This is a genomic window from Marivivens donghaensis, from assembly GCF_011806565.1.
GTDB lineage: Bacteria > Pseudomonadota > Alphaproteobacteria > Rhodobacterales > Rhodobacteraceae > Marivivens > Marivivens donghaensis_A.
On record NZ_JAATOP010000010.1, the window covers coordinates 1 to 56880 of the forward strand.

Sequence of the window (56880 nt, forward strand, 5' to 3'; positions counted from 1 at the left end):
GCGGGGTGGAGCAGCCCGGTAGCTCGTCAGGCTCATAACCTGAAGGTCGTAGGTTCAAATCCTACCCCCGCAACCAATATTCAATGACTATCCGTACATCGTCCTGCAACCCGCGGGGTTCTTTGCGTTTGATGCCGCTATCCCCTTGGGCCACCGTTCCGATGGCCCAAAAGGCGCGTCAATCAGGCCGTCGCAGCACTCAAACCCTGATCAAGATCCGCGATGATGTCCTGCAAATCCTCAATCCCGATCGAAATCCGCACAACGTTCGGACCAGCTCCAGCCTTAACCTGCTGCTCTTCGTCCAGCTGACGGTGCGGCGCTATCGACGAAGTCCGCTATTTTGAAAGCGTGATTGCGTCGTACACCTTCAGCACATTTTGCACGGCTTCTACTAAAGCTTCATCGAAGTACTTCGCGGTCAAATTTGGCAGATACTGCGAAAGAAGCGGCTCGGGAATAGTTCGACCAGCGAAACGGGCTTTGAGGGCCTTAACAGCTTCAGATGCGTCCTTGGTCGGCCAATAATAGCGAATGCGGTCAGAATAGCTGAAGTGGCGCTGGAAGAAGAGTTCCTCGGCAGAGCCTTCGTAGTATTTCGCCCAGTTTTCGGGGCTTTCGAGCATCGTGTTTTCCAATGCCGACATGAGCCGGTTCTTCGGTGCGTGTCCATCCATGACGTCAGCAATCGCATCCAGGCCATAGAGCGCTTCGCGCAGAGCGAAGGTCAGCCAAGGGCCGACTTTCAGGATGCAGAAGCCGCCCTGTACCAGAGCTGCTAGAGCTTCTTTGCTTTGGTAGTCGGTCGAGTGCGCTTCGAAAACGATCGTCGGGATGAACTTTAAGTAGGATGTCAGACCGGACGCTTTGGCTGGGACGAATTCGATGACGTCCGAGTGGCCAAACTCTACACCAGGCTGCACGACCATGCCGATGACGCGGTCGAAGGCACTTTGCTGATTTCGCTCTGCGAACGCAGCCTCATGGACCGCATAGGTTTCTGATACCGCGTCGGCGGTCGTCACAGCCAGATCGTGTAGCTCTTCAAGTGCACCGCCGGGTACGGGGACTTCGGTGCCGATCACGTACACTGGGTCCATGTCCGTTTTGTTGGCTTCGGCCACGGTGGCAAGTCTAGCTGCGCGCGACGCCGTTGTCTCGTCATCCAAAGCGACGGGTTCACCTGCGCAGCCCATCGAGCAATCGAGGTGAAGTTTTGTAAAGCCCGCCGCAGAGAATGCCGCAATCATGGCTTCGGCTTTCGCCATGGCTTCTTCGGCAGGTAGCGATTTCCACGGGTTCGGCCCCAAGTGGTCGCCACCGAGGATTACGTTATCCATGGCGATGCCGACCTTTTGCGCGATCTCCATGACAAAGGTCCGGAAGTCGGATGGCGTCATGCCCGTGTAGCCGCCCTCGTGATTGACTTGGTTGCATGTCGCCTCGACGAGGGCAGGGCGGCCCGTTTCTTTTGCCAGCGACAGTGCTGCCTCAATGACAACAGGATGTGCCGAGCAAACGGACGTGATGCCAAGCGGCTTTCCAGAATGGAAGGCAGCGGGGATCGAACGGAGAGGATGGGTCATACGGCTCTCTCTTTGGATTTCATAAATTCGATAAGGGTTTCATAGCTCGCGGCACCTTCCATCGGGCCCCGTTTGGTCACAGCATGGGCGCCTGCTGCTGCGGCAACGTTCAGGGCATCGGTAACGTCCGTTCCAGCGTACCACAGGGCGACGAAGGTACCGCCAAAGCAGTCGCCCGCGCCAGTCGGGTCCACCTCGTCGACGATATAGGGCGCGATGAATTTGCTTGTGTTGGCATCATAGTACTGCACCCCCTTTGCGCCCATCTTGTGGACGATGACTTTGATGCCGAGCGCCAGGAGCTCCGCGACCGCGTCCAAGTCGTTTTGCGCCTTTGTCAGCAAGGTCAGTTCGGCGCCCGAGGGAAGAAAGACGTCTGTCAGCGCGACGAACTCTTTCATCGCTTCAGCCATGCCGGGGGATAAAAGGATCTCCTTGCGAAGGTTTGGATCGAACGAGATTGTGCCACCGCGCTGCTTCACCGCTCGCGCCGCTTTCAAGTTCATCATCACGAAGGCCGGGCTTGAAAGCGACGAGCCCATGACGTGGAGGTGCGTTGCGTCAACTAGAACGCGTTGAGCGGCTTCACTCTCGGGCAACAGCCCGCTGGCTGAATGACGGATGTTGAACAGGAAGTCCCTTGACCCATCACTGCGATATCTGACGAAGGCCGAACCGGTCGGGCGGTCCTGATCGACCGCTATTCCTGAGATATCCACACCGTCTGAAGCCAACCGCTCGATATTGAGACGGCCGAAATCATCGTCGCCGACCGTGGAAACAATGGCGCACTCTGCGCCCATGCGTGCCACTTGGTCGATAAAAATGGCTGGCGCGCCGGACGGATAGGGGCCCGTCATCGCGATGGCTTCGTTAAACCCATTGCCGATGGAGTCAGCCATGATCTCAACGAGAATTTCGCCAATAACCACGATTTTACTCATACCCGACCCTTCCTCGCGCTCAACGGTGGCGCGAATGCGCTGGCGGATCTTAACCGTGTTGGTGCCATCCAGCGGTATCACAGTTAATCAAAAATTTTACGCGCGTAAATAAAATGTTCCGACTTGCGGCCCGTCATGGCAATCTTTGTCTACTTGCGGCAAGTAAATGGTCCCGCTCAAGGAAAGGGATTGAAGATGGAAGAGAAGAAAATCCGCAATATGGACGAGCTCGCTACAGTGATTGGTATCTCCCGTCCGACCCTCTCGAAATATTTCAACGACCCGACGAAGGTCCGGAGCGCGACCCGCGAGCGCATCGAGGCTGCTCTCGACCAATATGACTACCGCCCGAATATGTTTGCGATGAACCAGAACCGCCGGTCCACGCGAAATATCGGGATCGTCGTGCCGACCATCGCCGACCCATTTTTTTCGGAAGTCGTGCGCCATGTGGAAATGCGCTGCACTGCTGCGGGATACTGGCCGATCGTTATTCCGTCGCACGGCGCGACAGAGCAGGAACTGGCTGCGCTGGACACCTTGCGCACGTTGAAGCTGGCTGGTGCGGTGATTGCGCCATTGGGAGAGACGAGCGACGTCGAGCGCTTGCGCCAGTTCGCGGATGAGACCCCAACTGTGCTGTTTGATAGCTACCTCGATGTTGGGCAAACCTTTGTCGGAAATGACAATTTCAACTCGATAGGACTGATGGTCGATTACCTTTGCCGCACTGGCCAGCCGCCTTGTTTCCTCGATATGCCTGCTGTCAATCTGAACGCTTCGGAGCGGCGGGACGCCTATACCGCCTCGATGGAGCGTCTCGGCCATGAGCCGTATGTTGTGCCGATCTCGCGGTCCAACTGGAACTTTGAAGAGCTCGGCTACGAGGAAGGTGTGCGGCTGATTTCGAACCGGGAATTCCCTTCCGGCACTGTCTTGTGCGCAAATGACCGTATGGCGATCGGGCTGCTGGCTGCGGCGTACTCTAAAGGATTGCGGGTCGGGCGCGGGTCTGGCTGTGCCATGCGTATTGCTGGTCATGACGACCACCCGCTGGCGCGCTTTACCTGCCCGCCGCTGACCACGGTCGCGCAGGACTACACGGCGATTGCAGAGCGGAGCGTTGAGTCTCTATTTGCGCTCATCGATGGAAATAGTGGTGCTGCCGTGCCAGCAATCCAGAAGCTGGAGGCACGACTAATCATACGGGACTCGGCCTGATAGGTCGCGTAAGGAAAAAATTACCGCGCGTAAAATACTATCGAAGCGACATGGGGGATGCTCCTCAATTCCCACCGGTGTCTTCCAGCATCTAAGGATGAAATGGATAATATCCGCATTGGTATCCGTGGCGACATTGGCGCGCCGCTGGAGGCACTCGATGCCATCGGCGCAATCGGGCCGTATATCGGCGCGCTGGTGACTCATCGCTACTGGCGGCGGTGAGAAAGGGTGCAAAGACTGCGGGGAGCCTGAAAATTCAGGTGCAGGACCACTATGCCCGGCGCAAATCCTACCCGTGCATCACGTTGGCATAGCCGTCGTGGATGACTTGGCTCATCGCTTCTCGTGCCTCCGTCGGAGCGCCCGAAGCGATGGCCGAGACAATGGCGCGGTGACGCTTGGCGACGGTCTCGCGGCGATCAGAGAAGTCGCCGATATGCTCCGCCATGAACAGCGAGTAGAGCGCCGTCTGCACGAGGTCGCCAAGCGACTGTAGGAAGCGGTTTCCGGACAGGCGCAGGACCTGTTTGTGGAACTCGTAGTCGGCCAGTGCGAAATCGGTGCGACTTCCCGCGGTCGCCAAGCGGTCGCAGAGAGCGTGCAATTCATCCAGATCGACCTGATTAACCCGGCCCGCCGCTTGCGCGGCAGCTGCGGGCTCGAAGATCATCCGGATTTCGTACAGCTCTTCATAGAACCGCGTCGGATTGCGGGCCGTGGCGTGCCAGCGCAGGACGTCCTCATCGAACATGTTCCAGTCATCGGCGCGGCGCACGTGGGTGCCGACCTTGGCCTTCGACTGGATCATCCCTTTGGCGATTAGCGTCTTCTTCGCCTCGCGCACCACCGTGCGTGACACGCCGAACATCTCGCACAGGTCCGGATCGAGCGGGATCATCGTTTCCGCCGGATATTCGCCTGCGACGATGGCGCGACCGATCTGGTCCACCACGAAGGCCGTGTGGTTCGACGCACGCTCCGCCACGCCTCCGGATTGGATGAGTGTCATGAATGAGCGGCGAAGCCAGTAGCTTTCTTTCGTTTTGCCTGCCCCGCTTTTGCCTGCGTCGCCCACATCAATCCTTTCTGTAGGAGGATGAATGCAAACAGCAGCCCTCCGATGACGATTTTCGTCCACCAACTCGACAGGGTGCCGTCGAAGACGATGTACGTCTGAATAAGTCCCATGATGAGGATGCCGAAAAACGTCCCCGCGACAAAACCATATCCACCAGTCAAAAGCGTGCCGCCGATGACGACCGCTGCAATTGCGTCGAGTTCAACGCCCACAGTCGCTAACGAATAGCCGGCCGATGTATAGAGCGAGAAGACGATCCCTGAAAGCCCCGCGAGCCCTCCGGACAAGGCATAAATGCCGATCGTGGTCTGCGCGACAGGAACGCCCATCAGCTTTGCAGCCTGTTCACCGCCGCCGAGCGCATAGACGTTCTGACCGAAGCGGGTGCGGTGCGCGATGAGGATGCCCGCGATGAACGTGAGGACCATCACGCCACCAATCAGGCGGAAGCGGGCGCCGTCGACTTTCCAATACAGACCTTGCAGCGTGTCGTAGAATTCATGCGTAATTGGGACGCTTTCGGTCGACAGAACGTAAGCCGCGCCGCGCGCGAGGAACATGCCAGCCAAGGTCACGATGAAGGGCGGCATTTCGAGGTAGTGGATCGTGGCGCCCATCGCAGCACCGAAGCAGGTGGTCAGTGCCAGAACGATGGCAAAGGCGACCAGCGGGTGCAGCGAGGTATCCCGTAGGATGACGGCGAGGAAAACGCCTGTGAAGGCGATAATCGAACCGATCGACAGGTCGATGCCGCCTGACAGGATGACAAACGTCATACCGACGGCTGCGATGCCGATAAATGCATTGTCCGTCAGCAGGTTCGCGATCACCCGCGTCGAGAGCATCGCAGGGTAGGCGTAGCCGCACAGGGCATAGGCCAGAACGAATGTCCCGAGTGTGACCAAGAGCGGAAGATGGGTCGCGCGGATCATTGGGTAGCCTCTTTCTTGGGACGTGCTCGGGTGGCTTCGGGCTGGGGTTGCGGACCGGTGGCGCGGATCAGATAGATCAAGTTCCCCATACGCGGCGACTGGATCACGAGGATGGTCAGGATCAGTGCGGCCTTGATGACAAGATTGAATTCCGGCGGCATTCCCGAAAGCAAGATTACCGAATTGATAGACTGGATGATCAGCGCACCAAGCAGCGACGCGACGATAGAGAACCGCCCGCCAAGGAGCGAGTTGCCTCCGATGACCACCGCGAGGATCGCATCCAGTTCCAGCCAAAGCCCCGCGTTATTGGCGTCCGCGCCCTTGATGTCGGCGGCAACGATGACACCGGCGAGAGCAGCGCACAGGCCGGTCAAAAGGTAGACGCAGACCAGCAACACGCGGCTGTTGATACCGGCCAAGCGGGACGAGCGTTCGTTGATGCCGATGGCCTCGATCAGCATTCCAAGCGCAGAGCGGCGGACGACGAATGTCACTAATGCTCCCAATACGACCCAGATCAGGATCGGTGTGGGCAAGCCGAATACCGTGCCGGAACCGAGTTGGATCAGACCCTCGTTTGAGAAGGTCAGGATCTTGCCTTCGGTTACCAACTGCGCAATCCCGCGTCCGGCCACCATCAGCACAAGCGTCGCGACGATCGGCTGGATGCGCAGCACCGCCACGAGGAACCCGTTCCACAGCCCGCAGAGGCCGCCCGCAAGCAGTGCGGCCAGTAGCGCTGTGCCCCAGCCGTGGCCCTCAACCACAGTCGATGCAGCCACTGCGCCCGAGATCGCCATGACCGCGCCGACCGACAGGTCGATGCCCTTGGTCGCGATGACGAGCGTCATACCGATACACAGCAATGCGACAGGTGCGCCGCGGTTCAGAACGTCGATGAGGTTGCCGAAAAGTCGGCCATTGCGGAAGTCGATCTGGAAGAAGTCCGGAAAGACGATCACATTCAGCAAAAGAGCCGCCGCGAGGATGATAAGCTGCGGCAGGATCCGTTTCAAAAGCGAAGGTTTCGGTCCCATCAGGCGTCCTCTTTTTCGTCTGCGATGGCGCGCACGATGTTGTCCGGCGTGATTTCGTCGCCGTTTAACTCGCCAACCTGTTTACGGTCGCGCAGAACGATGACGCGGGTGGAGTAGGCGACCAGTTCCTCGAGTTCGGACGACGCCACGAGCAGCGCCATCCCATCCGCGCGAAGCTGGTCGATGAGCGCGATGATCTCTGCGTGCGCCCCGACATCAATGCCGCGCGTGGGTTCATCAAGGATCAGGAAATCTGGGTTCGTCGCCAGCCAGCGGGCGAGGAGCGCCTTCTGCTGGTTGCCGCCAGACAGAAGGCGGATCGGCATGTCCAATGAGGCCAAACGGATGTCCAACGCCCGCACGTAGCGTTCGGCGATCTCCTGAACCTTGGCGCGGGGGATCGGCTTCATCCAGCCTTGGCGGGCCTGAAGGGCGATGATGATATTATCGCGCACCGACAGATCGCCAACGATACCGTCGACCTTGCGATCCTCGGGGCAGAGGGCAAAGCGCTGCGCCACAGCATCTCGAGGACGGTTGATCGACACGGGCTGGCCCCGCAGGTGCGTTTCACCTTCGTCTGCAGCGACAACGCCGAAAATCAGATTGCAGGTCTCTGACCGACCGGAGCCGAGGAGACCAGCGAGCCCGACGACTTCGCCTTCGTGGACGGTCAGATCGAACGGCTCGATCATCCCGCGCTTGGTCAGCCCCTTGAACTCGACCAGCGCCTTACCAGCCGGAGCGACCGTTTTGCGCTCGACCCGCGATTCAAGCTGGCGGCCCAGCATCATCGTGACCACATCCCGCTGCGTGACATCGCGGATGATGCAGCTATCCACGATCCGACCATTGCGCAGGATCGTCGCGCGGTCCGAAATCTCGAACACCTGGTCGAGGAAGTGAGTGACGAACACGACGGCCAGACCACGCGCGGTCAATTGACGGATCACGCCGAACAACAAGGCGACTTCATCGCGATCCAAACTCGCGGTTGGCTCGTCGAGGATCAGAACTTTGCCAGACATCTCGACCGCACGGGCGATGGCCACGACCTGCTGGATCGCGACCGAGTAGGCCGAAAGCGGCTCTGCGGGGTCTATGTCCAACCCGTAGCTCGCCAGCACGTCGCGCGCTTCCGCATTCATTTTACGGCGCGCCAGAAAAGGCCCGCGCATCGGCTGCCGACCGAGGAACAGGTTCTCGGCCACGGTCAGGTTCGGCAGCAGGTTGACCTCTTGATAGACGGTGCCGATGCCAAGTTTCTGGCTGGCCGCAGTGGACTCCGGCGCGACCTCTGCACCGTCGAGGATAATGACGCCGCCGTCGCGCCTGTAAGCGCCGGTCAGGCATTTGATCAGCGTGGATTTTCCCGCGCCGTTCTCACCCAGCAGGGCATGAACTTCGCCAGCGTGCAGAACCAGTTCCACATCGTCCAGAGCAATGGTGCCGGGGAAAAATTTAGAGATACCTCGTGCGTGCAGCATCGGTGCCGCGAGCGATGGCGTCATGTCGTTCATACGGAAATCCTAGAGGCTGACCGGTCTTCTTCTGACGAAAATACTGACCGGCCCGATGGGAAAGGCCGGTCAGCAGTTGGGTGCTAACGCACCTCCGGGAGAGCCTTAGTAACCAAGGTCTTTCTTCATTTCGTAGATCGCTTGGTTGTCGTCAGCTGCAGTGAACAGCTTGGATTCCGTCTGGATCCACTTCGCAGGCTCGGTGCCGTCAGCGAAATAGGCCTCGAGTGCGTCCAGAGCCGGACCCGCCATGTTCGGCGTCAGTTCGATGGTTGCGTTCATCTCGCCGTTGGCAATGGCAAGGTGCGCATCCGGAACGGCGTCGATGGCGACGATCTTGATGTCTTCACCCGGGGTCAGACCGGCCTCTTTGATCGCTTGGATCGCGCCGACGGCCATGTCATCGTTGTGGGCGTAAAGCGCGCAAATGTTCTCTCCGCCCTCTGCCTTTAGGAAGCTTTCCATGACGACCTTGCCCTGCGCGCGGGTGAAGTCACCGGTCTGCGAGCGGACAATTTCGAGGTTGTCGTGTCCGGCGATTCCTTGCTCGAAACCGTTTTTACGGTCGATGGCGGGCGAGGAGCCAGTCGTGCCCTGAAGTTCGACGATACGGCAATCCGCGCCGTCCATTTCGGTTGCAAGCCATTCACCGGCAACCTGTCCTTCGTGAACGAGGTCGGACGTCACGGCGGTCAGATAGAGAGACTCGTCCGCGTCCACTGTGCGGTCGAGCAGAACGACCGGAATTTCGGCATCCTGCGCTTCTTCGAGTACCTCGTCCCAGCCAGTCGCGACGACAGGGGCAATCAAGATCGCATCGACGCCCTGAGCAATGAAGCTACGGATCGCCTTGATCTGGTTCTCCTGCTTCTGCTGCGCATCGGCGAATTTGAGTTCGATGCCGCGCTCTTCAGCCTCAAGACGGGTCACGGTGGTTTCGGCAGCACGCCAACCGGATTCCGAGCCGATCTGGCTGAAACCGATCGTCATATCCGCGGCAGTCGCGGCGATGGGCGCAGAGGCAATAGCGGTCGCTAAAAGTACAGTTTTAAGTTTCATAAATTCCTCCCTTGGAGCCTTCTCCTAACTCCGTGAAAGCTATTAAGTATTATTTTATTAGTTTTGGCAATCTTAGCGTGTGTTGCGAGGAGGAGTGTGATTGTAGTAGTAATATCAATGACTTGCAGATTGTATTTGCCATGTGATCCAATGACCTCCCGATGGGGCGGCCTTCAAAAACGCACCTCATGCGGGCAAAATTCAAGCCACGATTCGCCTCTGTCGGACGCTGCGCTGCGCACCAGATCTCACGCGACATCCGCCTGATTGAAGATCGTTACTTGGTGAGCAAACACCCAATTGCCGACCGCCCCGCACTTCATTGACAATCCCTCTGGACTTGTCAGTCTGGCACCCTTTTCAGAAGGTGCCCCAGATGTCGAAAAGCGTTAACCGAGTTCAAGAAGCAGCCAAATCACTGGGGCTCGATGTCGAGGTTGTCCGGATGCCGGATAGCACGCGAACGGCGGCCGACGCCGCGAAGGCCTGCGGATGCGAAGTTGGCCAAATCGTCAAATCGATGATCTTCGAAGGCGTGGAAAGCGGTGATTTGAAACTGCTGCTTGTCAGCGGCGCGCACGACGTCGACCTCACGACGATCAGCGATCATGTGGGCGAGGGGCTGACACGTGCCGATCCGAAGCGCGTTCGCGAAGAAACCGGCTTTGCCATTGGTGGCGTGTCCCCGATCGGGCATCTCGCGCCAATCGCGACATGGATGGATGACACGCTGCTCTCATATCAAGAGGTCTGGGCGGCCGCTGGGGCGCCGAATGCGGTCTTCCGCGTTGCGCCGGACGATTTGAAGGCCAAGATCGGAGCGAAGGCTCTGCCGCTGAACAGCGCGTAAGTGCCGCTGACAAGTCAGAAATATCCGGTCTTGTGATGCTCTCGAGCGCGGGGTCGATGCATGATGCGTTCAAGCTCTGAGGAAAAATCGCTGTCCCTCGAAGATCCGCTCAATGGTTGAAAACGTTACCAGTCTGGCACGCGAAACATATTGATTGGACAATGGTTAACAGCCAATCTCATCGTCACAGTTTTCCTATTTTGCCTAAGTTTTGTTCACCATTTACATAGGATGTTTCCCAATGACTGTTGAAGTTACGCTCACCGACCTGAACGGTTTGGTCGAATACACTTTTGACGATGTCGATTTGCTTTTCTTTGCTGGCGGCGGCGCCGAGTTCGATTTTAGCTATCTCGATGCCAATCAGCTCACCGGATTGGCGGAAATGACCCCCGCTACGATTATGCCCGAGAATACGTTCCGGCTGACCTATTACAGCGATATTACGGGATCGGTTACGGCCGATCTGGTTGGTGACTGGCCTGAGCCGCTACAGCTTTTCCAGATCGGAAATAGCGATGCGTGGGTGGAGAGCACCGCGAATATCCAGATCGACGAAATCACCGTTATCGCGCCGCACTCCTACAAGATCGTTATCGATTTCAACGGCGAAGGCCCGACGGTCAAAGAGTTCGTCGAAACTTGGACTGAAGCGGACCTTGCTGCGCTGAACCCGCTTGTGAATGGTGAATTCGCCACCCAGGACGGATGGTCGGGAACCAGCGGCAAGGACAAATACAACGGCACCGCGCAGGACGACGTGATCGAGGGCCTTGGGGGGAAAGACACCCTCAAAGGTGGCCGCGGCGACGATGAAATCTTTGGCGGCAGCGGTAACGACAAACTGGTGGGCCAAGCCGGAAACGACACGCTTGATGGTGGCGCGGGCAATGACAAACTGTCTGGCGGCGGCGGGCGTGACCACCTGAGCGGCGGTGAGGGCAAGGATAAACTGATCGGCGGTGGCGGCCGTGACAGCCTTGCCGGTGATGGCGGAAACGACGTTCTCTCGGGTGGCGGCGGAAATGACCTGCTTCAGGGCGGCACCGGCAATGATCGTCTGACTGGCGGGGGCGGGAATGACACGCTCTCCGGTGGTGACGGCAAGGACACCTTCATCGACGGTGGTGGCGACGACTACATGTACGGCGGCGGTCATGCGGACGTTTTCATCTTTGAAAAGAAGAGCGCTGGCGGAGACGATTTCGTTTCAATGGAGCGGTTCGGCGGCGACGTGATCCGTCTGGAGGGGTATGGCGTGAATGTCGACACCTCCACAGCCAGCGCCTCCGAAATCGAAGCAGCAATGTCCAATCGCGGAATTACCATCACTCAGGAAACAGCAGGTGGCGAATTCGTTGTCCACTTCGCGAAGTCCGGCGATACCATCACGATGAGCTTCGACCAAGCGGTCCTCATGCCTCAAGTCTGGGACTACTTCGAGTTCGGCTGACGTCAGTGATTTAACGCAGAAGCGTCCCGACCGGTGAGGGCGGGGCGCTTGTCTGGTGCTAGTGCCGGCGCCGATCCGACCCCCTGATCCGATTGCGATAGGCGCTCGGGGTTTCAGACCGCGTCCGCAGGAAGTGGCGGTTGAAGTTCGCCTGAGAGGAATAGCCGACGTCCTGCGAGATGATCCTGACAGGCAGGTTTGTCGCCGCAAGCCGGGCACACGCTTCACCGATCCTGAGGTTGATGAGGTAACTCGACAGGCTGACGCCCACATGCCGGATGAACATCCGGTGCAGCCCCGAAGGACTGAGCGCCGCGATTGCCGCCAGAGCCTCGACGGTAATCGGCTGATCGTAGTGCTGGTGGACATGATCGAGGACGCGGTTCATCCGGTCGGAGTAGCCTTCGGATTTCTGGAGGAAGCCGATCGATGACAGCGTGGTCGCTCCATCGTCTCTCGACAGAAGCAGCAGCAGTTCCAGCAGCGTCGTGATCCCCTCGCGGACTGGCAGATCGAACAGGCGCTCGACAAGGGGGCGGGCTTGCGATTGCGTTGCCTGTGAAAACTGTAGCCCGCGCTGGGCGCGATCACAGAACGACGTGAGAGCCGAAAACTCTGGCGCGGACCGCCCTATGGCTTTCAGCCACTCCGCGTCGAACCATATGACCTTGGCGAGGAACGGCTGTGACAGGTCGATCCGATCCTGTGACGCCCACGTGTGGGGCAGGTTCGAGCCGACCAGAGCGAGGTCGCCGTCCACGAAACCGGACACATGATCGCCGACAAAACGTTGCCCGACGCAGTTCAGCGTCAACGTCAGTTCCATCTCAGAATGGTGGTGCCAGTTGAACGGAATGCCCTGTTCCAGACGACGGTCGAGCCGCTGCCACGACACATCGCCGCGTTGGGGCAATACCTCGCGGCTTGCGCTCTTGAGCATGTAATCCGGCGACATAACGCCAGAATAGGATTGGAAATTGCCAGAAGTCGACAACAATCGGCAACCGTGCGGCGCATGATCGGAGGGACTTACCAAGAGGGAGAACCACCATGTCAGAAGCCACCGAGCGCGATCATCACCCGACCACGTCCCAAACGACGCCGCTGCACCTTATCGAAAAACAGCTTCCGCTGCGTGTCCTGTCGCAGAGCGAGTGGGAGCATTGGATCACGAAAGGCTACGTCATCGTGCGTCAGGTCGTGCCGCAAGCGAACGTCGAGCGACTGGCAAATCTGCTGTGGGAGTTCGACGAAAAGGACCCGAACGACCCATCGACGTGGTACGCCCCGCAAAGGCGAGAGCACAAAATGAAGGAACTCAACAACACCGGAATGCTGGAGATCTACAATCACCAGTACCTCTGGGATAACCGTATGGAGCAGCGGGTCTATGACGTGTTCGTCGATATCTGGGATCGCACCGACCTTTGGGTGACCATCGACCGCGCTAACCTCAATCCGCCGAAAAAGGTCAAAGGCAACCCTGACGGGTTCATCCACTGGGATGTGGACACCTCGCTCGATCCACTGCCGATTGGCGTGCAAGGCGTCCTGAGCCTCATGCCGCAAGATCACGAGACGGGCGGGTTCCAGTGTGTGCCGTACCTCTTTGAAAAGTTTTACGAATGGAAGGCCACGCAGCCCGCCGACCGTGACCCGATGCACCCCGATATGACGGGACTGGAGCGCGAGAATATCGAAATGGCGCCAGGTGATCTGTTGATCTTCAACTCGCTGTTGGCCCACGGGGTGCGCCCCAACCACTCGGAGAACCGTCACCGCATGGCGCAGTACATCGCTATGCATCCCGCCGAGCCGCAAAATGTCGCGGAACGTGACGAACGCATCCGGCTCTGGCGCGAACAGGACCACCCGCAGCGTGATGCATTTCCGGGCGACCCGCGTGAGTGGGAAAAGGGCCATGGAAAGGTGGCTGAGTTGAGCGAACTGGGCGAGAAACTTCTCGGGCTACAGCCGTGGTGAGTTGGCTTTAGGTGGGGAGCTTGGGTTTTCGGCCTCACTGAAGCCCAAAAGATCACAACGGCAAAAGTCGACGTGTCGGTCACGTCGAAGACAGCATGATCACGCCACCGATCAGGACTGCGCAGCCGATCAATCGCCATTTGCCGACCGCTTCGCGCAGGATCAACATGCCCATCAGCGCGCCGACCATCATCGACATCTCCCGCATGGGGGCGACGAGGCTCAGCGGTGCGCCCATGCTGAGTGCGGTCAGGACGAGGATGTAGGAGAGGGGGGACAGCAATCCCACCCCCGCAGCCGTCCACCAGTGCCCGCGCATCGCGGTCAGCGCACGGCGAGGATTGGCGAGCACCAGCGGCAGCAACAGCAGCAGGCGAAGGACGCTCGAAAACCAGTCGAGGACCACGGGCGCGATGCCGAGCGCTTTAACCTCGTAGGCGTCGACAACCGTGTAGCTGGCGATAAGCCCGCCTGTCGCCGTGCCCCATCTGATGCCCGCTTGGCCGCCGGGCTGGGTGAAGGCGGACAGTCGCCCTTGGGTCGCGATCAGCAGGATGCCGGCGACGATCAGCACCAGGCCGACCACGCCCAAAGCAGTTGGTGTTTCGCCAAGGATCAGGAACGCTCCGATTGTCGACAGCAGCGGGCCGGTGCCGCGCGCCACCGGATAGACGACCGAAAGATCGGCCACCTGATAGCCGCGCTGCAAACACAGGCTGTAGGCCAGATGGATTAGGCCGCTTAACACGACAAATCCGACCTTTAACCACGTCCAGTCGATGGTGCCTTGCAAAAGCAGATAGACCACCCAAGGTGCGTAAACGATGACGCCTATCACGTTGTAAAAAAATACGAATACAGCGCCGACCGATGCGGCCCGCTTGGCCAGTAGGTTCCATGTGGCGTGGCAGATGGATGCGAGAACGACGAGCAGTAACGAGGAAAGCGTCATTGAGACCTCCTGATGCGCAGTTGGCGTGGTTGATCTCGACGTCTCCTCCCCTGGGCTTTTGTCCCTTGGGTGCAGCCAGAGAACTCCCCCGGTCTCTGCAACGCTCGGTCCTGCGGCGTGTCGCCCGGAACCCTAGTTGCCACTCAGTCGATGGGCCGATGCTAATCATGGACGATCTCGGGCCGCAAGGGCGTGGCCTAGTAACTCATGAGGAACTTGGCTTCCGCGTCCTTGGTGAACTCGGCCAGCAAATCAATAAAGACGCGAACGGCAGGCACGCTGGCGCGGCGCGGCGGGAGGCAGGCAAAACCTTCGATCAAAGGGCCGGAGTGGCGCGGCAGGGCGCGCACGCAGATGCCCGACCGGACGAGCAGATCACCCAAGATGGCGGGGAGGAGGCCGACGCCGTTGCCGCTCCGCAAGATGCCCAGAACAACCGCGGGATCGCCGACGCTCGCGAGGGGGGGGAGCTCATGGAAACCGCGCTGCCGTCGTCCGCGCGCAGCACCCAGTCTTCCGGAACACCGGGGGCCTGAATGACGACGCGGCCGAGCGCTTCGATGGACATGGGGTCTTCCACGTCGATCTGATCGGCCTTCGCGGCGGGGATGTACAGGTGGAGCGGCGAGCGCATGATGCGCCGCACGACGAGGTAATCTTCGGTCGGTTGGCCGATGCGCAGCATGACGTCGATGTCCTCAACCAACGGATTGGGCGCGCTGCCCGTCACGATCACCTCGGCGCGGACCGAAGGGTGACGGCGGTGCAATTCGCCCAGCACGGGCCCCAGCACCAACTGCGCCACGATGGCCTCCGCCGCGATCCTGAGCGGCCCTTGGGGCGTCTCGTGCGCGGCGCGCAGAACGGCCTCTGCCTCTTTCGCGATAGAAGCGGTGCCTGCGGCGACCGATGCCAGCGCAGCGCCCGTACGGGTCAGGCGGAAACCTTGTCCCATACGGTCAAACAGAGGCGTGCCCGCAGACTGCTCCAGCCGCGCAAGGGCACGTGACAGGGTTGCCTTGGACGCGCGGGATCTGCGGGCGGCGGCGCTGATGCCGCCTTCTGTTGCAATCAGGTGAAAGACCCTGAGGTCATCGAGGCTCACATCATCCATGGGATCGCCGTTTCAAAATTGGAACGCCTGTCATCAGATGCGGTCATTTTCGAGACGGCGCAATTCGTTAGATTGCCAAGCAACATTGCAGGACTCGACGATATGAATAACGCCAAAGCTTCGAACCCGACCGAAAGCACGAACGCCATAGACCCGCTGGGGGTTGTCGGACACCCCGAACCGAGCGAAACGCCGGATCAGCCCGCCCCCGAGGCTCCCACCTAAACCGCACCGCCCAAACGCGGGGGCGCAAAAAGTTCATCCTCCTCGCTGTGGCCTGTGTCGCGCTGGCGCTTGCAGTGCGGCAGGGCGAGCACTGGTGGACCGTGGGCCGCTTTATCGAGGAAACCGAGGACGCCTACCTTCAGGCGGACATCGTTTCGGTTTCCGCGCTGGTTGAAGGCACGGTGCAGGAACTGCCGGTATCCGACAACGCGCAAGTCAGTGCAGGCGACGTGCGACCACCTACGAGGCGCGGCTCCAATCTGCGCAGGCAGCCGAGCGTCTTGCCCGCATTGATCTGGACAACACCACAATCGTTGCGCCGCGTGACGGTATCGCGGGCAATATCGGTGTCGCGGTCGGTGAATACCTCCGTCCCAGCAGGCGCTTCATGAGCCTCGTTCCCACGGGCGATGACATCTACATCACCGCCAATTTCAAGGAAACGCAAGTCGCCGCCTTCCATCCCGGAATGCCGGTCGAGATCGCGGTCGACATGCTCCACGGTGAGAAGCTGCACGGCACCATCGAAAGCCTCGCCCCCGCCACGGGTAGCGAATTTTCGGTGCTGCCGACGGATAACGCCACCGGCACCTTCACCAAGATCGTCCAACGTATCCCCGTCCGGATCAAACTGACCGAGATGGGCGAGCAGCCGCTGCGGGCAGGGGCCTCGGTCGTCGTTAGCGTCGACACACGCGGAGGCCACCAGTGACCGACGACGACGACTTCAAACCGAAAGGAGGAACCTTCGGGTTCTTCCTGATGGTCTGCGGCATGTTCATGGCGATCCTCGACATCCAGATCGTCGCCGCGTCCCTGCCTGACATCCAGTCGGGCGTTGCCGCGTCGATGGACGAGGTGACATGGGTCCAGAACGCCTACCTCGTGGCAGAGGTCGTGATGATCCCGCTGTCGGGCTGGCTGGCGCGGGTGATGTCGACACGGTGGCTGTTCGCGGCGTCTTCCTTCGGTTTCACCCTGATGTCGCTGGCCTGCGGCTTTGCGTGGGACATCAATTCGCTGATCGTTTTCCGTGCGCTACAGGGCTTCCTTGGGTCGCTGGAATTCGTGCTGGACGAAGGTCCGCGCGAGGACTCGTTCGACAGCCACGAGATCATGCTCTTCGCCGTCATCTCGGCCATTTCCGGCATCCTGCTGTTCTGGCGGGCTTTCACGATCAGAGAGCCGATTTTCACCTTCGGCGCGTTCAAGAACCGCAACTTCACCGTCGGCTGCATTCTGACCTTCGTGCTGGGCATCTGCCTTTTCGGGCAGAGCTTCATCCTCCCGCAGGTCCTCAGCCGAGTGCGCGGGTTCAATTCGTTCCAGATCGGGCAGGTCATGTGGGTGACGGGAGCGGCGATGTTCTTCACAGCCCCGCTGGTAGGCCGCCTGAACGGGCCGCTGGACCCGCGCGCGATGCTCGCCATCGGCTTTCCGAGGACCGCTGTTGGGATGTGGCTCAATTCGCAGATGACGGGGCAGGTCGGGTTCGAGCAGCTCTTCTGGGCGCAGTCCATCCGCGGCGCGGGATTGGTGATCTGCATCGTGCCGTTTACGCAGGCCGCGTTGGGGACGCTGCCGCTGTCCGAGGTTGGCACGGGCTCGGGGCTGTTCAACCTGTTCCGCAACATGGGCGGCGCGCTTGGTCTTGCGATGATGAACACGCAGTGGGACGGGCGATACGACCGCCATTACTGGTGGCTGGCCGAACGGCTGAGCAACACCGACGCCGATGTCGAGGCCCGTCTGGCAGGCATTTCGGGGGCGATGAACGGGCAGGGTGTTCTGCTGGGTGATCCCGACCAGATGGCGCTGCAACAACTGGCGTTCAGCGTGTCGGGACAGTCGAACATCATGGCGTGGAACGATGTGTTCTGGATGCTGGCCGTGGTTTCGATCTGCTCGACCTCGCTTGTGCCTCTGCTGGCAAAACCGAGAAAAGAGCAGATCGCCGCGCACTGAGCACTTGTTTGCCCGCACGCCAGATCAAGCGTGCGGGCAAATTTTTAGCTGGGCAGATACTCGCGGCTCCAGCTTTCGCTGATGGCGCCGCTGGCGATCATTTCGTCGATCTGCTCGCCCGAATAGCCAAGCTCTTGCAGGATCACGCGGGTGGAGGCACCGAACTTCTCGGTCGGCTCCAGCGCATAGATCGAGCCGTGCTGCGGGCGGATCGCGAAGGGATCGAGCTGCGTGATGACATGGCCGCTCGGGTGGTCCTCGTAGACCGAGAACGAATAGCTCCCGTTGTCAGTGCCCGGAGTGCCGTCGGCAGGGCGGCTGTTATAGGTGCGCAGCGCTTCGATATTCTCGCAGACGGTGGCCCCGATGTCGGCGGCAACCAGACGCTCCGCCCAATCCTCTGCACGGGCCTGCATGAAGGCACTAGCAAGGAACGCGGCACGCTCGTCCTCGGGCACGTCGATGATGCCTTCCAGCCCTTCGACAGTGTTCAGCTTGGGCAGATCAGCCTCGTACGCCGACAGCAGGATGAAACGATCCGAGGCAGTGTAGTAGAACCGCTCCAGCGGACCAGTGCCGTTCGCTTCGCGGCCAGAGGGTTCATCGAACAGACCCCGCCGTTCGTAGTCGTAGCAGAACGGAATTTGCGCGAGGCCCGCCAGCGCGGACAGCGAGGTTTGCGGGCGACCAATCCTGCCGAACTTGAGCTTCTGATAGAGCGCGGCCGCAATCCCCAGCGACGCCCCGAAGCCGCACATGACGTCGATCGTGCCGACGTGCGCGTGCTCTTCGGGCGTGTGCATACTGCCGCCGAAACGCAGCATGATGCCCGTGGTCGCCTGCACGAGGTCGTCATACCCGAGGTAATCGGTGCGCGGCCCACGGCGGACACCGCTGAAACAGTCGAGCTGACAGAAGATCACCTCGGGGTTCAGCTTACGCAGCGCTTCGACGTCGAGGCCCTTCGCCTTCACCTGACGGTCGGGCGCGTTCCAGACGACAACGTCGACCTCGGCCACCAGCTTCTCGAAAATCTCGCGGCCCTCGGGGGTCGAGATATCCGCAAGGATCGAGCGTTTCCCGCGCCCATGCGAGAGGCTGAAAATCACGGTGTTCCAGCAATCGTAGTTCGGAACGGCGGGGTCGATCTTGATCACCTCCGCCCCGAAACGGGACAGGTAGGACACCGAATGCGGACCCGCGATGACGTTGCACATATCGAGGATACGTACGCCATCCAGCCAGCCCGCCGTTTCCTGATTGCGCTTCGGACGCGGCAGTTTCGTCGGCAGCTTGCGCAGTTGCTTCAGCGCGGCCTCCACCGTGTCCCAACGGCGCGGGGCGGGGGAGAGCATCTCTTCGCCGCTTTCGGTCAGCCAGACCATCGGACCGGGTTGGGTCATGGGGCCGAACTCCGGATCATCGACCTCGACCATCAGGCCCGAGGTCTCAGCATGGTCGTCGTTGATCCATTCCTGAAGCCAGCGCTGCGGCGCACCGGGGAATTTCCCGCGACCGAAGATCTTCTCCCATTCCTTCGCGGTGCGGGTGATGAAAACCTCTTTCATCCGCGCAGCGATCTTGTCGGCCCAGTGTTTCGGCAGCGGGTAGACGCCGAGCGACACTTCGGATTTCCATTCGGCAACGGGCAGATAGGTGTCCTCTTCCTCCGTCAGGCCTTCGGCCACGAGGTCGTCGTAGATGCCCAGCACCTTGAGGCAGCGTTTGGCGTGCTGCTTGTGGCTGGGGCAGACAACGTAGAACATCCGCCCGTCCTTGCATTCGTAGGAGCGATAGAACGGGTCGAGGAATTCCTGCAATTCCTCGTAGGTTACGTTCATCGGCAGACCCTCGGTGCGGCGGCGTTCGATCTCCATCTCGCGCTGGGTCTTGTAGCGTTCGGGGTAGTCCTGAATGTGGATAGAGTTGTACGACAGCCCCTCCATCACGGCGGCGGCCAACGGCACTTCAATCGCATCGCCGTAGCCCGTGCGTTCCCGCGATTGCAGCGCGAGCACAACCGCCGAGGCGGCCAGCATGGTCCCGTAAGCGGACGACAGCGGCAGCGGAGAGAACGACGGATTAACGCCCATAAGCACGCGGTTGAGGCCCATATCGGTAAACACGCCCGAGCTTGCCGCAATGATGCTTTCGAACGCCCGCCAGTCACGGCGGAGCGTGTCGTTCGACGCAAATCCGGGGATCGAGAGGGCGATGAGTTCGGGGCGTTCCTCGCGCAGCGCGGCAAAGTCGATGCCGAGGCGCTTCATCACACCGGGGCGGAAGCTTTCGACCACGATGTCGACTTCGGCGATCAGCTCCAACGCTTGCTCCAGCCCCTCGGGTGTCTTGAGGTCGATGGTCACGATGGTTTTGTTGCGGTTCAGCGTGGCATTCGCGGGGCTCTGCCACATCGGACCGTTGGGCGGGTCGACATGGATCACGGTCGCGCCAAGGTCGGCGAGGATCATCGCAACGGCGGGGCCCGCGATATACTGGCCGAAGTCGAGCACTTTGACGCCCTTGAGCGGCAGGAGCGAAGGCTGGGGATTGGTCATGTCTTAATCCATCAAAAACATGGTGTGAGTTGTGGCTCAGACGCCCGCTTGGATCCAGCGTGCGGCTTTCTCGGCGATCATCAGGGTCGGCGCATTGGTGTTGCCGCTCGTGATTTCGGGCATGACGCTGGCGTCGACGACGCGCAGACCTTCGATGCCGCGCACGCGCAGGTGCGAGTCAACGACTGCGGTAGGATCATCGTCGCGGCCCATTTTCACGGTCCCTGCGGGGTGGAAAATCGTGCTGGCGATATCGCCCGCGAGGGTCGCAAGCTCTTTGTCCGACTGGAACTGCACGCCCGGTTTGAATTCGACCGGTTTGTATTTCTGCATAGCGGGCTTCGCCATGATCTCCCGCACTTGGCGGAGGCTCTGGGCTGCGATCAGGCGGTCTTCTTCGGTCGACAGATAGTTCGGCTGGATCACCGGCGCATCCTCGGCCTTGTTCGAGGTGATGCGCACATGCCCGCGCGATGTCGGGTTGAGGTTACACACGCTCGCCGTCATGGCAGGGAACGGATGCAGATCGTCGCCGAATGCCTCAAGGCTTAGCGGCTGCACGTGGTATTCGAGGTTCGCGTGCGGGCGATCGGGGCTGGAGCGGGTGAATGCGCCAAGCTGGCTGGGCGACATGCTCATCGGGCCGGAGCGTTTCAGCGCATATTCAAGCCCGATCTTCGCCTTGCCGAACATCGAATTGGCCAGCGTGTTCATCGTCTTGGCATTCTCGACCTTATAGACCGCGCGGATTTGCAGGTGGTCCTGAAGGTTCTCGCCCACGCTCGGCATGTCCTGCACAACGTGGATGCCGTGGGATTTCAGCAGAGACGCCGACCCGATGCCCGACAGTTGCAGGATTTGCGGTGAGCCGATGGCTCCAGCGGAGAGGATCACCTCGCCCTTCGCTCGGACGGTGACTGGCTTGCCGCCACGACGGACCGAGGCACCGACGCAGCGTTTCGCACCGCTGCCCGTGGTCGTGAAAATCAGCCGTTCGACGTGGCTTTCGGTCCAGACAGTGAGGTTCTTGCGGTCCTTGATCGGACGCAGGAAAGCCTTGGCCCCGTTCCAGCGCCAGCCGGATTTCTGCGTGACCTCGAAATAGCCGACGCCCGCGTTGTCGCCACTGTTGAAGTCGTCGGTGCTCTCGATACCCGCTTCGTTCGCGGCCTTGGCAAAGGATTCCAGAATGTCCCAACGGAGGCGCTGCTTTTCGATCCGCAACTCGCCGCCGCCGCCATGAAGGTCCGAAAAACGGCTGTTGCTGCCCGTTGCAGGGTCCGCGCCGCCATCGAGTTTGTAATGGTGTTCGTGCGCTTTGAAGTCGGGCAGCGACTTCTCCCACGACCAGTTGTCGTCGCCGGTCAGTTTGGCCCAGTTGTCATAGTCACGCGCCTGACCGCGCATGTAGATCATGCCGTTGATCGACGAACACCCGCCGAGCGTCTTGCCGCGCGGATAGCGCAGCGTGCGGCCGTTCAGACCCGGCGTCGCCTCGGTGTTGTACATCCAGTCGGTGCGCGGATTGCCGATGCAGTAGAGGTACCCGACGGGCACGTGGATCCAGATGTAGTTGTCGCGCTTGCCCGCTTCGAGGAGCAGCACATTCTTGGTCGGATCGGCGCTGAGGCGGTTGGCCAGAAGGCACCCTGCGGTGCCCGCGCCGACAACAATATAGTCGAATTGATCGGTAGACATCGGCGGCTCCTTCTCAGCGGCGGGAGGACAGGAAGCGCGTCGCGGCGCGCGGGTTGCGCTTATATTGCCCAAGGTTCGAATGTGTCATTGCGGTCCTCCCAGTCCTCTTGGACATGAATAACTGCTGGCGCGAGCGGATTTCCAATGACTAATGATACAGAACATTATAAGTTGGATTTATATGGAGCAACTCACTGACCTTCGGACCCTGCGGTCTTTCGTGACGGTTGCGCGCGAGGGGAATGTCTCTCGCGCGGCAGATGTGCTGGGCCTGACGCAGCCCGCGATCAGCTTGCAGATGAAGCGCCTTGCAGAACGGACCGAACTGACGCTGTTCGTGCGCACGGCCAAGGGCGTCGATCTGACGCCAGACGGCGCCGCGCTGCTGGTGAAGGCAGAGCAGGTGCTCGGCGCGCTGGAGGACTTTCGCCAGACCGCCCGCCGGATGAAGGGGACTGTGCGCGGGACGCTGAAGCTCGGCACCGTGATCGACCCCGACTTCATCCGCCTCGGCCAGTTCCTGCACGAGATGATCGCCGTTGCGCCCGACCTGCGCACGCAGCTGACCCACGGGATGAGCGGCGATGTTCCCGTGCGTCTGCTGCGCGGAGAGATCGACGCGGGTTATTTCCTTGGCGATCCTGCCGATGGCGGCTGGTGGTCAGGGCAGGAGCCCGATCCCTCTGCCTTCCACCACACCGTCCTGACCAAGTTCAAATACCGCGTCGTTGCGCCCGCAGGATGGCGCAACCGCACGAGCGGCCTTGATTGGAGCGGGCTTGCCTCGCTGCCATGGATCGCCACGCCGCCTGCATCGGTCCACCGCCGCCTGCTCGACGCGCAATTCGACGCGCTGGGGGTCAGGCAGAACGAGGTTGCGGTGGTCGATCAGGAATCTTCGATGCTCGCGATGGTCCGTTCGGGCGTCGGCCTGTGCCTCTGCCGCGAGTCCCTCGCGCTTTACGAAGAACAGGCCCACGGCATCGTCATCGTGGACGGGGCAGAGGTCGAAACGACGCTGGGGTTCATGTCGCTCGCCAATCGGCAGGCGGAGCCGAGCATCGGTCTGGCGTTCGACCTTGTCGGCAAAATCTGGAACCTGTGACGGCTTTCCTTTCGGCGCGGCGTCCCCCTATGGTGGGCCATTCGACTTAAGGAATTCACCATGGTGTTTGAGACCAACCTGCCGCTCATTCACTCGCGGCCTTTGTCGTTGCCGCCAGTCCCGGCCCTGCGACGCTCACGATTGCCGGAACGTCAATGAACGCAGGCCGCAAAGCGGGCCTCTGCCTGTCGCCTCGGGCATCTTCGTCGGCTCGCTCATGTGGTCGGTTGCGGCGGCGCTAGGCCTCAGCACGATCATGCTCGCCCATGCGTGGATATTCGAAGCCATCCGCTACGGCGGCGCGGCCTATTTGATGTACCTCGCGTACAAGTCCGCGCGCTCGGCCTTGTCGGCCAAGGACGCGAAGATGACGTCGATGACGGGCAGCACGCGGGCGTTGTTCTCCAAAGGGCTGATGCTTCACCTGACGAACCCAAAGGCCGTGCTGTTCTTCGGCTCGCTCTATTCGCTCGGCGTGCCTGCGGATTCCTCGGCGTCCAGCCTCATTACGGTCATCGTGGCGGTCGGCGCGCAGAGCTTCCTGATCTTCCACGGCTACGCGCTGCTCTTTTCCAGCAAGGCCATGGCGCGGCTTTACCAGCGCCTGCGCCGCGCGTTCGAGAGCGTGTTTGCCGTCTGGTTCGCAGCCGCAAGCGTGAAGGTTTTCACCGCGAAGTTGCAATAAGGACTTCGCAAAGTAGGCAGTTATTAGCATTCGATATCAAAGTTATCGCGACTGGGCGGATTATCTCATCAATCGGAGCGGTTAGAGTGTCCTGACATTTGGCCGAAATTAAACGGGAGCGATATCCTCCGTGACTGCACACCGCGAACCGGCGTCGATCCGGACATTGGCGACGCTTGCGATCCTTCTGGGCTTCGCTTCGATCTCGACCGACCTGTTCCTGCCAGCGCTTCCGTCGATGGCGGCGGACCTGAAGGCGCCGCAGGGGCAGCTTGAACTTGTGGTGTCGACCTACCTGTTCGGGTTTGGCTTCGGGCAGCTCCTCTGGGGGCCGGTCAGCGACCGCTTCGGGCGGCGTGGGCCGATCCTGATCGGGGTCTTGGTGTTCGTCCTCGGCTCCGCCGGATGTGCGCTGGCGACCGAGGCGTGGCATGTGATCCTCTGGCGCATTGTTCAGGCATTGGGGGCGAGCGCGGGAGTGGCCTTGGCCCGCGCGATGGTCCGCGACCTCTACGAGCGGGACCGCGCGGCCAAGGTGATGTCGGGCCTGATGATGGTGATGGCCATCGCGCCGCTCGTCGGGCCAACGGTCGGGGCGCAGATCCTCGCGTTCGCGTCGTGGCAGGCGATCTTCTGGACGCTGGTCGCGCTGGGCATCGGCGTGGTCATGGCGGTGGCCGTCCTTCCTGAAAGCCTACCCGCCGAACAGCGGTCCGAGGGCGCGATCTGGCGGGCGTTCCTCGACTACGGACAGCACTTCCGAAACCGCGCGCTGCTTTTGCCCGCTGCGGCTTTGGGCTTCTACTACATGGGTGCATTCGGCGGCATCGCGGGCGCGCCGTTTGCGTTCATCGAGTACTACGGACTGTCACCGCAAGCCTATGCGCTGGTGTTTGCGTCGGGTGTCTTCGGGCTTTTGCTCACCAACGCTATCAACGTGCGACTGGTGGTGCATCTGGGCAGCCAGCGGATGTTGCTGATCGGAGCCATCGGCGCGGCGCTATCAGGCGCCTTGTTTTTCGTCGTGACGCTAACGGGGTGGCAAGGCGCGATCGGCCTGATCGCGGCGAGCTTCCTGTTCATGGCGATGAACGGGCTGATCACTGCGAACGCCGTTGCAGGCGCTTTGGCGGGCGTGCGGCAAGGCGCGGGCAGTGCTTCTGCGGTCGTCGGAGCAATCCAGTACGGCAGCGGCATGGTCGGCGCGGCGTTGGTCAGCGGCATGGCCAACGGAACGCCTGTGCCGATGGGCGTGGTCACTGTGCTGTCCGGCATCGGCTGCCTGATCTGCGCGTGGCTGGCGCGCAAATGACGAACGGGCCGCAAAACGCGGCCCGCAAAGGCAGGTCATTAGCCCGCGTAGTCCTCGTCCGAGACCTTCTCCATCCACGTCACAGCCGTGCCGTCGATAGCCTCCTGAACAGCGATGTGGCTCATCGCGGTGTCCTCGGCAGCGCCGTGCCAGTGCTTTTCACCGGCGGGGAACCAGACAACGTCACCTTGGCTGATCTCTTCCACGGGGCCGCCCTCGCGCTGCACACGGCCGCGGCCGAAGGTGACGATCAGGGTCTGACCAGCGGGGTGGGTGTGCCACGCGGTGCGCGCGCCGGGCTCAAATGTGACATGGCTACCTGCCACGCGGCCAGGATCTTCTGCCTGAAACATCGGGTCGATGCGGACGGTGCCGGTGAACCAGTCGGCGGGGCCTTGAACGGAAGCGGTGCTTCCCGAGCGGGTGATTTTCATCGCTGAATCCTTTGTCAGTTACTTGCCAGAGTAGACGGGGAACATCGACGCGTCGCCATAATCCTTGGCGGTGATCGATTTCAGGGTGTCCATGTCCTCGGCGGAGATATCGAAACCGAGGTCTGCGTTCGATTTCATATGCGCAGGCGTTGCAGTTTTCGGCAGGGCGAGCATTCCCAGTTGCAGGATGTAGCGGATGCACAGCTGCGGGACCGAGACCTCGTATTTGTCAGCAATCGCCTTGATATCCTCGTTTTCGAGGATCTTGCCATGGCCGATGGGCGAGTAGGCTTCGACCAGCATGTCCTTGCTCGTCGCATAGTCGATCAGCTCGAACGGCGTGTTGCCGACGTGTGCGAGCAGTTGCAGGATCATCGGCTTGACCGAGGCGTTTTCGATCAGATTGTCGAGGTCGGGCTTCTGGAAGTTCGACACACCGATGGCGCGCAGTTTGCCTGCGGCGACGGCTTCTTCCATCGCCTTCCAAGCGGCGAGGTTACCTTCGAAATAGCGGTCATCGGTGCCCCATTCTGCCCACGGCTGCGGGCTGTGGATGATGAAGAGGTCGATATAATCAAGGCCCATCGTCTCGAGCGACTGGTCAATGGCAGCCTTCGCGCCTTCGTTATCCTTGACCTCGGCGGCCAGTTTGGACTGCACGAACAGCTCCTCGCGGGGAACGCCGCAGGTGCGGATCGCTTCGCCCACGCCGCGCTCGTTGCCGTAGGCTTGGGCAGTGTCGATGTGGCGATAGCCGATTTCGATGGCGGTGCGGACGGCATCGGCGACCACGTCGTCCTCGATCATCCACGTCCCCAGCGCGAGTTTGGGAATGGTGACGCCGTTCGGCAGTTTTGCGGTTTCTGCAATGTTCATTTTCATCTCCTTCGTCGCGGTAATGGTCCGCGTTCGGGAGGGAGATAGGCCCAGACACTCGTGTGGATAATCGGCGGAATGTGACTAGGACTTATGACTGTGGTTCATGAAACTATCAAAGGCGGCTTGGATCGCCCCAAGCCGCCCCTACGATCAAGCCTTCTCGGTTTCTTCCACCGTCTCAGCGAACGATGCAAAGAATTGGGCCGAGAGCTTCTTGGCCGTGCCTTGGATCAGGCGGCTGCCGAGTTGCGCGAGTTTTCCGCCGATATCGACCTTCGCGGTGTAGCGCAGCAGCGTCTCCTCGCCGCGATCTTCCAAATGCACGTCCGCGCCGCCCTTGGCGAAACCTGCGGCACCGCCCGAGCCTTCTCCCGTGAGGCTGAACGCCTCGGGTGGGTTGTCGGGGGACAGCGTGACCTTGCCACTGAAACGCGCCTTCACTGGGCCGACTTTCAGAACGACTTTGGCTTCGAGGTCGGTATCGCTGTGCTTGATCAGCTCTTCGCAGCCCGGAATGCACTGGCGCAGCACTTCGGGGTCTTGCAGCGCGGCGTAGACGACATCGCGGGGGGCATTGATGACAATTTCATCGGTCAGATCCATTTCGGAGTCCTTTTAGCAGCATGGAAATTTAACGGTGGCGAGGATGGTCGCCTGTTCGTCCTTCAGGGGCGGGAACAGGCGCCGGAAAGCGCGGGTTATGAGGCCTCTCTCCCGCTGGGGGGCTGAGGGCGGCGGCGGAATGCCACGATTTCAGCCATGATGGAGAGGGCGATTTCCTCGGAGGTGATCGCGTGAATATCGAGGCCTGCTGGCGCTTTGACGCGGTCGATGCGGGCAGGGGCGATGCCCTCGGCGATTAGCGCGTCGCGCAGCGTCGCGAACTTTTTGCGGCTCCCGACAAAGGCAATGTAGCCCGCGTCCGACATGACAGCGGCGCGGAGGGCGTCCTTATCGCCGCGCCCTTGGGTGGCGACGACGACCGTTGTGGTGGGGCTGGCGTCGATCGCGGCGTCGGTCAGCAGGTCTTCGACACGGGGCATGTCGGCGGCCTCGGGGGCGAAAACGCTGCGGCGGAAATCGAAGCGGCCCGCTTGGTCCAGCAGCGCCCGCGCCACGGGGCTGTCGCCGTAAACCACGAGGCGGGGCATGGGCAGGACGGGTTCGATGAAGATGTCCATCGACCCCTTGGACGGGCAGCCGTTGCGGGCAAAGCGGATGCCGTCGACCTCTTCGCCGGCGGCATGACCTTCGTCGGCGAGCACCTCTTCGGGCTTCAGCGATACGAACTGCGGCTTGCCAATTTCCACGGCTGTGCGGGCGGCGCGGCCCACGGCGCCCCTTGCGCAGCCGCCGCCGATCCAGCCCTCGATGATCTCTCCATTCGCGCCGATCAGCGCCTTGTCACCCGGTTTGGCGGATGTCGCATTCACGGTGCGGACAATCGTCGCCACGGCATAGGCAACGCCCTGCGCCTGTAGCTTTTCGGCCTCCTGTTCCAGCCGGAGGGTCGTGTGCATGGACATGGTCATAAACGGGTCAGCTCCTTTTCCAGAGAGGCGAGGTCCGCCAGCGTGTTCGCGGCGGCAAAGAGGTCGAGGTGGGGCAGCGCCGCCGCCATCCCTCGGGCAACGGGCTCGTAGCCGGTCCAACCCTTGAGCGGGTTGAGCCAGATGATGCGACAGCCGCGGCGGGACAGGCGTTGCAGCGCCTCGGAGATCAGCTCGGGGTCCGCGCTGTCATAGCCATCGGACAGGACCATCAGCACGGTCCGGCCATCGACGAAGCGCCGCGCGTAGGTGCGCGAGAACTGGTCGAGTGACCCGCCAATCCGCGAGCCGCCACCGAAGCCGTCAGCCAGCAGCGTGATGCGGTTCAAAGCGCGCATTGGATCGTCATCGCGCAGGGCCTCGGTGATCCGCACGAGGCGGGTGTGGAACAGGTAGGCGTCCGCATCGTGATCGGCACGCATGAGGCCAGCCAGAAACGCCAGAAACGGCCGCGCATAGAGCGTCATTGATCCCGACACATCGCAAAGCGCGGCGATGCGGAGCGGACGGTCGAGTGGTTTACGACGGATGATGTGTAGCGGCTCTCCGCCCGACGCCAGACTGCGGCGGATGGTGCGGCGGAAATCCACGCCGGAACACTTGGCGGCAATGCGCGCGCGGCGGCTGCGCTTGCGGCGGATGGCGGCACCCAGACGGCGGGCGATGGCCTCGGCCTCGCGGATATCGTCGGGGGAAACCACCTCGCGCAGGTCTTTCTTCATCAGGTTATTGAGGTCGGAGGCGACGAGCTTGCCCGTCCCCTCGGCATAGGTGTCGGCCTCACCATCAGGACCGTCCTCGGGGCTGTCGGCGGTGCCGGTGCTGTCGCTCTGTTCCGCCCCCTTGCGGGTGGTGCGTGTGTGTTCGAGCGACGAGGCAGCGGAGTTCACGATCTTTTCGCGCACCCGCCCATTGTTCATCCAATAAGCGGTGAACAGCTCGGGAAAACGGTCACGCTCTTCGCGGCACCCGCAGAGCACGGTTTGTAGGGCGAGGCGGGTGGTCTCCGGCTCGATCATCACGCGGGACAGGGCGTCGACCGACAGGCGGGTCTCCTCCGGACCAACGCGGAAGCCATTCGCCCGCAGGTGCGCGACAAATCCGGCGATGCGCGTGGCCGGACCATCGTCACGCGCAGAGAAACGCGTCACGCGGGTCATGCCGCTTTCCCCGCGAGGCGTGCGGCGACTTCGGGCGGGATCGCCGCGCGGTCGCTGCGGGTTTTCAGGAGCGTCGCCAGCGTGACCGACAGCACCGCCGGATCGCTGTTCAGGTCATTGACGCCAAGGCCCGCAACAGCAGCGGCGAAGTCCAGCATCTCTGCCACGCCGGGTTTCTTTTCGAGCTCCTCGCGGCGGACCGCCTGCACGAACCCGACGATCTGCGCGGCAAGGCGCGGCTCGACCTCGGGGTGGCGGCGCGTCAGAATGGCGCGTTCGGTGGCGGGATCGGGGTAGTCGACATAGGCATAGAGGCAGCGGCGGCGCAGCGCGTCGGACAGATCGCGGGTGCCGTTGGCCGTCAGGATTACCATGGGCCGCGAGGTTGCGGTGATGGTGCCGAGTTCGGGAATGGTGATCTGGAAATCGGATAGGATTTCGAGCAGGAACGCCTCGAATTCCTCGTCCGCGCGGTCGATCTCGTCGATCAGCAGAACGGGCGGAGTAGGCTGGCGGATCGCGCGCAGCAGGGGGCGTTCGAGCAGATAGTCTTCGGAGAACAGACGGTCCTCAGCCCCGCGCTCGCCCGCCTCAGAGGCGGCGCGGATTGCAAGAAGCTGGCGCTGGTAATTCCATTCATAGATCGCCTGCGCTGCGTCCAGCCCTTCGTAGCATTGCAAGCGGATCAGATCGCATCCCTTGGCGGCGGAGAGGGCGCGGGCAAGTTCTGTTTTGCCCACGCCAGCCTCGCCCTCGAGAAGCAGAGGTCGTCCCAGTTCCAGCGAGAGGTGCAGCGCCATCGCAAGATCCGGCGCGGCCACATACCCGTCTTGTTCAAGATCGTTCTGAAGGTCTGTCCAGTCGCTCATATCTGCCTCGGTCAGGAGAGGGCGGGGCGGCGCGAACCGCCCCGTTTTGGATCAGGCGTGCAGGCCCAGATCGCTCGCGATCTTCCAGATGCGCCAGTGATCGTGGGGCATGTGCGACTGACGCAGGCCGAACGCGCGGAACGCGTCGTGCACTGCGTTCGAGAACGCCGGAACACCGCCCACGTTCGGGCTTTCGCCGACACCCTTGGCACCGATGGGATGGTGCGGAGAGGGCGTGACGGTATGGTCGGTCGTGTAGTTCGGCACTTCCCACGCGGTCGGCAGGAAGAAGTCCATCAGCGTGCCGGTTTTCACGTTGCCCATATCGTCGTAGGCAATCTCCTGACCCATCGCGATGGCGAGGGCTTCGGTGACGCCGCCGTGGACCTGACCGTCGATGACCATCGGGTTGATGCGCGTGCCGCAGTCGTCCAGCGCGTAGAACTGGCGGATGTCCCACTGGCCCGTGTCCACGTCGACTTCCATGACGCAGATGTAGGCACCGAAGGGATAGGTCATGTTCGGCGGATCGTAGTAGCTGACCGCTTCGAGACCCGGCTCCAGACCCGGAATGGCCTGATTGTAGGCCGCATAGGCGATTTCCTTCATGGTCTTGAAGCGCTCGGGTGCGCCCTTGACCGAGAAGCGATCCACGTCCCATTCCACGTCGTCGTCATGCACTTCGAGCAGGTAAGCTGCGATCATCTGCGCCTTTGCGCGGATTTTGCGACCTGCCAGCGCGGTTGCCGCACCCGCCACAGGCGTCGAGCGCGAACCATACGTGCCGAGGCCATACGGCGCGGTGTCCGTGTCGCCTTCCTCGATCGTGATGCTGTCGGCGGGAATGCCCGTTTCGGTCGCAAGGATCTGCGCAAAGGTCGTGGCGTGCGCTTGGCCTTGCGAGATCGTACCCAAACGGGCAATCGCGGAACCCGTCGGGTGGATGCGGATTTCGCAGCTATCGAACATACCCATCCCGAGGATGTCGCAGTTCTTGACCGGCCCCGCGCCGACGATCTCGGTGAAGTGGGTGAGACCGATGCCGAGCAGCTTGCGGGTCTTGCCAGCCTTGAAGTCCTCGATGCGCTGGGCCTGCTCTTTGCGCAGCCCTTCGTAGTCGACCGCCTTCAGCGCCTTGTCCCAAGCGGTGTGGTAATCGCCGGAGTCGTATTCCCAACCCAGTGCGGACTGGTAGGGGAACTGGTCGGCGCGGATGAAGTTGATCCGCCGCAGCTCTGCCGCGTCCATGTTCAGCTCGATGGCCAGCACTTCGATCATCCGTTCGATGAAATACGCGGCTTCGGTCACGCGGAACGAACAGCGATAAGCCACACCGCCAGGTGCCTTGTTGGTGTAGACGCCGTCGACTTTCACGAATGCGGCGGGGATGTCGTAGGAGCCCGTGCAGATGTGGAAGAACCCAGCGGGGAACTTCGTGGGGTCGGCGCAGGCGTCGAACGCACCGTGGTCGGCGGTTACGTGGCAATGCAGGCCGGTGATTTTGCCGTCCTTGGTGGCCGAGATCCGGCCCTTCATCCAGTAGTCACGCGCGAAAGCGGTGGCCATCAGGTTGTCCATGCGGTCTTCGATCCACTTCACCGGCTTGCCCGTCACGATGCTGGCGACGATGGCGCAGATGTAACCGGGGTAGACGCCGACCTTGTTGCCGAAGCCGCCGCCGATGTCGGGCGAGATGACGCGGATGTTGTGCTCTTCGATGCCCGACAGCAGCGAAGCCACGGTGCGGACCACGTGAGGCGCTTGGAACGTGCCCCAGACGGTCAGCTTGCCCGTCACCTTGTCCATCGACGCGACCGTGCCGCAGGTTTCCAGCGGGCAGGGGTGTGTGCGGTGGTAGTAGACCATTTCTTCGGCCACGACCTCTGCACTGTCGATCGCCTGTTCGGTGGCGGCCTCGTTGCCTTCGGTCCATGTGAAGATGTGGTTGTGATGGTTGCGGGGGCCATGCGCGCCCGAGGTTTCGTCCTTGATGTCTTCGCGCAAGACCACGTCGGACTTCAGCGCCTCGAACGGGTTCACGATGACGGGCAGTTCCTCGTAGTCCACCTCGACCAGTTCCACCGCATCAGCGGCGGCGTAGCGGTCACTGGCAACGACGAAGGCAACCTCCTGCCCTTGGAACAGCACCTTGCCGTCGGCCAGCACCATCTGCTTGTCACCGGCCAGCGTCGGCATCCAGTGGAGGCTCAGCGGCTCGAGGTCTTTGGCGGTCAACACAGCGACCACGCCGGGGACCTTCATCGCCTCTTCGATGTTGATGGATTTGACGCGGGCGTGGGCGTAGGGCGAACGGACGAAGTCACCGAAAAGCATCCCGTCGAGCTTGATATCGTCGACGTAGTTGCCCTTGCCTTGGGTAAAGCGGACGTCTTCCACGCGCTTACGGGACGTGCCCATTCCTTTGAGTTTGGCGGCGCGTTCGATCTGGTCTTCTGTCAGGTCTTTCATTCTGCGGCCTCCTTCGCGGTGTTCATCTCGGCGGCGGCGGCCATGATGGATTTCACGATGTTCTGGTAACCCGTGCAGCGGCAGAGGTTGCCGGCCATGCCGAAGCGAACCTCTTCTTCGGTCGGGTTTGGGTTTTCCTGAAGCAGGCGGTAGGCGCGGGTGATCATGCCCGGCGTACAGAACCCGCACTGGAGCCCGTGGTGTTCGCGGAACTTGTCCTGAAGGACGTGCAGACCGTCGGGGCCAGCAAAACCTTCGATGGTCTTGATCTCCGCGCCGTTGGCTTGGGCCGCGAAAACGGTGCATGCTTTCACAGACTTGCCGTTCAGATCGACGGTGCAGGCTCCGCAGTGGGAGGTCTCGCAGCCGATGTGCGGGCCGGTGATGTTCAGCCGTTCGCGCAGTGTGTGAATCAGCAGCTCACGCGGCTCGGCCAGCATCTCGTGCTCTTGGCCGTTCACGGTCAGCTTGATGTGCATCTTGCTCATTGTCGTCCTCCCTTATGCCCGCGACCAAGCGCGCTCGATCGCGCGGCGGAGCATGGTTGCAGCCACATGGCGTTTGAATTCGATGGGGCCGCGGTTGTCCTCGTTCGGCAGGATGTCGGCCTGCATCGCGGCAATCGCGGAGCTGATGGCTGCGGCATCGCAGGCCGTGCCGACCAGCGCGTCACCTGCACCTGTCGAATGGATCGGTGTATCGCTGAGGTTGGTCATCGCGATAGAGGCGCTCGTCACCTTGCCGCCCGACTGTTCGATCAGCACGGCGGCAGCGGCGGTGGCATAGTCACCGATCTTGCGCTTCTGCTTTTCGTAGGCGTAACCGGCGGTGGTCGCCTTGATCTTGATGTGGGTCAGGATTTCATTGTCGGCGCGGGCGGTCATGTAGGCCGCTTCGTAGAACTCGCGCGCATCGACTTCGCGCTCACCGTCCGAACCGTAGAGGACATAGGTCGCACCCAGGCACTGCATCAGCCCCGGCATGTCGTTGCCCGGATCGCCGTTGGCCACGTTGCCGCCGACCGTGCCGACGTACCGCACCTGCGGGTCGGCGATCTGAAGCGCGGCCTCGCGCAGGATCGGAGCCGCTTTGGCGAGCGCGTCGTTGCTAATCAACTCGGCCTGCGTGACCATCGCCCCGATGGTAACGGTATCGCCAGCAACCGAGACTTCTTTCAGGCTCGCGACGTCCTGAAGGTCAATTAGATGGGACAGATCGGCCATGCGCAGTTTCATCATCGGAATGATGCTGTGCCCGCCCGCGAGAACGCGCGCCTCGTCGCCGTGTTCGTCCAGAATTTTGACCGCTGTCGGTAGGTCCGACGGCCGGTGGTATTCGAAACCGGATGGTATCATGAGTTCCTCCCTTGGCCCGATGGGCTGGGAAAAACGCTATGACGAGTTTCGAAAGGCAGGTGGGCAATGGCCCGAAAACAGCCCGAAATCCCATGAAATGCGCCGTTTGCGCACGAACGGCGTACGCAGGCGCAGAAAAATCATGCTGCGCTGCGCTAAAGGCCGAGCTTCTCGCGCACCTCACTGATGCGGGCGCGGGCGACAGGCACCTTGGGCAGAGACTCGATGCCGTCGAAATAGCAGACACCGGTGTCTTTGCGGCGGTCGAAAGCGGTCACAAAACGGGTGTTCACGAGGTAGCTGCGGTGCGTGCGGATGATGTCGGGATGGTGGATGCGGTTCTCTGCCTCCGAAATCGACCACGGGCAGAACAGCCGCTCGGCTTCGTGGTAGAGGACCGTGTAATGCCCCTCGGCACGGATGGCGGCGACATCGTTGAAGTCGACGAAGTGGGTCTTGCCCTCTTTCTCGTAGGGGATGCGGTTGGTCTGGCTGACGATCTGCGTCTCGGGTGCGTCCTCGACGATAGGCTCTTCGGCCATCGGCTCTGGAGCGGCGACGTTGATACCTGTCAGGAGGAACGCGCCGAGGATCACGAAGGCCACCAATGTGACCGCGAACGCCAATGATGCGTTCGAAATCCACGGCCCGCTGGCCGAGCTGTCCACCGCCACGAAACCCGTACCCGCCATCGCGACGAAGTGCACCGCAAAAACCGCGACCCCGAAGCCGAGCGAGCCGAGCAGGATGTTCCGTGTCCGCCGTCTGTCGTAGGCGATCCAGAACGCGAAACACGACAGCGCTGTTGATGCGATCCCTGCAAAGAGGATGCCCATCGGGGTGTAAACAGGACGGCACAACTCCATCCCCGACATGCCCGTGTAGTGCATGACCGCGATCCCGACGCCCATGACGGCACCTGCGGCCAAGACACGTCCTCGGGTTCGTTTGCCGAAGTGGACGATGATCAGCGACACGCCCGTGATCAGGATCGCGATCAGCGCAGAGATCAGCGTGGTCAGCGCGTCATAGAAATAGAGCACGGGCAGGTTCAGGCCGAGCATCGCGACGAAGTGCATCGACCAAATGCCGCCGCCCAGTGCGACAGCCGCCATCGCGACCACGGCCTTGCGTTTGCCGATGGGCAATGCGGACGCGCCGCGGGTCAGGCTGAGACCTGTGAAGCCCGCGATCAGGGCAATCGCAAGCGACGCCAGAACCATCCAGTGGTTATGGGTATACTCGAGCACCTAGGTTTCCTCCCCGACACCTGGCTTGCCCCACCATAGCCCAGCCAAGGGGGAGGCAGGCAATTGTTTTGTCAGGTGCCGGAAGGTTGGGCGTCAGATATCCTTCATCAGACGCAGCGCATCGTAAATCGCGGCATGGGTATTGCGCGCCGACACCGCGTCGCCGATGCGAAACAGCTGGAATGTGCCCTCGGGGTTGCGGGTGATGGTCTGCGGCTTGCCTTTGATGAGTGCGTCCTGATCCACCGCACCTTCGTTCGACGACAGCGGTTTGAGGTCGAAATAGAGGTCGGCGAGGGGCAGGGTGCCGTAGTTCACGACAATCTGGTCATAGGTCTTTTCGGTGATCAGATCGCTATAGTCCGTCCCGATCTTCGCCTTCAGACGGTTGCCGTCGCGCTCCACATCCTTGAGGCGGCGAGTGACGGTGAAGGTCACGTCCTTGTCCTGAAGGTTACGCATATAAGGGACAAGGTTCATCGCCATGATGTCGGGCGCGAATGTGCGGTCTGGGGTCATCACCTCGACCTTGCAGCCCGCCTTGGCCGCGACTTCTGCCGCCATGAGGGCAGGGTGATCGCCGCTTTCGTCATAGATCAGAATGCTGCCTTCGGGCTTCACATCGCCGGTAATCATGTCCCACGTCGTGACGACGAGGTCTTGTTCCTTCTTGCTCTCGAACAACTCCACATTGGGCAGGCCGCCTGTGGCGACGATCACCACATCGGGTTTCAGGGCGGTGACGTCCTCGGCCTCTGCCCAGAGGTTAAAGCGGAACTCCACATCGCGGGCGGCGCACTGGGCCATGCGCCAGTCAATGATGGAGATCATCTCGCGCCGACGGTCGTTCAGCGCAGTGAGGCGCACCTGACCACCGGGGTCTTTCTGCGCCTCCAGCACCGTCACATCATGCCCTCGTTCGGCAGCCACGCGCGCGGCCTCGAGGCCCGCCGGACCTGCGCCGACGATCATCACCTTCTTGCGCTGGGCGGCAGGGGTGATGGCGTGCGGCATGGTCAACTCGCGGCCCGTTGCGGCGTTGTGGATGCAGAGCGCATCGCCCGCCTGATAAATCCGGTCGAGGCAGTAGGTCGCGCCGACGCAAGGACGGATATCATCCTCGCGGCCTTCGATGATCTTCTTCACGATATGCGGGTCGGCCATGTGGGCGCGCGTCATCCCGACCATATCCAAGAGGCCCGCAGACACAGCATGGCGCGCGGTCGCCACATCGGGGATCTTGGCGGCGTGGAAGGTCGGCATTCCGGTTGCCTTGCGAACTTCGCCCGCGAAATCGAGGTGCGGTGCGTTTCGCATGCCTTGAATGGGGATGAGGTCGGTCATCGCGGGGTCTGTATGGATGCGGCCCTTCACGACGTTGAGGAAGTCGACCAGCCCGCCTTTCGCGAGGCGCTTGGAAATCTCGATCCCTTCGTTGAAATCAATGCCGCCCTTTTCGACCTCGTCGGCGGTGTAGCGGATGCCGACGATAAATTGGTCACCGACCCGCTTGCGGATGCCCGTGAGCACATCGTTCAGCAGTTTCATCCGGCTGTCGAGCGTCTGCGGACCGTACTCACCGTCCAGATCATTGGTCAGCGGCGACCAGAACTGATCTAGCAGGTGGCCGTAGACCTGCAATTCGATCCCGTCCATGCCGCCTTCCTTCATCCGCTCGGTCGCGTCGGCGAAGTCGCTGATGATCCGCTCGATGTCCCAATCCTCGGCCAGCTTGGGGAAGGCACGGTGCGCAGGCTCGCGGTGCTTGGAGGACGACACGGACGGCAGCCAGTCGCCCTTGTTCCAAGCTGTGCGGCGGCCAAGGTGCGTGAGCTGGATCATCGCGGCGCAGCCGTGTTCGTGCAGCCCGTCCGTCAGGTGTTTGATCCACGGCACGACCTCGTCTTTATACGCGAGGATGTTATTGAACACGGGCGGGCTGTCCTTGGACACCGCAGCAGATCCCGCTGTCATCGCCAGCGCCACGCCCGCCTTCGCACGTTCGGCGTGGTAGGCGATATAGCGGTCCTTCGGCATCCCGTCTTCGGGGTAGGCTGGCTCATGGCTCGTGGTCATGATGCGGTTGCGCAGGGTCAGATGCTTGAGCTGATAGGGCTGCAAGAGGGGATCGTTGGACATGCGTCGCTCCGGCTGATGGCAGGGCCATCCTTGTTCAAGTTGTTTGCGCTGGGAAGGCTATCTGTTCAGTACCATGCGTCCGGCATCGATGCTTTGTGCTGGGCGATGAAGTCCTTGAGCGCGCCGTCGATTGCGGGGTCAAGGTAGGGCGCCTCGAACTCTTGCAGGATCTTCTTCCACCGCTTGTTGGCACGTAGCGCGCTGTCTTCCTTGCCTTGCTCGGCCCACGTCTCCCACGGCTGGTCGTCGTTCATGCCGCTGTCCCAATATGCGGTCTGGTAGTGGCGCAGGGTGTGGTCGGTGGCAAAGAGGTGCTCCCCCGGTCCGAACTGGGCCAGCGCGTCAAAGGCGAGCGTGTCCTCGTTGACCTCCATCCCCTTCATATACGCATGAAGAGCGCCGCACATGTCACTGTCCAAAATGAATTTTTCGTAGGACATGGACAGAAGGCCGTCGAGGAATCCGGCCGAGTGGAGGATGTAGTTCGCGCCGCCCTGAATGGCCGACATCATCGACATCATCGCCTGCTGCATGGCCTGACCGTCGGGCATTTTCGAGGTGCTGAAGTTACCTGCGCAGCGCAGTGGCAGGTTTATGCGGCGGGCAAGCTGTCCCATCACCAGCGAGCCGAGCGCGGGCTCCGGCGTGCCGAAGGTGGGCGATCCGGTGCGCAGCGACATCGACGACAGGAACCCTGCGAGGACGGCAGGCGCGCCCGGACGGACAAGCTGGGTCAGCGCGCAGGACGACATCGACTCCGCGAGGCACTGCGCCACTGATCCCGCCATGGTCAGCGGGGACACAGCGCCGCCCAGAAGGAACGGCAGATGGATCGAGCCCTGACCGGCAGCGGCATAGGTCCGGATGCCCGCCGCCGTCACGCCGTCGAGCACCAGCGGCGAGGTCGTGTTGAAGTTACCCATGATCACGCAGTGCTGGTCGACAAACTCCGCACCGAACAGAATGCGGCACATCTCGATACTGTCGGCGGCACGTTCGGGTGCGGTGATGGAGCCGAGGAACCCGCGATCGGAATAGCGCATGTGGGCGTAGACCATATCGAGGTGACGCTTGTTCACGGGCACGTCCGTCGGCTCGCAGATGGTGCCGCCCGAATGGTGCAGCCACGGCGAGGACTGGCCCAGCTTCACGAGGTTCTCGAAATCCAGAATGGTCCCGTAGCGGCGCGTCCCGTCAGCATCCAGAATAAACGGAGAGCCGTAGGAGGGCGCGAAGACCGCAGCCTTTCCGCCGATCTGCACGTTGTTGGCGGGGTTGCGGGCGTGCTGGGTGAACTCGGCGGGCGCGGTTTGCAGGATTTCGCGGATCATGCCCGGCTCGAATTTGACGCGCCATGCTTTGGCCGCCGTTTCGGTGACGCTCGCGCCGGCCTCGCGGTAGAGGCGCACGGTTTCTTCGTCCTCGCGTACTTCGATCCCGATCTCGGCAAGGATGCGGTCGGCGGTCGCTTCGATTTTCTCCAGCGAACCCTCGTCCAGCAGATCGTAGGTCGGGATGTTGCGGGTGATAAAGGGCACGCGCAGGTGCAGGTTCTGACCCGGCTCGCTGCTCCGCTCCGTATGGCCGGAACCGCGACGCTTGCGACGTCCTGATTTTGCGGGGGGTACTGCATCATGGATCATCGCGCGTCTCCTGTTTTTCGCAGGAAAACTTTTCGACCTGACAGGCTGATTGGCAATTGCAGAAAAAGTAATCTTGGAATTAGCTGAAGTAACCTGAGAATAGTGAAGGCGCATCTATTGCGCGTTTTTCGCTCCTTAACCATGAGGTCAGCTTGGTCAAACGGCCCTACAACCTTCCGCAGATGAGCGCGCTCGTCGCGTTCGAGGCCGCCGCGCGTCATGTCAGTTTCCGCTCTGCCGCTCAGGAGCTGAACGTGACACCCGCCGCGATCAGCCATCAGGTCAAAGCGCTGGAGGCCGAACTGCGCTGTTCGCTCTTCTCCCGCCACCATCGCGGCGTCGCTCTGACGGAGGCAGGGGCGTATTTGCTCGTCGCCCTCCAGCGCGGGTTTGAAACGATGGCTGACGCGACCGACCAGCTTCGCCAGCGGACCGACCGCGCAGCTGTGACCATCGGTGTGTCGACGGCTGTCAGTTCACTCTGGCTCACCCCGAAGCTTGCGCGGTTCTGGCGCGAACACGGAGACGTCTCGGTCGCGCAGATCGTCAGCGACAGCAGCCAGCAACCGCAGGACTGTGACCTCAGCATTCATTACGGCGATATCAGCCGCGAAAAGGGCGCCTGCGATGTCCTGTTCCAAGATCAGGTGCAGGCTCTCGCCAGTCCATCGTATGCCGAAAAGCACCCCGCACAAACCACCGCCGACCTCGCTCAGCTTTCGCTGATCCACATCGACGTGAATGAGACCGGCTGGGTCGACTGGACCCGTTGGCTCGCCAGTGCGGGCTATTCAGGCAAAATGCGCCCAGGCCACCGCGTAAACAACTACGTCATCGCGCTGCAAGCGGCAGAGGATGACATGGGCGTGGTCCTTGGCTGGACGAGCCTCACCCACAGTTACCTCGACACGGGGCGACTGGTGACGATGCTGCCGCACCGGATGGAAGCGACCGAGGTGTTCTACATCAAACTGCATCCGAATGCCTCAAACCGCGCGAAACTGGTCTACGACTGGCTGCTGAGCGGCGAATAAAGCCTCGCGAAACACTCTGCGATCTGCCCCCTGAGCCACCGATGGCCGGGGGCATTATCGGAGCGGCGGTTCCACAGCATCATCAGCGGAATATCGGCTCGGTCCACCGGCAGGGGATGGCGCGTGATGCCGTGATGCGGGCCGAGGCGGTCGATCAGGTGTGAGGGCATGGTGCCGATCACCTCGCTCCCCTTCACTGTAGCGAGCACGGCGGAAAAAGTCGGCAGAGTTGCGATGATGTTCCGCTTGCGGCCCATCTTGGTGAGGATCAGGTCCATATCGTCCAGCGTGCGGCCGTCGGGTGAAAAATGGACGTGCGAGAGGTCGCAGGTCAGACCCAGCGGGATCTGCTCGCCATCAGCAATGCCCGCCGAGGTCAGACGCTTGTTGCCGGTTCGCGCAATGAACTCAAATCGTGTGGTGACCAAGTGCTGACGGTTTACCCATTTGGGCATGTCCAGATCGGGCCAGAACGCGATGTCGACCGTGCCGTTTTCCAGCGCGTCGAGCGTGGTGCCGAACACGCGGTCCACCATGATGATTTGCAGGTTCGGGGCTGAGAGGCGGATGTTCTCCAGCAGGCGCGGCATCATCAGTTCGGAAAAGAAGTCCGACCCCGACAGCCAGATCCGTTCGTTCAATCGCGCAGGGTCAAGGTCGGTACCGTAGTCAAGCAGACCCGATATCGCGGTCAGCGCCTTTTCGACCTCGGGCCGCAATTCCAAGGCCACGGCGGTCGGCGTCAGCTTGTGGCCCGCGCGAACGAACAGCGGGTCACCCAGCGCGTCGCGCAACTTTCGCAAAGACGTCGACGCGGCGGGTTGCGACACGCCCAGACGCTCCGCCGCTTTGGTGACGGAGCCCTCCGCGAACAGTGCAGCAAAGACTTTGAGAAGGTTCAGGTCGAACGACTGAATATTCATTTCATTTATGTACGATATAACATCCAGAATATTCAATTATGATCGCACTCGGCGTAGGGTACATCCACGCAATTTAATTACAAACGGAGGTTTCAGAACTGAACGGGATGCCCGAAGGCACCCCGCTGGGAACCTGTATCTTCAAGGGGGGGCATTATGGAACGAACCGAAGAGGTGAGCTGGAACAACGTCAGCTACCGCACCATCCTGACCAAAGAGGCAACGAACGGCGCGATGTCGATCGTGGACTCCACGACACCGGCAGGCGAAGGGCCGCCACGCCATGTTCACGCCGCCGAGGACGAAGTGTTCATCGTCCTCACCGGAGAGATCGAGATCTGGGTCGAGGGCGACCTGCGCCGTTTGGGACCGGGCGAAAGCGTGTTCATCCCGCGCGGCAAAGAGCACACCTTCCGCGTCTGCTCCGACACGCCGTCACGCCATCTGGTCATCCTGACTCCCGGCGGTTTCGAGGGCTTTTTCTACGAGGCCGCAGATCGGGATCTGAGCATTCCGATGGACATGCCCGCCATCATCGAGGCGGGCAGCCGCTTCAATCTGACATTCACCGGCCCACCGCTGGGCGCCTGACAAAAGAGAAGACAGCTATGAACTCTGTATCACAACGGTTTTTCGCGTTCGGCGCACTTTGCGCGCTGATTGGTATGGCTTGGGGGATCGTGATGTCCGCCACGGGGGACCACAGCCTTTCGCCAGCCCACGGACATCTCAACCTCATCGGTTTTGTCGCTTCGTCGGTGTTTGGCGCGTACTACGCGCTCAGTCCCTCGGCTGCGGCGTCGAAACTGTCGAACGTCCATTTCTGGCTGGCGGTCCTATCGGTCATCGTCATCGTGCCGGGTATCGTGATGGCATTGACCGAGCAGGGCGAGACATTGGCAAAGGTCGGTTCGATCCTGACCATCCTGTCGATGCTGCTGTTCTTCGTGACAGTGCTGCGCAACCGAGTCGGCGGTTAATAGGGTCAGGAATCCTCTAGGTTGCCAAGCCGCACCCAGCGCTTTACGCTCGGGTCATTGGTCAAGGATTTCACAACGGGAGGGCAAGAGCTGAACATGCGTATCATCCGCCGACTTCAGCATGGTCCCCGTGTTGCCCTGCAAATCTGTTTGCAGGGCTGACCGACGATTTCCATCAAAGGTCTGCCCAGAGCCGCATTGCGGCAAAATTTCTGTGACCCGAGATATCTATGACCATTATCAATACCAATGCGCTGGGCGTGACCCTTGGCGACCCGCTTTTCTCTGACCTCAACCTGACTGTTTCCAAATCCGACCGCATCGGCCTCGTCGCCGCGAACGGGCGGGGGAAGACGACGCTGCTCGATTGCCTCGCGGGTGAGCACGATCCGACGACGGGCGACATCACCTATGCCCGCGGTCTCCGTGTCGGCTATGTGGAGCAATACGTGCCTGACGAGGCGCTGGGCGTAACCCTCTATGACTGGGTACTGGCCGCGCTGCCGCCCGAGCAGGTGGACTTCGAAAGCTGGCGCGTAGACGTGGTGCTGGACGAGCTGTCGGTGCCCGACGAGATGCAGCACAAGACGCTCGGCGAACTCAGCGGCGGCTGGCAGCGGACGGCGATGCTGGCGTCGGTCTGGGTGAAGGAACCCGATGTCCTGCTGCTGGACGAGCCTACCAACCACCTCGACCTCGAACGTGTGGCGTTGCTGGAGGCGTGGCTGGGCAACCTGCCGCGTGAGACACCGGTGATCCTGACTTCCCACGACCGCGCGTTTCTGGACGCCACGACGAACCGCACCCTGTTCCTGCGGGCCGAAAATTCGCGCGTGTTCAACCTGCCGTTCTCGGCTGCCCGCGCTGCACTCGACGAGTCCGACGCGGCGGACGAACGCCAGCTGGCGAACGACATGAACAAGGCCAAGCAGCTGCGCCGTCAGGCGGCCAAGCTCAAGAATGTCGGCATCAACTCCGGCTCCGACCTGCTGCTGACCAAGACCAAGCAACTGACCGAACGCGCCGACAAGCTCGAGGCCGCCGCTCGTCCCGTCCACCGCGAACGGTCGGCGGGTGACATCAAACTGGTGAACAGCGGCACCCATTCCAAGGCGCTCGTCACGCTGGAGGATATCGAGGTTCAAACGCCCGATGGCCGCGTTCTCTATAAGACCGGCCAAAAGTGGATTTCGCGCGGCGACCGTGTGGTTCTGCTGGGCGCCAATGGCACGGGCAAAACCCAGCTCGTCAGCCTGATCCAGAAGGCACTGATGGGCGAAGATGACACCGTGAAGTGCGCTGCCTCGATCGTACCTGCGTTTTCCGATCAGCACCTGAGTATGCTTAGCGCCGCGGACACGCCAATCAGCGCCGTCACCAGCAACTTCAGCATCGGCGACGAACGCGCGCGGGCGTCACTGGCGGGCGCTGGCATCAATTTCCAGATGCAGAGCACGAACATCGACGCGCTGTCCGGCGGGCAGAAAGCGCGCCTCGCCATGCTGCTCCTGCGGCTGAGGAACCCGAACTTCTACCTCCTCGACGAGCCGACAAATCACCTCGACATCGAAGGGCAGGAAGCACTTGAGGCCGAGCTGATCGACAACGACGTCTCCTGCCTGCTCGTCAGCCACGACCGCACATTCCTGCGCAACGTCGGCAACCGCTTCTGGTGGATCAAGGGCAAGCGGCTGGTCGAAATCGACGATCCCGAGGAATTTCTGAGGGGGGAGATGGCCCGAGGTTAGCCCTTTGAGGCGGCGGCCGCGATTGCCGCCGCCTCTGACAAACTGCCAGCGACCAGCCGCATAAATTGTCCCAATTTGCAAAGCTCTGTGTTACGCTCGCAATTGTTAATGCTGTTTTATTTGTTTTTTGGTTTTCGGGGTCTGTATGTTTGTTCCCATCGAGAAGGCGCGATATCAGCTCGCGACCATCTGGTTTGCTGCTTTCGGCCTGATTTTTCTCTGCCTGATCGTGATGACGTCCACGCCCCGTTTGGGGGCGGAAAGCGCGCGTATCTGGAACTGGGCGCTCCCGAATTTCGTCCCGACGCTCGGCTTGATGACGAGTGTCCTCGGTGCAAGCGCGATCCAGTCCAAGAGATCCAAAGAGCAGAAAGTCCGCAGAGCATTCTGTCGTCTCGCTGTCGGGATCTCCGTGTTCTACGTGCTGGTTTTGCTTCTGGTGCTTCTTATGCCGAGCATCAATTGGTGGATGGGAGTTGAAACACCGACCGGCCCGAAGATCGTGAGCCATCTAGAGAATTCCACGATCTTCATGGGTCCACTTCAAGGTATCGTCATCGCCGCGATGGGCTTTTTGTTCTTCGTAAGAGAAGACAGCGATGCTTGAGACGCTGCGACGAACTCTCGGAGTGCTCTTTGCATTGCTGCTTTTCGCGTGCTCGGAGGGTGCAGAAAGTCCCTCGGATGAGGGGGAAATCTCCGCAAAGCCGCCCACACTATTTCCGATGCCCGCACCGCGACCTTCGCGAGACGTGGTGCTGAGCGTAGCTCGCCTCAAAGACCAGTTCGGCCCTGTTGAAACACTTGCAGATGCCGAGCTTGCATTGCGTGATGCGTTGCGTTCGGCAGGCTATCACAGCTTCGGCTCGCTCCGTACTCCGGGTGGAGGATTCGCGCTTTTGACGCCGGTTGAGCAGATCTATTCGGACGGGGCGATCATCGACGGGCCGGAGCGTTGGTATGAGGATTTTGACCGCATAACCTGCGGTTCCAATTTTCTGTCGTGCATTCTCAACGGTCTGTTTTCGTTGCCAGTTGGGTACTACCGTGTCCTGGCCATCGTGGTGACTGACGAAGAGCTCAAGATCAATCAGAACGTCCAGTTCAGCCGCGATGAAATCGACCGTCAGCTTGGCGCAGGTCGGCGCGATCCGGACGCTGCATTGAAGGACATAGCGATCAACAAAGAGCACGATGTCTGGTTCCTCGTTTATGAATTCAGGTTGGACGAGACGGATATCGAAACGCCCATACCTGTCCTGCCGCAGATTGCCATACCAGCAGCGAACCATCTGGTAGCGGTGGATTTCGCGAGGTTCCAATAGTTTTGTTAAGTGGTTATTTCTATGCAGGAAATCTTTGATCGCGATAGCGATGGGACACCCGTATTTGTCATTGGCCTGACGATGGCCGGCGCGATTTCTGCTGGTGCTTATACCGCGGGTGTTGTCGATTATCTGATGCGGGCGATGTATTCGCATAATGCGCGCGTCGGCCAACCGGGCGGGCCGAAGCACAAGGTGATGCTCAAGGCGATTTCGGGCGCATCGGCGGGCGGGATGTGTGCCGGACTGATCGCGACGAACCTGCTCGCGGTCGGACGCAATGGCGAGCCGGATTGGAGCGCGCCGCAGGACCTTTCGTACCCCGCGTGTGGCAACGGCGAAGTCTCGGGCAAGCTGGTGCTGAAGCGCATTTTCGACACGTGGGTCAACAACGTCCGTATGTGGGACGAAGGTTTGAAAACGGGCCTGCTCGCGATGGAGGATCTGGAGACCGATCGCAAAACACTCGATCAGGAAGCTGCTGGTATCGACGCGACTGGCGCGATTTCGGTGTTGAACGGGCATCACCTCGATGACGTTGCGCGGCAGGCTCTGGTTGGGATCAATGCGTGGACAGGGTCCGAAAAGGGCTACGATTTCATCTCGTCCCAGCTGGACCTGTTCCTAACCACGACCGCGATCAATCCGACGGTTTATCAGGTGACGTTCGGCGGCGGCGATCCGTTCCTGATGTCCCAGCACGGCATCGTGCGGCACTTCCGGTTCAACGGATTGGGCGAAGGGCCCGCGCTGCCGTCGCCATGGCTTGATGCGTGGGGCGATGATGGTGTGCAGCTTGATCCGCGGCAAAGCCAGTCGCCGCTTCCGCTGGATCGCTCGGATGGCGGGAACTGGACAAAACTGACGGTGGCGAGCCTTGCGACAGGGGCGTTTCCGTTGGCGCTGGCGCCGCGCGTCGTCGACACTTCGCCGTGGGAAATGGGTGCGCTCGACAGCAATGCGCGGGCGCAAGGCGGGGCGTTGCCGTATGACCTCGACCCGAAACAGACCGCGCGTCCGTTCTTTGGCGAGACGGCATATCAGACGCAGACGCCCTACATCGCGCTTGATGGCGGCGCGATTGATAACGAACCCTTCGCCCATGCCCGTTACGCGATCCGTCAGGCCGCAAAAGAAACCGAGGACGGCCCGCTGCTGCGGCCCAATCCACGCAAAGCAAGGATGGCGCACCGCGCCGTGCTGATGGTCGATCCGTTCCCAGAGGGTGAGAGCTTTGCCGTTTTGCCCGCTGGTAAGCTGCACAAGATGCTCGGCATCGCGGCGATCGCCAAGAAACTGCAAAAGACGTTCACGGGGCAGGCGCGCTTCAAACCGGCGGAGCTTTTGCAGGCGCAGGACCCCGATGTGCATTCGCGTTTCCTGATCACCCCGTCGCGTAGCAAGAACGGAAAAACGCTCGGTGTTGGCGCAAGTGCGATTGCCTGTGGCCTGCTCGGCGGTTTCGGAGGGTTTCTGGACCGCGGTTTCCGTCAGCACGACTTCGTCCTTGGTCAACGCAATTGCCAGCGGTTCCTGCAAAAACACTTCGTTCTCGACCCCGCGAACCCGCTGCTGGGGCTAAGTGAGGCAGATCAGCAAGCCGGCGCACCAGTGCCGATCATCTCGCACGATTTTATCGATCCCCAGTTTGCCAAGGTCGAACTGCATGACTGGATGCGCGCGCCAAAGCAGTCACTGAACGAAATGTCGGCCCAGCTTGATCGCCGTCTGAAACGGCTCGGGAAGGTGGAGATCGACAAGCTCGGCCTCGGCGGCTGGGTCATCGGGCCCGCACTGAAATTCGTTTGGACCAATGGGCTGGGCGTCAATGTCCGCTCTGCCGTGATGCAGGCAGCCCGGCGCGCCGTGCTATCCGATCTGGTGCTGCGCGATCAACATGCGGAGTTCGCGGGACTGTCCATGGCTGAACGCGTGATGGTGGTGGGCCTGATCCGTTGCGGCACCAAGGGCGTCTCGGCGGAGGAACTGCGCGACTTCGTTTTCGATGCCCAGCATAGCGAGGAATTGACGAGCAAACTACCGCTCGCTGATCTCCCGCCTGTGGGCGAGATTAAATCGCTGCTCAAGCGGCTCGAAGCGCAGGGCTATGCCAAGCGGACCCTGCGCTCGATCATTGGAAAGCCGAGATACATGGCGACCGTCTAGCCGTTCACCAGCCGCCACCAGTCCGTTGCGTAAGCGGCAAGGCGGCTGTCCTCGGGCGGGGTGACGCGGGTGGTCTCTGGCGCTTTAGCGTCCGGAATGCACAGCATTGCCGCGCCGACGCTGGTGCCTGTGGCGGAGGCCGCGACCTCGACACCGTCGGGCCTGATCGCGGCAAGCATGGCGAGGAAGTCGGTGTTCTTGGCGAACGGACCTTCGATCACGGTCGGGCCTTTGGCGCGGATCAGGTCAAGGCACGTGTGCGTCATCAGGGCGAGGTAGTAGGACAGGGCGACCAGTTCTTCGCCTTCGGTGCGGGCAAGCCCGACACATGACGCGGCGCGGCCCGCAAAGGGGCCGGTGTTCGGCTCCACCGCTGGCAGCAGATAGATCCCGCCGAGTATGCTGTCGCGGTCAGCATCGGTTGCCTGCCAGTCGCGGGCTTTGCGGATGATTTCGAACTCGCGCCCTCCCATGAAGCGTGAGGTCGGGACCGCTTGGCCCAGTGCGTTTACGTTCATCAGCGTATCGCGGTTCGGGTCTAGTCGCTGCGCGCTGCCGCCCATCGCCATGCAGATCACCCATGTCCCTGTCGAGACGACCGAGAACGCGCCCTCACGGCCAAGCAGATGCGGGTAGAGCGAGGCGTTGGAGTCGTGGATGCCGACCATCACGGGCGTGCCGGACGGGATGCCGGTAGCCTTTGCGATGACATCGGTGATTGTGCCAAGCACGTCGGATGATTTACGGGCAGGGGCCATGAGGCCCGCGATCCCCAGACTGTCGACAAGCGCCGAGAAACGTTCATTTTGCGGCTCCCACAGGTCGGTGTGACAGCCAAGACTGGTGACGTCGGTCGCCAGCTCTCCGGTAAGGCGATAGCCCCAGTATTGCGGGTAAGTGACGATCGCTTTGACCTGATTGCGCAGGTCGGGGTGCGCATCGAACAGCCAATGCAACTGAGCGCCGACGTTGAGACCGAGCGGCAACCTCGGCGAGCCGGTGGCATCGAAAGACGGCCTCAGCGCGTCATAGCCGTCGGCGCTATCTGGCCCGCTAAATTCGTAGTCCAGCATGGGCAGCGCAGCACCGTCGTGATCGATCAGAGTAGCAGACGCCCCGTGCGTCGTGATGCTGATCGCGTCGATGCCGTAGGCGGTCTGAAACTCGGCCAAAACCTCCATAAAGAAGGCGAAATGACCATCCAGATCGAAGTGCGGGTAGGGACCGTCCGTCAGCACCACGTTGGGCCGCGTCCGCACAGCGATTTCTTCCAAAGTCGCGGCATCGACCAGCGCCAGCTTGGCGTTGGTCTTGCCGACGTCGATAACGGCGATGTGCTTCATGGCATGTGGAACACGTTCGTCAGCGGGGTCGCGACGGGTTCGTTGTTCGGGTGCGTTTCCATGATGTCGGCCATATGCGCCCACCATTTCTGCATCACAGGATGCTTCGGCAGATCCTCCATGCCGTGATCGTCCGTTCGCCAGAGGACACCGAAGAGGATCCCCGTCTCCTCGTCCAGATGGATCGAGTAATCCGATATGCCCGCGTCTTTCAACAGCGCGACCAGTTCGGGCCAGATCTCGTCATGGCGGCGCTTGTATTCTCCGAGCTGCCCGTCGTGCAGCTTCATTTTGAAGGCATATTTCTGCATCACTTCCTCCACATCGCCCAGAGGCGCGGCAGGGCGATTACGCCGATCAGCAGCGCACCGATGAAGATCGACATCACGATACCCGGCACGTTCAGCAGGCCAAGGCCGAAGGTCACGAGGCCCATGACGAAGGCTGCGATGACGACGCCCGGAATGGAGCCCGAACCGCCTAAGATGTTGACACCGCCGAGGACGACCATCGTGACGACCTCAAGCTCCATGCCAAGCCCGATGGACGGGCGGGTGGAGCCGAGGCGCGAGGTCAGGCAGACCGCTGCGACGCCTGACATCAGGCCGGTGAGCATGAACAGGATGAACTTCACACGGCCCACGCGGATGCCCGAAAACAGCGCGCCCGTGGCGTTGTTGCCGATGGCGTAGACCGCGCGCCCGAAGTTGGTTTTGTGCAGCAGGATGCCATAGATCACGGCGAGCACGAGGAAGAGCACGAACTCGAAACTAATGACCCACCAGACGTAGCCCTGACCGAAGAAGGCGAAATCGCGCGGGTAGCCGCGGTAGGCTTGGTCGCCGAGGACGATGTAGCTGATGCCGCGGAACAGGCTCATGGTACCGATAGTCACCACGATCGATGGTAGGCCCATGACCGTCACGAGGACCGCGTTGAACGCGCCGCAAGCGGTGCCGACGGCGAGGCCGGTGAGCACGATGGTCAGCGTGGATACATCGAACTGCGCCACAGCCCCCATCGCGGTCGACGCCAGCGCGATGATCGACGCGACCGAGAGGTCGATCTCGCCCGCGATGATCAATAGAGCCATCGCAAATGCGATCATCGCCTTTTCGGTGAAGTTGAACGTCGCGTCCGACAGGTTCCAAGCGTTCAGGAAGTACGGCGAGGCGAACGAGTTCGCGATGAAAATCCCGATGGCGACGGCGAGCAGCAGCGTCTCCCAGCTTTTCAGGTTCTTCTGGAGCGGGGACTGGAGGCGGTCGGGAATGATGCGGTCGGTATGGCTCATTGCGCGGCCTCCGCTTTCTTGAGGATGATGCGGCCTTTGGTGCGGCCAGCGCGGGTGTTGACGGCGATGGCGATGATGATCGCGCTACCCGAGATGGCCATTTGCCAGAACGGGCTGACGTTGATGACGGGCAGGGCGTTCTTGATCACGCCAAGGAACAGCGCGCCGAGGACCGCTCCGCCGATGGACCCGATCCCGCCCGAGATCGCGATGCCTCCGATCACACAGGCGGCGACCACGTCGAGCTCGAACCCCAGCGCGATATCCACGTAAGCGACCGCGTAGCGCGACACCCAGAGGTAGCCGACGAGGCCAGCAAGCGCGCCCGAAAAGGTGAAGGCCCAGAACTGGGTCTTGCCCACGTCGATGCCCGTATAGACCGCCGCATGAGGGTTGCCGCCGACAGCGTAGAATGCGCGGCCCAGTGTGGTGCGGGTCATGATGACAAAGAAGACAATGGTCAGGATGATCGCGATCCACGACAGCATCGGCAGTCCGAGCAGAACGGCGCGGGGGAATGCCTTGAACGCGCCGGACATTTCATGACTGTTGACCCATTTCCCGTCTGAAATCAGGAAGATAATGCCGCGATAGATGGTCATCGTGCCGAGCGTCACCACGATGGGCGGGATGTCCAGCTTCCACACCAGCACGCCGTTGAACATGCCGAGCAAAGCGCCAAGCGCGATAGCGACGATCAGGATGACGACCACCGGCGTTCCGGGCGCTGCGACGTTGATCATCGCGCAGACCATCCCCGTCAGCGCGAGGTTCGCCGCCACCGACAGGTCGATACACTTGGTCAGGATCACGATCATCTGGCCGATCGCCAGCAGGATCAGCGGCGAGGTGTCATTGAACACGGCGGCGAGGTTCGATGGCGCGACAAACGCGGGGAAACGGGTCGCGATGAGGATCACCAGAACGACAATCGCGCCTGTCAGGATCATCTCGCGGGATTTGAGGATGCTCATTTATGCCTCCGCGATGCCCGCAGCGTGGCGGACCAGAGTTTCGGGGGTCATGTCATCGCCGCTGACTTCTGCAACGATCTTGCCTTCGCGCATGACGATCACGCGGTCGGACATGCCGAGGACTTCGGGGATTTCGGAACTGACCATGATGACGGCGAGGCCCTGCGCGGCAAGTTCGGCCATAAAGTCGTGGACGGCAGCTTTCGAGCCGATGTCGATGCCCTTGGTCGGCTCATCAAGGATGATGACCTTCGGCTTCGTCGCCAGCCATTTCGCGATGACAACTTTCTGCTGGTTGCCGCCCGACAGATTGCCGACAGGCGTATCGAGCGATGCCGCCCGCAGGTCGAGGCGCTGGGTGTATTCGCGGGCGAGGGCGAATTCCTCGGCCAGCCGGATGAACCCGTCCTTCGACGTGCGTTTCAGCGAGGCGAGCGACACGTTCTGGAAAATCGGCATGGGGCGGATCGCGCCTTGCAGGCCGCGGTCCTCGGGCACGTAGACGATACCCGCCTCGACCGCCGCAGCAGGAGACCGGATGACCGTGATCTGTTCGTCAATTTTGGTCACGCCCTTGGACGGTTTGGTGATGCCGAAGAGCGATTGCATAAACTCTGACCGGCCCGCACCGACAAGGCCATAAAACCCAAGGATTTCGCCACGATGCAGGGTGAAGTTGATGCCCTCGAACTCCGTCGGATGGTCGTAACCGACGACCTGAAGAACCTCGGTCCCCAAGAGCGGCTCGCGTTTCGGGAACACCTGATCGACGGAACGGCCGACCATCATCTGGACCAGCTCGCCTTCGCTAATTTCCGAAATCAAGCCGTCCGCCACGAACTGCCCGTCGCGGAACACGGTGTAGCGGTCGGCGATGCGGAAGATCTCGTCGAACTTGTGGCTGATAAACAGGATCGCCTTGCCCTGCGCCTTGAGCTTATCCACCAGCTCGTACAGTTCGTGGATTTCCTTGTGCGACAGCGAAGCGGTCGGCTCGTCCATGATTACGACCTGCGCATCGATGGACAGCGCGCGTGAAATGGCGACGAGGTGCTTGGACGCGATGCCGAGGTCGCGCAAACGAGCCTGCGGGTCGATCTCGGCCCCGATGCCCCGCAGGATTTCGGCGGCCTTGCGGGTCTGGGTGCGGGTGTCGATCAGGCCCCATTTGGTCTTGGGCGCGTGACCGAGAAAGATGTTTTCTGCTACGGTGAGGTCGTCGAACAGCACCGTTTCTTGGTGGATGGCCGTGATACCGTGCGCCGCCGCGTCCTGCGCGGTCGGGAAATTCACTTCGGTGTCGCCGACATAGATCGCGCCGCCGTCGGGCTGGTAAATGCCCGTCAGGATCTTCACGAGCGTCGACTTGCCTGCGCCGTTTTCGCCGACAAGCGCAGTCACCTGACCCGGATAGAGGCCCAGCTGCACGTTATCGAGCGCTTTGACGCCCGGAAATGTCTTGGTGATCCGGTCGAGCCTGAGAGCGGGCCCGTCCGACTGATGAAGAGATTGCATAAAACCCCCGAAAAGAAGACCGGCGCGCGGTCTGACGCGCGCCGGTCTGTGGGATGCTTAGAAAATGTTGACGAAGTCGGCGATGTTCGATGCGTCGTAGACGAACGGATCGGCCATGGCGCCCGAGTTAGTGTCGTCGAGGGTCACTTCGCCCATGCGGCCCATCGGGATCGATGCACCCGGCTCTGCGGTGGCTTCACCGGTTGCCAGTGCGTGCGCGATCATGGTTGCCGAGTAACCGAGGTCGATCGGGTTCCAGATGGCGAACGACTGCGATGCGCCGGACTCGATCGCGCCAGCCATTTCCGACGGCAGGCCCAGACCGGTGACGTTGATCTCGCCCGCCTTGCCAGCGTCCGCGACAGCCTGAGCGGCAGCCACGATACCAACCGAGGTCGGCGCGATGATGGCGTCGAGGTCCGGATAGGACTGCATCAGGCCCTGCGCTTCGCGGTAGGACTTGTCGGCGAGGTCGTCACCATAAACGGTCGCGACGACTTCGATTCCGGGGTAGTTGCCCATCACCTTGTTCATCTCTTCGATCCAGATGTTCTGGTTCGTCGCGGTGGCCGATGCCGAGAGAACGGCGACCTGACCGCCTTCGGGCAGGTGGTCGGCGGCCAGCTTGATGATCATGTTACCGATCAGCGGGTTCGACGACGGGTTCAGGTGCATCTGGCGGCCTTCTTCGGCAACGCCCGAGTCCCACGAGATGACGGTGATGCCGCGCTGCATGGCGCGGGCGAGGGCAGGCGCGACCGCGTCAGGGTCGTTGGCCGAAATCGCGATGGCGTCGACGCCCTGCGCGATAAGAGAGTTGATCACTTCGATCTGACCTTCAGCGGTGGTGTCGGTCGGACCGGTGTAGATGATTTCGACGTCGCCAAGCTCTGCGGCGGCCTCTTCGGCACCTTTGGCGGCAGCTTCGAAGAAGCCGATACCCAGTGCTTTCACGACCAGAGCGATGCGCATGTCCTCGGCCTGAGCGGCCGAGCCGGTAAACGCAGCGGCGATCGCTGCGGTCGACAAGATCTTCTTCATTACACTCATGATTTCCTCCCTAAAGTGCAACTGGCGGATTTAAGTTACCGCCTCCTTCGCTTCCGCGCCCTCAACTGGGGCTACGATGAGCTTGACCTCCGCTGCTTCGAGCATGGCGGCCGTTTTGTCCGTGATCCCTTCATCGGTGATCACGATATCGATCCGGTCGAGACCGCACAGAACGAGGCTGCTGCGGTGCTCGAATTTCGAACTGTCGACCAGAACGACGAGTTCGTCGGCCTGTCCGATCAGTTTCTGTTCGGCCTGGATCAGAAGCGGGTCTGCCTCCATCAGACCCAGCGGGCCGATACCTTGCGCCCCCATGAACATGCGGCGCGCGTAGAAATTGCGCGTCACGTCGTTCTCGAACGGGGAGAGCACGATGTTCTGTTCGCGGTAGATGACACCGCCCGACAGCATGATCGTGTTCTTGGAGTTCTTCAGCAGATGCGCCGCGATGGGGAACGAGTTGGTGAACACCTGCATCCGCTTGGACGCGAGCGGGTGGACCATCTGGAACGTCGTCGTGCCGCCGTTGATGATGATGGGATCGCCATCCTCGCACAATTCGACGGCAGCGCGTGCGACTGCTTGTTTCTGCTTGATGTTGATCGTTTCGTTGATTGAAAACGGACGGCCGGCCAACCCGACCACTTGCGGCGGGGTCAGAGCCTCGGCACCGCCACGCACGCGGCGCAGCTTCTTGCGCTCATGAAGCGTGCCGATATCCCTGCGAATAGTGGCTTCCGAGGCTCCGGTCAGGCCACATAGGTCAATCACCGTCACGACCGGCCGGTCCTGAACAGCGGATAGAATGACCCTATGACGCTCGGTTTCGTGCATTGAATACTCCCTTGGAATGAGATGTTGCGAGAGAATCCGCCAATCTGTCAATCACAAAAAGTCAAAAACAATCATGCTGCACATGCAAACGATCATTTATGATTGTTTATGATTGACATTGCGCCGCACCCCCGACAGTTTTGCATCAAAGGGTATTATCGCGTTTTGCGCGCGAAGGGAGGATATGATGTCGAATTCCGGTGCAGATCAGCGCCTTGTTAACGGGTGGGACGACGCAAAAGCCGCCAGCATGAGCGAGTCGGAAAAGCTGCTTTACCGCTCGAACCTGCTCGGTTCTGACAAGCGGATCACCAATTACGGGGGCGGCAACACCTCGGCCAAGGTCATGGAGAAAGATCCGCTGACCGGTGAGGAGGTCGAGGTTCTCTGGGTCAAAGGCTCGGGCGGTGACGTCGGTTCGATCAAGATGGACGGTTTCGCCACGCTCTACATGGACAAACTCCGCGCGCTTAAAGGCATCTATCGCGGGGTGGAGTTCGAGGACGAAATGGTCGGCTACCTGCCGCACTGCACTTGGAACCTGAACCCGCGCGCCGCGTCGATTGATACCCCCCTTCATGCCTACGTTCCGCGCAAGCACGTCGATCACATGCACCCCGACGCGATCATCGCTATTGCTGCGTCGAAGAATTCCAAGGAACTGACGCAAGAGATCTTCGGCTCCGACATCGGCTGGTTGCCGTGGAAAAAACCGGGTTATGAACTGGGTCTTTGGCTGGAAAAGTTCTGTCTGGAGAACCCCGATGCAAAGGGCGTCGTGCTGGAATCGCATGGCCTGTTCACCTGGGATGACGATGCGAAGGCGTGTTATGAGTTGACGCTGGAAATCATCCAGAAAGCGATGGACTGGTTCGCGGCCAAGACCGAAGGGCAGGCGGCATTCGGCGGCGCGGTTCACACCTCTCTTGATGGTGACGCCCGTCGCGCTGTCGCGGCCCGCCTGATGCCTGCGATCCGCGGCATGGTCTCGGGCGCGCAGCACATGGTCGGACATTTCGACGATCAGGATGCCGTACTTGAGTTCGTCAATTCCAAGAATATGGAGCCGCTTGCCGCGCTCGGCACCTCGTGCCCCGACCACTTCCTGCGCACAAAAATCCGTCCGCTGGTCGTTGCTTTCGATCCCGCGAAGAACAACGTGGACGAGGTGCTGGAAGGGCTGCCCGCGCAGGTCGCAGCCTACCGCGATGACTACGCAGCCTACTACAACCGCTGCAAAAAAGATAACTCGCCCGCGCTGCGCGATCCCAACGCCGTGGTCTATCTGGTCCCCGGTGTCGGCATGATTACCTTCGCCAAGGACAAGGCCACGGCGCGGATCTCGGGCGAGTTCTACGTCAACGCGATCAACGTGATGCGCGGTTCGTCGGCGGTGTCGGAATACTGCGGCCTGCCCGAACAGGAAGCTTTCGACATCGAATACTGGCTGCTCGAAGAGGCGAAACTCCAGCGGATGCCGAAGCCGAAATCCATGGCGGGCCGCGTCGCGCTGATCACGGGCGGGGCTGGCGGCATCGGTGCGGCGACCGCGCATCGCTACCTGACCGAAGGCGCCTGCGTCATGCTGGCCGACATCAACGCAGGCTCGCTCGAAGAAGTCCGCGCAGGTTTCGCCAAGCAGTTCGGCGCGGACGTCGTGCGCACAGTCGAAATGAACGTGACCGACGAGCAGGCGATCATCGACGCTTACGCCTATACCGCTGTCGAATTCGGCGGGGTCGATGTCCTCGTGTCGAACGCGGGCATCGCGTCCTCGGCGCCGATCGAGAAAACGACGCTCGACCTGTGGAACAAGAACATGGACATCCTGTCCACAGGCTACTTCCTCGTGAGCCGCGAAGCGTTCAAAGTCATGCGCCAGCAGAGCATCGGCGGTTCTATCGTGTTCGTTGCCTCGAAAAACGGCCTCGCCGCATCGCCGAACGCATCGGCCTATTGCACCGCAAAGGCCGCTGAAATCCATCTCGCCCGCTGCCTCGCGCTGGAAGGCGCAGAGGCGGGTATCCGCGTCAATGTGGTGAACCCCGATGCCGTACTGCGCGGCTCGAAAATCTGGGAAGGCGAGTGGCTGGAACAGCGCGCTGGCACCTACGGCACCGACAAGGAAGGGCTGGAGGAGATGTACCGCAACCGCTCCATGCTGAAGCGTTCGGTCCTGCCCGAAGATATCGCGGAAGCCGCCTATTTCCTCGCGTCCGAAGCTTCGGCAAAGTCGACGGGCAATATCATCAATGTCGATGCTGGCAACGTCCAAGCGTTCACGCGGTAAGGTGCTGTTATGAAAACTGTTATTCAGAACGAAAACGAAAAACGCATTGCCGATCTTCAGCGTGATTACGATGCGCTGGGTGAGCAGCTTGACCGCCGCAGTATCGACATCGCGGCCATCAAGGACCGTGCGAAGGGCTTCGGCGTCGCGGTCCCGTCGTGGGGTACCGGCACGGGCGGCACCCGTTTTGCGCGCTTCCCCGGAAAGGGAGAGCCACGCGATATCTTCGACAAGCTCGACGATTGCGGCGTGATCCACGGGCTGACGGACGCGACGCCCAAGGTCTCGCTCCATATCCCGTGGGACAAGGCCGATCCGGCAGAGATGAAGGCGAAGGCCGCCGAGTACGGCCTCGGGTTCGATGCCATGAACT

53 protein-coding genes and 1 pseudogene (1 of these 54 only partly in view) are annotated in these 56880 nt (G+C 61.2%); 21 read left to right on the plus strand and 33 right to left on the minus strand.

What is annotated here, in order from left to right; genetic code table 11:
- Positions 1-182 precede the first annotated feature (182 nt).
- From HCZ30_RS13405 to HCZ30_RS13415, 3 genes and pseudogenes are all read right to left on the minus strand, one after another.
- A pseudogene (locus tag HCZ30_RS13405) lies at positions 183-332 on the minus strand (PLP-dependent transferase); the annotation flags it as partial.
- A 6-nt stretch (positions 333-338) separates the two neighbouring features.
- Positions 339-1586, minus strand: coding sequence for a D-tagatose-bisphosphate aldolase, class II, non-catalytic subunit (locus HCZ30_RS13410; RefSeq protein ID WP_167638813.1), 1248 nt, complete (start codon positions 1584-1586; stop codon positions 339-341).
- Positions 1583-2530, minus strand: a complete 948-nt coding sequence (locus tag HCZ30_RS13415) for a tagatose kinase (protein WP_167638814.1) — start codon at positions 2528-2530, stop codon at positions 1583-1585. Before HCZ30_RS13415 ends, HCZ30_RS13410 begins: the two co-directional genes overlap by 4 nt.
- Before the next feature lie 195 nt (positions 2531-2725).
- On the opposite strand from HCZ30_RS13415, the gene HCZ30_RS13420 reads away from it, so the two are divergent.
- Together HCZ30_RS13420 and HCZ30_RS16765 are read left to right on the plus strand one after the other, a co-directional pair.
- Complete coding sequence (locus tag HCZ30_RS13420; protein WP_167638815.1) at positions 2726-3751, plus strand: LacI family DNA-binding transcriptional regulator; 1026 nt, start codon at positions 2726-2728, stop codon at positions 3749-3751.
- A gap of 102 nt (positions 3752-3853) precedes the next feature.
- Positions 3854-3976: a hypothetical protein gene (locus HCZ30_RS16765; RefSeq protein WP_281352639.1), complete on the plus strand. Its 123-nt coding sequence runs from the start codon at positions 3854-3856 to the stop codon at positions 3974-3976.
- A 67-nt stretch (positions 3977-4043) separates the two neighbouring features.
- On the opposite strand, the gene HCZ30_RS13425 is transcribed toward HCZ30_RS16765, so the two are convergent.
- From HCZ30_RS13425 to ytfQ, 5 genes are all read right to left on the minus strand, one after another.
- Entirely contained in the window at positions 4044-4763 is a 720-nt protein-coding gene (locus HCZ30_RS13425) for a FadR/GntR family transcriptional regulator (protein ID WP_167638816.1), read from the minus strand.
- Positions 4760-5764 carry a galactofuranose ABC transporter, permease protein YjfF gene (yjfF, locus tag HCZ30_RS13430; RefSeq protein ID WP_175581046.1) on the minus strand — a complete coding sequence of 335 codons (1005 nt, stop codon included), beginning with the start codon at positions 5762-5764 and terminating at the stop codon, positions 4760-4762. Before yjfF ends, HCZ30_RS13425 begins: the two co-directional genes overlap by 4 nt.
- Positions 5761-6804, minus strand: a complete 1044-nt coding sequence (locus HCZ30_RS13435; protein ID WP_167638817.1) for an ABC transporter permease — start codon at positions 6802-6804, stop codon at positions 5761-5763. The genes yjfF and HCZ30_RS13435 overlap by 4 nt, the downstream gene beginning before the upstream one ends.
- Positions 6804-8324 carry a sugar ABC transporter ATP-binding protein gene (locus HCZ30_RS13440; protein ID WP_246212826.1) on the minus strand — a complete coding sequence of 507 codons (1521 nt, stop codon included), beginning with the start codon at positions 8322-8324 and terminating at the stop codon, positions 6804-6806. Before HCZ30_RS13440 ends, HCZ30_RS13435 begins: the two co-directional genes overlap by 1 nt.
- 105 nt (positions 8325-8429) lie before the next feature.
- Positions 8430-9383 (minus strand): galactofuranose ABC transporter, galactofuranose-binding protein YtfQ, encoded by a 954-nt coding sequence (gene ytfQ, locus HCZ30_RS13445; RefSeq protein WP_167638818.1) that lies wholly within the window; start codon positions 9381-9383, stop codon positions 8430-8432.
- A 376-nt stretch (positions 9384-9759) separates the two neighbouring features.
- Between ytfQ and HCZ30_RS13450 the strand changes: the two genes are divergently transcribed.
- Both HCZ30_RS13450 and HCZ30_RS13455 read left to right on the plus strand, forming a co-directional pair.
- Entirely contained in the window at positions 9760-10233 is a 474-nt protein-coding gene (locus tag HCZ30_RS13450; protein WP_167638819.1) for a YbaK/EbsC family protein, read from the plus strand.
- Positions 10234-10474: 241 nt separating this feature from the next.
- Positions 10475-11686, plus strand: coding sequence for a calcium-binding protein (locus HCZ30_RS13455; RefSeq protein WP_167638820.1), 1212 nt, complete (start codon positions 10475-10477; stop codon positions 11684-11686).
- Positions 11687-11744: 58 nt separating this feature from the next.
- Here the strand turns inward: HCZ30_RS13455 and HCZ30_RS13460 are convergent, their stop codons facing one another.
- On the minus strand, positions 11745-12626 hold the full coding sequence (locus HCZ30_RS13460; RefSeq protein ID WP_246212828.1) for a helix-turn-helix domain-containing protein: 882 nt from the start codon (positions 12624-12626) through the stop codon (positions 11745-11747).
- 110 nt (positions 12627-12736) lie between these two features.
- On the opposite strand from HCZ30_RS13460, the gene HCZ30_RS13465 reads away from it, so the two are divergent.
- Positions 12737-13669, plus strand: a complete 933-nt coding sequence (locus HCZ30_RS13465) for a phytanoyl-CoA dioxygenase family protein (RefSeq protein ID WP_167638821.1) — start codon at positions 12737-12739, stop codon at positions 13667-13669.
- 79 nt (positions 13670-13748) lie between these two features.
- Here HCZ30_RS13465 and HCZ30_RS13470 read toward each other — a convergent pair whose 3' ends face one another.
- Both HCZ30_RS13470 and HCZ30_RS13475 read right to left on the minus strand, forming a co-directional pair.
- Complete coding sequence (locus tag HCZ30_RS13470; protein ID WP_167638822.1) at positions 13749-14621, minus strand: EamA family transporter; 873 nt, start codon at positions 14619-14621, stop codon at positions 13749-13751.
- A gap of 316 nt (positions 14622-14937) precedes the next feature.
- On the minus strand, positions 14938-15735 hold the full coding sequence (locus HCZ30_RS13475; RefSeq protein ID WP_167638823.1) for a LysR family transcriptional regulator: 798 nt from the start codon (positions 15733-15735) through the stop codon (positions 14938-14940).
- 102 nt (positions 15736-15837) lie between these two features.
- On the opposite strand from HCZ30_RS13475, the gene HCZ30_RS16770 reads away from it, so the two are divergent.
- The 4 genes from HCZ30_RS16770 (at position 15838) to HCZ30_RS13485 (ending at position 17925) form a co-directional block, all read left to right on the plus strand.
- Positions 15838-15960: a hypothetical protein gene (locus HCZ30_RS16770; protein ID WP_281352640.1), complete on the plus strand. Its 123-nt coding sequence runs from the start codon at positions 15838-15840 to the stop codon at positions 15958-15960.
- Positions 15961-16061: 101 nt separating this feature from the next.
- Positions 16062-16352 carry a biotin/lipoyl-binding protein gene (locus HCZ30_RS16525; RefSeq protein WP_217703053.1) on the plus strand — a complete coding sequence of 97 codons (291 nt, stop codon included), beginning with the start codon at positions 16062-16064 and terminating at the stop codon, positions 16350-16352.
- A complete protein-coding gene (locus HCZ30_RS16530) occupies positions 16304-16672 on the plus strand; it encodes an HlyD family efflux transporter periplasmic adaptor subunit (protein WP_348640399.1) in 369 nt (122 codons plus the stop codon). The genes HCZ30_RS16525 and HCZ30_RS16530 overlap by 49 nt, the downstream gene beginning before the upstream one ends.
- Positions 16669-17925, plus strand: a complete 1257-nt coding sequence (locus tag HCZ30_RS13485; protein WP_167638824.1) for an MFS transporter — start codon at positions 16669-16671, stop codon at positions 17923-17925. Before HCZ30_RS16530 ends, HCZ30_RS13485 begins: the two co-directional genes overlap by 4 nt.
- Before the next feature lie 44 nt (positions 17926-17969).
- Here the strand turns inward: HCZ30_RS13485 and HCZ30_RS13490 are convergent, their stop codons facing one another.
- Together HCZ30_RS13490 and HCZ30_RS13495 are read right to left on the minus strand one after the other, a co-directional pair.
- Entirely contained in the window at positions 17970-20483 is a 2514-nt protein-coding gene (locus tag HCZ30_RS13490; protein WP_167638825.1) for a CoA transferase, read from the minus strand.
- Between the two features lie 36 nt (positions 20484-20519).
- Positions 20520-22181 (minus strand): GMC family oxidoreductase, encoded by a 1662-nt coding sequence (locus HCZ30_RS13495; protein WP_167638826.1) that lies wholly within the window; start codon positions 22179-22181, stop codon positions 20520-20522.
- Positions 22182-22362: 181 nt separating this feature from the next.
- Here HCZ30_RS13495 and HCZ30_RS13500 point away from each other — a divergent pair, with 181 nt between their 5' ends.
- The 3 genes from HCZ30_RS13500 (at position 22363) to HCZ30_RS13510 (ending at position 25283) form a co-directional block, all read left to right on the plus strand.
- Complete coding sequence (locus HCZ30_RS13500) at positions 22363-23286, plus strand: LysR family transcriptional regulator (RefSeq protein ID WP_167638827.1); 924 nt, start codon at positions 22363-22365, stop codon at positions 23284-23286.
- 217 nt (positions 23287-23503) lie between these two features.
- On the plus strand, positions 23504-23971 hold the full coding sequence (locus HCZ30_RS13505) for a LysE family transporter (protein WP_348640395.1): 468 nt from the start codon (positions 23504-23506) through the stop codon (positions 23969-23971).
- 130 nt (positions 23972-24101) lie between these two features.
- Positions 24102-25283, plus strand: a complete 1182-nt coding sequence (locus HCZ30_RS13510; protein WP_217703054.1) for a multidrug effflux MFS transporter — start codon at positions 24102-24104, stop codon at positions 25281-25283.
- A gap of 38 nt (positions 25284-25321) precedes the next feature.
- Here the strand turns inward: HCZ30_RS13510 and HCZ30_RS13515 are convergent, their stop codons facing one another.
- The 12 genes from HCZ30_RS13515 to HCZ30_RS13570 form a co-directional block, all read right to left on the minus strand.
- Positions 25322-25717 (minus strand): (R)-mandelonitrile lyase, encoded by a 396-nt coding sequence (locus HCZ30_RS13515; protein WP_167638828.1) that lies wholly within the window; start codon positions 25715-25717, stop codon positions 25322-25324.
- Positions 25718-25735: 18 nt separating this feature from the next.
- Positions 25736-26593 carry an aldo/keto reductase gene (locus HCZ30_RS13520; protein ID WP_167638829.1) on the minus strand — a complete coding sequence of 286 codons (858 nt, stop codon included), beginning with the start codon at positions 26591-26593 and terminating at the stop codon, positions 25736-25738.
- A 153-nt stretch (positions 26594-26746) separates the two neighbouring features.
- Positions 26747-27199 (minus strand): SRPBCC family protein, encoded by a 453-nt coding sequence (locus tag HCZ30_RS13525; RefSeq protein ID WP_167638830.1) that lies wholly within the window; start codon positions 27197-27199, stop codon positions 26747-26749.
- 95 nt (positions 27200-27294) lie between these two features.
- Positions 27295-28128 carry an XdhC family protein gene (locus tag HCZ30_RS13530; protein ID WP_217703055.1) on the minus strand — a complete coding sequence of 278 codons (834 nt, stop codon included), beginning with the start codon at positions 28126-28128 and terminating at the stop codon, positions 27295-27297.
- On the minus strand, positions 28125-29306 hold the full coding sequence (locus tag HCZ30_RS13535) for a vWA domain-containing protein (RefSeq protein WP_167638831.1): 1182 nt from the start codon (positions 29304-29306) through the stop codon (positions 28125-28127). Before HCZ30_RS13535 ends, HCZ30_RS13530 begins: the two co-directional genes overlap by 4 nt.
- Entirely contained in the window at positions 29303-30175 is an 873-nt protein-coding gene (locus HCZ30_RS13540; RefSeq protein ID WP_167638832.1) for an AAA family ATPase, read from the minus strand. The genes HCZ30_RS13535 and HCZ30_RS13540 overlap by 4 nt, the downstream gene beginning before the upstream one ends.
- A gap of 51 nt (positions 30176-30226) precedes the next feature.
- Positions 30227-32644: an aerobic carbon-monoxide dehydrogenase large subunit gene (locus HCZ30_RS13545; RefSeq protein WP_167638833.1), complete on the minus strand. Its 2418-nt coding sequence runs from the start codon at positions 32642-32644 to the stop codon at positions 30227-30229.
- Positions 32641-33132 carry a (2Fe-2S)-binding protein gene (locus tag HCZ30_RS13550; RefSeq protein WP_167638834.1) on the minus strand — a complete coding sequence of 164 codons (492 nt, stop codon included), beginning with the start codon at positions 33130-33132 and terminating at the stop codon, positions 32641-32643. The genes HCZ30_RS13545 and HCZ30_RS13550 overlap by 4 nt, the downstream gene beginning before the upstream one ends.
- Before the next feature lie 12 nt (positions 33133-33144).
- Positions 33145-33999: an FAD binding domain-containing protein gene (locus HCZ30_RS13555; protein ID WP_167638835.1), complete on the minus strand. Its 855-nt coding sequence runs from the start codon at positions 33997-33999 to the stop codon at positions 33145-33147.
- Between the two features lie 155 nt (positions 34000-34154).
- Positions 34155-35249: an MHYT domain-containing protein gene (locus HCZ30_RS13560; RefSeq protein ID WP_348640396.1), complete on the minus strand. Its 1095-nt coding sequence runs from the start codon at positions 35247-35249 to the stop codon at positions 34155-34157.
- Between the two features lie 93 nt (positions 35250-35342).
- Complete coding sequence (locus HCZ30_RS13565) at positions 35343-37388, minus strand: NADH:flavin oxidoreductase (protein ID WP_167638836.1); 2046 nt, start codon at positions 37386-37388, stop codon at positions 35343-35345.
- A gap of 65 nt (positions 37389-37453) precedes the next feature.
- Entirely contained in the window at positions 37454-39031 is a 1578-nt protein-coding gene (locus tag HCZ30_RS13570) for a trimethylamine methyltransferase family protein (protein WP_167638837.1), read from the minus strand.
- Positions 39032-39183: 152 nt separating this feature from the next.
- Between HCZ30_RS13570 and HCZ30_RS13575 the strand changes: the two genes are divergently transcribed.
- Positions 39184-40065, plus strand: a complete 882-nt coding sequence (locus HCZ30_RS13575) for a LysR substrate-binding domain-containing protein (protein ID WP_167638838.1) — start codon at positions 39184-39186, stop codon at positions 40063-40065.
- Here HCZ30_RS13575 and HCZ30_RS13580 read toward each other — a convergent pair.
- Positions 40038-40988: a LysR family transcriptional regulator gene (locus tag HCZ30_RS13580; RefSeq protein ID WP_167638839.1), complete on the minus strand. Its 951-nt coding sequence runs from the start codon at positions 40986-40988 to the stop codon at positions 40038-40040. The genes HCZ30_RS13575 and HCZ30_RS13580 overlap by 28 nt on opposite strands.
- Positions 40989-41144: 156 nt before the next feature.
- Here HCZ30_RS13580 and HCZ30_RS13585 point away from each other — a divergent pair, with 156 nt between their 5' ends.
- The 6 genes from HCZ30_RS13585 to HCZ30_RS13610 all read left to right on the plus strand — a co-directional run bounded on the left by HCZ30_RS13585 (position 41145) and on the right by HCZ30_RS13610 (position 47207).
- A complete protein-coding gene (locus HCZ30_RS13585; RefSeq protein ID WP_167638840.1) occupies positions 41145-41579 on the plus strand; it encodes a cupin domain-containing protein in 435 nt (144 codons plus the stop codon).
- A 17-nt stretch (positions 41580-41596) separates the two neighbouring features.
- Positions 41597-41968 (plus strand): hypothetical protein, encoded by a 372-nt coding sequence (locus HCZ30_RS13590; protein WP_167638841.1) that lies wholly within the window; start codon positions 41597-41599, stop codon positions 41966-41968.
- A 230-nt stretch (positions 41969-42198) separates the two neighbouring features.
- Complete coding sequence (locus HCZ30_RS13595; RefSeq protein WP_167638842.1) at positions 42199-43716, plus strand: ABC-F family ATP-binding cassette domain-containing protein; 1518 nt, start codon at positions 42199-42201, stop codon at positions 43714-43716.
- 145 nt (positions 43717-43861) lie between these two features.
- Positions 43862-44323 (plus strand): hypothetical protein, encoded by a 462-nt coding sequence (locus HCZ30_RS13600; protein ID WP_167638843.1) that lies wholly within the window; start codon positions 43862-43864, stop codon positions 44321-44323.
- Positions 44316-45041 (plus strand): hypothetical protein, encoded by a 726-nt coding sequence (locus HCZ30_RS13605; RefSeq protein ID WP_167638844.1) that lies wholly within the window; start codon positions 44316-44318, stop codon positions 45039-45041. The genes HCZ30_RS13600 and HCZ30_RS13605 overlap by 8 nt, the downstream gene beginning before the upstream one ends.
- 21 nt (positions 45042-45062) lie before the next feature.
- Complete coding sequence (locus HCZ30_RS13610; protein ID WP_167638845.1) at positions 45063-47207, plus strand: hypothetical protein; 2145 nt, start codon at positions 45063-45065, stop codon at positions 47205-47207.
- Here the strand turns inward: HCZ30_RS13610 and HCZ30_RS13615 are convergent.
- The 7 genes from HCZ30_RS13615 to HCZ30_RS13645 are packed head-to-tail and all read right to left on the minus strand — an operon-like array spanning position 47204 to position 54217.
- Positions 47204-48550, minus strand: coding sequence for an FGGY-family carbohydrate kinase (locus tag HCZ30_RS13615; RefSeq protein WP_167638846.1), 1347 nt, complete (start codon positions 48548-48550; stop codon positions 47204-47206). The two genes, HCZ30_RS13610 and HCZ30_RS13615, sit on opposite strands and share 4 nt — an antisense overlap.
- Positions 48547-48861 carry an L-rhamnose mutarotase gene (gene rhaM / locus HCZ30_RS13620; protein WP_175581047.1) on the minus strand — a complete coding sequence of 105 codons (315 nt, stop codon included), beginning with the start codon at positions 48859-48861 and terminating at the stop codon, positions 48547-48549. Before rhaM ends, HCZ30_RS13615 begins: the two co-directional genes overlap by 4 nt.
- Entirely contained in the window at positions 48861-49844 is a 984-nt protein-coding gene (locus tag HCZ30_RS13625; RefSeq protein WP_167638848.1) for an ABC transporter permease, read from the minus strand. Before HCZ30_RS13625 ends, rhaM begins: the two co-directional genes overlap by 1 nt.
- A complete protein-coding gene (locus HCZ30_RS13630) occupies positions 49841-50818 on the minus strand; it encodes an ABC transporter permease (protein WP_167638849.1) in 978 nt (325 codons plus the stop codon). Before HCZ30_RS13630 ends, HCZ30_RS13625 begins: the two co-directional genes overlap by 4 nt.
- A complete protein-coding gene (locus HCZ30_RS13635) occupies positions 50819-52333 on the minus strand; it encodes a sugar ABC transporter ATP-binding protein (protein ID WP_167638850.1) in 1515 nt (504 codons plus the stop codon).
- A 57-nt stretch (positions 52334-52390) separates the two neighbouring features.
- Entirely contained in the window at positions 52391-53383 is a 993-nt protein-coding gene (gene rhaS, locus HCZ30_RS13640) for a rhamnose ABC transporter substrate-binding protein (protein WP_167638851.1), read from the minus strand.
- Positions 53384-53413: 30 nt separating this feature from the next.
- The gene (locus HCZ30_RS13645; RefSeq protein ID WP_167638852.1) at positions 53414-54217 is read right to left on the minus strand and encodes a DeoR/GlpR family DNA-binding transcription regulator; all 804 of its coding nucleotides are present in this window, start codon (positions 54215-54217) and stop codon (positions 53414-53416) included.
- A 187-nt stretch (positions 54218-54404) separates the two neighbouring features.
- On the opposite strand from HCZ30_RS13645, the gene HCZ30_RS13650 reads away from it, so the two are divergent.
- Positions 54405-56507, plus strand: coding sequence for a bifunctional rhamnulose-1-phosphate aldolase/short-chain dehydrogenase (locus HCZ30_RS13650; RefSeq protein WP_167638853.1), 2103 nt, complete (start codon positions 54405-54407; stop codon positions 56505-56507).
- Positions 56508-56516: 9 nt separating this feature from the next.
- Positions 56517-56880: the 5' end (the start) of an L-rhamnose catabolism isomerase gene (rhaI, locus tag HCZ30_RS13655; protein WP_167638854.1), read on the plus strand. It continues 902 nt past the right edge of the window; only the first 364 of its 1266 coding nucleotides appear in the window; its start codon is at positions 56517-56519; its stop codon lies off the right edge, out of view.

Excerpts from the sequence above, each read along its gene's own strand:
- ytfQ (WP_167638818.1), bottom strand. The coding sequence starts at position 9,383 with ATGAAACTTAAAACTGTACTTTTAGCGACCGCTATTGCCTCTGCGCCC.
- HCZ30_RS13605 (WP_167638844.1), top strand. The coding sequence starts at position 44,316 with ATGCTTGAGACGCTGCGACGAACTCTCGGAGTGCTCTTTGCATTGCTG.
- HCZ30_RS13520 (WP_167638829.1), bottom strand. The coding sequence starts at position 26,593 with ATGAACATTGCAGAAACCGCAAAACTGCCGAACGGCGTCACCATTCCC.
- HCZ30_RS13415 (WP_167638814.1), bottom strand. The coding sequence starts at position 2,530 with ATGAGTAAAATCGTGGTTATTGGCGAAATTCTCGTTGAGATCATGGCT.
- HCZ30_RS13465 (WP_167638821.1), top strand. The coding sequence starts at position 12,737 with ATGTCAGAAGCCACCGAGCGCGATCATCACCCGACCACGTCCCAAACG.
- HCZ30_RS13590 (WP_167638841.1), top strand. The coding sequence starts at position 41,597 with ATGAACTCTGTATCACAACGGTTTTTCGCGTTCGGCGCACTTTGCGCG.
- HCZ30_RS13410 (WP_167638813.1), bottom strand. The coding sequence starts at position 1,586 with ATGACCCATCCTCTCCGTTCGATCCCCGCTGCCTTCCATTCTGGAAAG.
- HCZ30_RS13475 (WP_167638823.1), bottom strand. The coding sequence starts at position 15,735 with ATGGATGATGTGAGCCTCGATGACCTCAGGGTCTTTCACCTGATTGCA.
- HCZ30_RS16770 (WP_281352640.1), top strand. The coding sequence starts at position 15,838 with ATGAATAACGCCAAAGCTTCGAACCCGACCGAAAGCACGAACGCCATA.
- HCZ30_RS16765 (WP_281352639.1), top strand. The coding sequence starts at position 3,854 with ATGGATAATATCCGCATTGGTATCCGTGGCGACATTGGCGCGCCGCTG.
- HCZ30_RS13435 (WP_167638817.1), bottom strand. The coding sequence starts at position 6,804 with ATGGGACCGAAACCTTCGCTTTTGAAACGGATCCTGCCGCAGCTTATC.
- HCZ30_RS13635 (WP_167638850.1), bottom strand. The coding sequence starts at position 52,333 with ATGCAATCTCTTCATCAGTCGGACGGGCCCGCTCTCAGGCTCGACCGG.
- HCZ30_RS13565 (WP_167638836.1), bottom strand. The coding sequence starts at position 37,388 with ATGTCCAACGATCCCCTCTTGCAGCCCTATCAGCTCAAGCATCTGACC.
- rhaM (WP_175581047.1), bottom strand. The coding sequence starts at position 48,861 with ATGCAGAAATATGCCTTCAAAATGAAGCTGCACGACGGGCAGCTCGGA.
- HCZ30_RS13490 (WP_167638825.1), bottom strand. The coding sequence starts at position 20,483 with ATGACCAATCCCCAGCCTTCGCTCCTGCCGCTCAAGGGCGTCAAAGTG.
- HCZ30_RS13495 (WP_167638826.1), bottom strand. The coding sequence starts at position 22,181 with ATGTCTACCGATCAATTCGACTATATTGTTGTCGGCGCGGGCACCGCA.
- HCZ30_RS13535 (WP_167638831.1), bottom strand. The coding sequence starts at position 29,306 with ATGACCCGCGTGACGCGTTTCTCTGCGCGTGACGATGGTCCGGCCACG.
- HCZ30_RS13515 (WP_167638828.1), bottom strand. The coding sequence starts at position 25,717 with ATGAAAATCACCCGCTCGGGAAGCACCGCTTCCGTTCAAGGCCCCGCC.
- HCZ30_RS13650 (WP_167638853.1), top strand. The coding sequence starts at position 54,405 with ATGTCGAATTCCGGTGCAGATCAGCGCCTTGTTAACGGGTGGGACGAC.
- HCZ30_RS13645 (WP_167638852.1), bottom strand. The coding sequence starts at position 54,217 with ATGCACGAAACCGAGCGTCATAGGGTCATTCTATCCGCTGTTCAGGAC.
- HCZ30_RS13550 (WP_167638834.1), bottom strand. The coding sequence starts at position 33,132 with ATGAGCAAGATGCACATCAAGCTGACCGTGAACGGCCAAGAGCACGAG.
- HCZ30_RS13555 (WP_167638835.1), bottom strand. The coding sequence starts at position 33,999 with ATGATACCATCCGGTTTCGAATACCACCGGCCGTCGGACCTACCGACA.
- HCZ30_RS13525 (WP_167638830.1), bottom strand. The coding sequence starts at position 27,199 with ATGGATCTGACCGATGAAATTGTCATCAATGCCCCCCGCGATGTCGTC.
- HCZ30_RS13460 (WP_246212828.1), bottom strand. The coding sequence starts at position 12,626 with ATGCTCAAGAGCGCAAGCCGCGAGGTATTGCCCCAACGCGGCGATGTG.
- HCZ30_RS13600 (WP_167638843.1), top strand. The coding sequence starts at position 43,862 with ATGTTTGTTCCCATCGAGAAGGCGCGATATCAGCTCGCGACCATCTGG.
- HCZ30_RS13580 (WP_167638839.1), bottom strand. The coding sequence starts at position 40,988 with ATGAATATTCAGTCGTTCGACCTGAACCTTCTCAAAGTCTTTGCTGCA.
- HCZ30_RS13470 (WP_167638822.1), bottom strand. The coding sequence starts at position 14,621 with ATGACGCTTTCCTCGTTACTGCTCGTCGTTCTCGCATCCATCTGCCAC.
- HCZ30_RS13585 (WP_167638840.1), top strand. The coding sequence starts at position 41,145 with ATGGAACGAACCGAAGAGGTGAGCTGGAACAACGTCAGCTACCGCACC.
- HCZ30_RS13450 (WP_167638819.1), top strand. The coding sequence starts at position 9,760 with ATGTCGAAAAGCGTTAACCGAGTTCAAGAAGCAGCCAAATCACTGGGG.
- HCZ30_RS13440 (WP_246212826.1), bottom strand. The coding sequence starts at position 8,324 with ATGAACGACATGACGCCATCGCTCGCGGCACCGATGCTGCACGCACGA.
- HCZ30_RS13505 (WP_348640395.1), top strand. The coding sequence starts at position 23,504 with ATGTGGTCGGTTGCGGCGGCGCTAGGCCTCAGCACGATCATGCTCGCC.
- rhaS (WP_167638851.1), bottom strand. The coding sequence starts at position 53,383 with ATGAGTGTAATGAAGAAGATCTTGTCGACCGCAGCGATCGCCGCTGCG.
- HCZ30_RS13595 (WP_167638842.1), top strand. The coding sequence starts at position 42,199 with ATGACCATTATCAATACCAATGCGCTGGGCGTGACCCTTGGCGACCCG.
- HCZ30_RS13545 (WP_167638833.1), bottom strand. The coding sequence starts at position 32,644 with ATGAAAGACCTGACAGAAGACCAGATCGAACGCGCCGCCAAACTCAAA.
- HCZ30_RS13570 (WP_167638837.1), bottom strand. The coding sequence starts at position 39,031 with ATGATCCATGATGCAGTACCCCCCGCAAAATCAGGACGTCGCAAGCGT.
- HCZ30_RS13500 (WP_167638827.1), top strand. The coding sequence starts at position 22,363 with ATGGAGCAACTCACTGACCTTCGGACCCTGCGGTCTTTCGTGACGGTT.
- HCZ30_RS13630 (WP_167638849.1), bottom strand. The coding sequence starts at position 50,818 with ATGAGCATCCTCAAATCCCGCGAGATGATCCTGACAGGCGCGATTGTC.
- yjfF (WP_175581046.1), bottom strand. The coding sequence starts at position 5,764 with ATGATCCGCGCGACCCATCTTCCGCTCTTGGTCACACTCGGGACATTC.
- HCZ30_RS13425 (WP_167638816.1), bottom strand. The coding sequence starts at position 4,763 with ATGACACTCATCCAATCCGGAGGCGTGGCGGAGCGTGCGTCGAACCAC.
- HCZ30_RS13625 (WP_167638848.1), bottom strand. The coding sequence starts at position 49,844 with ATGAGCCATACCGACCGCATCATTCCCGACCGCCTCCAGTCCCCGCTC.
- HCZ30_RS13530 (WP_217703055.1), bottom strand. The coding sequence starts at position 28,128 with ATGACCATGTCCATGCACACGACCCTCCGGCTGGAACAGGAGGCCGAA.
- HCZ30_RS13420 (WP_167638815.1), top strand. The coding sequence starts at position 2,726 with ATGGAAGAGAAGAAAATCCGCAATATGGACGAGCTCGCTACAGTGATT.
- HCZ30_RS13610 (WP_167638845.1), top strand. The coding sequence starts at position 45,063 with ATGCAGGAAATCTTTGATCGCGATAGCGATGGGACACCCGTATTTGTC.
- HCZ30_RS13540 (WP_167638832.1), bottom strand. The coding sequence starts at position 30,175 with ATGAGCGACTGGACAGACCTTCAGAACGATCTTGAACAAGACGGGTAT.
- HCZ30_RS13615 (WP_167638846.1), bottom strand. The coding sequence starts at position 48,550 with ATGAAGCACATCGCCGTTATCGACGTCGGCAAGACCAACGCCAAGCTG.
- HCZ30_RS13455 (WP_167638820.1), top strand. The coding sequence starts at position 10,475 with ATGACTGTTGAAGTTACGCTCACCGACCTGAACGGTTTGGTCGAATAC.